Source organism: Yersinia sp. IP36721, from assembly GCF_003634395.1.
Lineage (GTDB): Bacteria > Pseudomonadota > Gammaproteobacteria > Enterobacterales > Enterobacteriaceae > Yersinia > Yersinia entomophaga.
In genome coordinates, this window is the sequence record NZ_QCZL01000017.1 from 1 (window position 1) to 57,671 (window position 57,671).

Here is a 57,671-nt window from a genome sequence, read left to right on the forward strand (position 1 = left end):
TCAGAAGTGAAACGCCGTAGCGCCGATGGTAGTGTGGGGTCTCCCCATGCGAGAGTAGGACACTGCCAGGCATCAAACACAAGTTATCAGAGTGACATCTGGTGGCTAAACAGCAAGGACATGCTGGCCCTAACGGGAATTTATACGGAAGTATAAGTAACAGAATCGGTGGAGCGGTAGTTCAGTTGGTTAGAATACCTGCCTGTCACGCAGGGGGTCGCGGGTTCGAGCCCCGTCCGTTCCGCCACTTATTGCATAACCCTGAATCTTTGATTCAGGGTTTTTTGCATTCTAATCTTTAGAATTTTTCGCTCAGATAAGCAGAGCGGGTAAATACTAATCATCAATACTATCTCTATCTCTATCTCTATCTCTATCTCTATCTCTATCTCTATATTCTTATCTTTTTGATTTCATTTAATGGATTCTCAACACCTTATAGCCAATCACTTAGTCATAAACCTCTTACAATTGCTTGCCGTAGCTCGGTTGTTTTCTCTGCTTTGAATCTTTTGGCTAACGACTATACATGCGTAAATAAGTCGCTTAAGTGCTCCGAAAGTCATGTTTATTTTTACTGCGATGGGTCATTTAAAAGGGATAACTGAGAATTATATCACTTTTGATAGGTGTGGCCTTTGGTGATAAAGAGTTTTGAGCCGCCTTAAGAACGTTTTATGTACGGCTTGCTACTATCAGATTCAATAATTACTTTCCTATATTTGATTTTTTATCAAAAGTATTATGCTGAATACTACATTTTTTGTTGATAAAACTCAGGCCATAATCAGTTCATCTTTCAACGGCAGCGGGATTATCGGTCGCCGCAGTGAAAGGCAAACAATGACTAATGATAGATATGACGATCAGACAAAATATGAGGAAGTAAAATGAGCATCCCTGCATTTGGATTGGGTACTTTTCGCCTGCAAGATCAGGTTGTTATCGATTCAGTTTCCACCGCGTTGAAACTGGGCTATCGCGCAATTGATACGGCACAAATCTATGAAAATGAAGCCGCTGTTGGGCAAGCCATTGCTGAGAGTGGCGTTAAGCGTGAAGAGTTGTTTATTACCACCAAAATTTGGATCGCCAATCTGTCTACGGAAAAACTGATTCCCACTCTGCGTGAAAGCTTACAAAAACTGAAAACGGATTATGTCGATCTCACGCTGATCCACTGGCCATCACCAAAGAATGAAGTTCCAGTCGCTGAGTTTATGGCTGAGTTATTGAAGGCTAAAGAATTAGGTCTGACTCGCCAGATCGGCGTTTCAAACTTTACTATCGATCTGATGCAGCAAGCGATTGATGCCGTTGGAGCCGAAGCTATCGCTACTAATCAAATCGAACTATCTCCATTATTACAGAACGCCAAAGTGGTGAAGTTTGCTCGCCAGCACGGTATAGCGATTACTTCATATATGACAATGGCTTACGGTAAAGCTCTGCAAGAGCCAGTGATTCAGCAAATGGCTAAACTGCGTAATGCTACGCCGGCGCAGGTTATTCTGGCCTGGGCGATGCAGTTAGGTTATTCGGTTATTCCGTCCTCAACCAAAGAAGCTAATTTAGCCAGTAATCTATTGGCTCAGGAATTAAAATTGACCGACGAAAACATGGCACAAATGGCTGCCTTGGATCGTAATGAGCGTCTGGTTAGCCCTGAAGGTTTGGCTCCGGATTGGGATTAATGCCAGCCTGTTATATCTGACGGCATATTTGCCGTCAGGTTGTTGCTTCATTGCTATTTTCCGCTAATCGCTCGGTGACGAAGTCAATAAAACAGCGCAACCGGCTACTGACAGCCTGATCGCTGTAATAAACCGCATTGATTGGCATGACGACTGGAATCGTCAGATCCTTTAATATCGGAACTAAGTCTCCCCGATCAATATCTTTTTGAATCATAAAGTCAGACAAACAGGCAACACCATTCCCCTCAAGACAAAGCCGCCGCTGGGTTTCCCCATTATTTGAACTTACATCCGAGTTAATCTCCAGTAACTGGCCATCATGAGCTAATAGCGGCCAGCGGTTGAGCGCTGGGAGATCGTTAAATCCCAGACAAACATGTTGCTGTAGTTCAGCCGCAGTGCGTGGAGTGCCGTAGCGCTGTAGATAAGCAGGAGAAGCCACAATATGGCGGTAACTATTCATCAGCTTTCTGGCGCGCAGAGTTGAATCCTGCAATGTGCCTACGCGAATGGCGATATCGACTTTACGTTCTATCAGATTGATAAATGTCTCCGAGGAAACTAATGAGAGTGCCATTAACGGATAGCGCACTCTGAAACTAGCCACTAGCGGTGCCAGCATATGCAAGATTACCGGAGTAGAGGCATCAATGCGCAATAGTCCTCTTGGATTCAGCGGATTATCGAGCAGTTCATTTTCCGCCAATGCCATTTCACGCAAAATCGCCTGCGTGCGTCTAAAGTAATGCTCGCCTTCCTGCGTTAGGCTGATTTGTCGTGTAGTACGATTCAGCAATGTTACGCCCAGTTTGGTTTCTAGCTTCTTAACGGTTCTGCTGACCACGGAGTTAGCTTGTTCAAGCTGCTCGGCAGCTCGGCTGAAACTGCCGCATTCAACCACGGTTACAAAGGTAATTAGCTCATCAGAGTTAGCTTTCATTATTGCTAATCCAGCAAAAATATTTTGATATTTTTATCATTTTTGTCATCCAGAGAGAAGCTCATAATGCGGCTTATCAAGTCGATACTTATTTTATCTGGAGTCAACGATGCCTTTAGCCTTACTAGCATTGACCATTAGCGCTTTTGCTATTGGTACCACCGAGTTTGTGATTGTTGGGCTAGTGCCCACGATTGCTGAACAGCTAAATGTTTCGGTACCATCAGCTGGTTTACTGGTTTCTATTTACGCGCTGGGCGTAGCAATTGGCGCACCAGTATTGACCGCATTAACAGGGCGTATTCCTCGGAAAACCTTGCTGATTGGTCTGATGATACTATTTACTCTGGGCAATGTGCTGGCATGGCAGGCTCCGGGTTATGAATCGTTGATAGTGGCTCGGCTGCTGACCGGGCTGGCTCACGGCGTGTTCTTCTCAATCGGTTCTACCATCGCAACCGGTCTGGTGCCGAAAGAGAAAGCCGCATCTGCAATTGCAATTATGTTTGGTGGGTTGACGGTAGCCTTAGTCACTGGCGTGCCTCTAGGTACCTTTATCGGGCAGCATTTTGGCTGGCGTGAAACCTTTTTAGCTGTCTCATTGATTGGTGCAGTGGCGATCGTTGCCAGCGTTATTTTGATTCCCAGTAATATTCCCAATAAAGCCAGTGCCGGTTTAAAGCAGCAGTTGCAGGTATTAACTCATCCGCGTTTATTACTGATTTATGCCATTACTGCGCTGGGGTACGGCGGCGTTTTCACTATGTTCACTTTCCTGGCACCGATGATGCAGGAATTGGCCGGTTTCTCTGCGCCAGCGGTGAGCTGGGTCTTGCTGGCATACGGAGTTTCAGTCGCGATTGGGAATATTTGGGGCGGTAAATTAGCGGATCGGTACGGTGCGGTACCGGCACTGAGCTTTATTTTCACTGCGTTGGCTGCGCTACTGTTTATTTTTCAGTTTACGGCGAGCCACAGCATTGCCGCTCTAATTACTTTAATGGCTATGGGAATCTTTGCATTTGGCAACGTGCCTGGCTTGCAGGTATATGTGGTACAGAAAGCCGAGGAATATACGCCACATGCGGTGGATATTGCTTCAGGGTTGAATATCGCCGCTTTTAACGTGGGGATCGCCTTGGGATCGCTTATCGGTGGACAGATCGTTTCCCAATGGGAATTAGCTCAAACCCCCTGGGTTGGCGGTGTGATAGTGATTGGAGCGTTGGCGCTGATTAGGGTTAGCGGCCGGTTGGATAAACGGCATTTTCGCCCAGCGATAGCCAGCTGATTTATCATCAACACGGATAGAACTCATGGGAAGCTGAAACGATTTGCCAAACCATGTTATTCAAATAATTTATACGTGCTCTAAGCCCGCGAAAAGCGTGTTCTTTTATGATGTAAATCATCCTCGTTGCCTATTCGGACTTGAGTCCGTTCGCGCTATCAGACAGTATTCCTCAATTGGACGTGTTGATAGCCAGCAAAAGAAATGTCTGGCTGAAGAATATCTGAGCGTATAATACTCAATTACAGGCTGGTCCATCTGGCCAGTTTGTTTTTAACGGGAATGGGCAAGAGCGTGCCGAAAAAAACCTATGCCATGCGCTATGTTGCAGGGCAACCAGTCGAGCAAATCTTTCCGGGCTCTGCCAGTCAGCTAGGGCAGGGACTACCTCCGGGCGTTCCGTTACCTACTTCTGAGCGTCTGCGGATTATGGTATGGAATATCTTTAAGCAGCAGCGGCCAGATTGGCTCTCTGTGCTGAGAGGTTTTGGCAGAGATGCTCAACTGATGCTGTTGCAAGAAGCACAAACCACCCCTGAACTGGTGAGATTTGCGACGTCTAATTTTCAGGCAGCCGATCAGGTGCCTGCCTTTGCGCTGCCTCAGCATCCCTCTGGCGTAATGACGCTTGCTGCCGCTCACCCAGTCTACTGCTGCCCGCTGCGAGAGCGTGAACCCCTGCTACGCTTGGCTAAATCAGCATTGGTAACAGTTTATCCCATTCATGATGGCCGATTGCTGATGGTGGCCAATATTCATGCTGTGAATTTTAGCTTGGGCGTAGACGTTTACAGCAAGCAGTTGGAACCCATTGGTGAACAAATCTCAATGCATCGTGGCCCGGTGATTCTGGCTGGCGATTTTAATGCCTGGAGTCGTCAGCGAATTAGAGCATTACTGAAATTCGCCAGAAGCCAGGGTTTACAGGAAGTCGAGTTTCAGGCCGATAATCGTAGCCGAGCTTTTGGCCGGCCGTTGGACTATGTTTTTTACCGCGAATTAAAAGTTGCTGATGCCGAAGTGATGGTGACCAGAGCCTCCGATCACAATCCCTTACTGGTTGAATTCAAACCTTAATTCGCTCGCGTCAACCTTCATTAATGACAAATTGCAGACATAAAAAAAGCACCCCGAAGGGTGCTTTTTAGCCGTTATAACCTTAATGCATTACGCATCTGGCGCTTTTTGACCGTTGACATATAGGGTCAATTTTAAACCAGGTTGCAAACTGTTGGCCTTGCTGACTACCGAATTCCATCGCATCACATCGTTGGTGTTTACACCGTGACGCTTGGCAATACTGGCAAATGAATCACCTTTACGAACCTGATAGGTGATGCTTTTGCTGGCCGTATTGCTTGCCAATTGCAGGGTTTGCCCAACTTTTAAGGTACTCGAGGTACGTAAGTTGTTCCAACTCTGCAAATCGCTGGTCTTGATATTCAGTCGCTTGGCTATCGTAGATAAAGTGTCGCCAGGGCGAACTTTATACTGCGAACCTGATGCTGATGTTTTTGTGTTATTAGCCACTTGAGTGGATTTGGACACAACAATATCAGTGTCAGCCAGTGAGTCTTTAAACTGCTCTGCATGGGTTTTCGGCAACATAATGTAATGAGGGCCGTTAGGTGCCGTTACATTGCGCTTATACCCTGAATTATAAGCTTTCAGCTTGGTCAGCGACATTCCTGCCATCTCAGCCGCCTGAGTTAGCTCTATCTGCTGACCGACGTCCACACGCGCTAATGCACGGTTTTCGTTGGTTTCAGGTAACTTGATACCGTATTTCTTGCTGTTCTTGATAATGTCACTCAAGGCCAGCATTTTAGGGACATAAATTGACGTTTCACGCGGAAGCGACAATGCCCAGAAATTGGTCGGTTTACCCTTGGCTTTATTGGCTTTCACTGCCTGCATGACTCGGCCTTCACCACTGTTATAAGCGGCGATGGTTAATAACCAGTCACCGTTAAACATTTTGTTCAGGCGTTCCATCATATCAAGCGCTGCCTTGGTCGAGGCAACCACATCGCGGCGGCCGTCATACCATTGGTTTTGCTTTAATCCATAATTTCGACCGGTACTCGGTACTATCTGCCATAGCCCTGCGGCGTTGGCGGAGGAAGTAGCGTGTGGGTCAAAAGCGCTCTCCACTATGGGTAGCAGTACCAGCTCCATCGGCATCTTACGTTGCTTAATTTGCTCGACTATCAGGTACATGTACGGCTCTGCCCGTAATGTTACATCGTGGAGATAGCTCTTATTTTTTAAATACTTTCGTTTTTGTTCACGGATCAGGGCATTATCCTGAACCTTCATCTTCAGCTCGTCGCTAATGAAGTTCCACAGATCGTTCTGCGCGACGCCGGTATCACTTTCCAGCCATCGCGCGGAGCCCTCTCGGGCACTATCCGTGTACTTTCCTGCTTCACTTTCTTGACCTGCCGAAGACAAACTCTGTGCATGCTGCACGGGAACCTGCACGTCCTGCCTGGACGCTTGGCACCCTACAAGCAAGACTGAGGCGAGAAATATCGCTTTGGTCTTCATGTGTGTGTCAATGTTAGTTGCTTAAAAGACGAGCAATCATACTTTGCTTCGACAAATAACACAACTAAAAGCTTCAGAAGCTATCTTTACGGGCACGTAATTCAGCAAAAATCAGGGAGAGGTCATTAGGTGGGAGGTCTATACCTAAATTCCTTTGTAAATCAATGTCATCACAGCGTAAAAAAACATTAATTTTACGCTCTAATTGCAATTTTGAGGGTAAGCTTGAGTGGTTTTTTGCTCTTAATTGCTTGATTTGTTGTTGATATGTTTCAATATCTCGATCTTGTGGTAAAACTGCACGGGCAAAGTTAAGATTCGAAAGAGTATATTCATGCGCGCTGCAAATTAAGGTTTCATCGGCCAACTGTGCGAGTCGTTGAATTGATGCGTACATTTGTTGGGGCGAACCTTCAAACAGCCTTCCGCAGCCGCCGGAAAATAACGTATCACCGCAAAAAAGATAAGGTGCGCTGTAGTATGCGATATGGCCGAGAGTGTGTCCGGGAACGGCAATTACGCTGAAAATTTGTCCACACAAAGACAGGCTATCGCCGTCTTTTACGATATTCGTAGCCCCTTTATGTGCCGTTTCCTGCGGGCCATAAACCGGAATATTGGGGAAGTTCTGGAGTATTTCGGTCACTCCGCCGACGTGATCGTGATGGTGGTGAGTCAACAGAATTCCTTCGGGAATCCAGCCTTTTTCTTTTAGTTCGCTCAGTACCGGCGCGGCTTCTCCCGGATCGACGATCAGGCAGCGCTGCAGCGGGTTAACCAATAGCCAAATGTAATTGTCTTGAAATGCAGGAATGCTGATAAGATTCATCGGATACCTCTCGTTGGCAACAGCTTGATAGAAGATAATAAAACATGAAACCAGCGCAAACACGCCAAAAGATTCCTGCCCCAGCTTCCTGGGCCGAGCTACCTTGGGGAGAGTATTATCGGGCCGCTATTGAGCAACAGCTACAGCCCTGGTGGCCAAAGATTTTCGGTTTTCATCTGCTTAAAATTGGGCAACTCAGTGCGGAGATTGCCAGTGAAAGCTGCGCTGTTTCCCATCAGGTTAACGTTGGGGATAAGGGCAGCAATATGCAGGTACTGGCCAGTCCTTACCAGCTTCCTTTTGCTGAAAAATCGGTGGACGCCTGTCTGTTATCTCATACGCTGGCTTATTCAACCGATCCTCATCGAATTTTACGCGAGGCGGATCGCGTGTTGATCAACGATGGTTGGCTGGTAATCAGCACTTTCAATCCGTTGAGTTTACTTGGGGTTGGAAAATTACTGCCGGTGATACGTCGACGCCAACCTTACGCGAGCAGAATGTTTACGCAAATGCGTTTACTGGATTGGCTCAGCCTGCTGAACTATGAAGTGATGCATGAATCCAGTTTCCACGTACTGCCGTGGCATAAACAAGGCGGGCGCTTTATCAGCACCCATCTACATGCATTAGGTTGCATCAGTCTGATTGTGGCCAGAAAACGCACGATTCCACTGACGTTCAACCCAATGAAAATGGGATCGCGAAAACCCTGGTTAAGCCGAACCGTGGGCGCAACGAAAAGTTACCGTAATCGCCCTTAAGACTCGGAATTAGTCCGGATTATAGCCGGTATCTTCCTGAGTGGGAGCGTTGGCTGCATCGCGCGCCAATACGTCGCAACGTTCGTTTTCCGGGTGCCCTGCGTGGCCTTTAACCCACTCCCACTGCACTTTATGATCCGAAATTGCCGCGTCCAACCGTTTCCACAAATCCACATTGCGGACCGGCTTGCGGTCGGCCGTTTTCCAGCCGCGTTTTTTCCAGTTATGAATCCACTGAGTAATGCCCTGACGCACATATTGACTGTCGGTACTGAGCGTGACTTCACAGGGTGATGTCAATGCTTCTAGAGCAACGATGGCTGCCATCAATTCCATACGGTTATTGGTAGTGAGACGATAGCCTTCACTGAAAGTTTTTTCGTGCTGTTTGTAACGCAAAATCGCGCCATAACCACCGGGACCCGGATTGCCTAGGCAAGATCCGTCGGTGAAAATTTCTACCTGTTTGGTCATCTCTGGTAGACTCTTCCTAATGAGTTTTAAACCTTAAGTCTGACATAAACGAGCGCTATGAGCACTGCAATATGATCCCAACACCTACCAGACAGATAGTTCTCGATACTGAAACCACCGGTATGAATAAGCTGGGCGTTCACTATGAAGGCCATCGTATTATTGAGATCGGTGCTGTTGAAGTGATCAACCGCCGGTTAACTGGACGGAATTTCCACGTCTATGTCAAACCGGATCGTCTGGTTGATCCAGAAGCTTACGGTGTCCACGGTATTAGCGATGAGTTTCTCGCAGATAAGCCAACTTTTGCCGATATCGCCCCGGAATTCCTCGAGTTTATTCGCGGAGCCGAGCTGGTTATTCATAACGCGGCGTTCGATATCGGCTTTATGGACTATGAATTTCGAATGCTACAGCAGGGAATTCCGAATACGGATACCTTCTGTACCATAACCGATAGTCTTTTATTGGCGCGCCGTCTGTTCCCCGGTAAGAGGAACAATCTCGATGCGTTATGTGACCGTTATCTGATAGACAATACTAAGCGAACGCTGCACGGCGCATTGCTCGATGCCGAGATTTTGGCTGAAGTCTATCTGGCGATGACCGGCGGGCAAACCTCGCTGTCTTTCTCAATGGAAGGGGATCAGAATCAATCAGATTCTACCGATGATATTCAACGTATCGTCCGTCCGGCCAGCGGGCTGAAAATTATTTACGCCAGTGATGAAGAATTGGAAGCTCATAACCAGCGTTTGGATTTGGTTCAGAAGAAAGGTGGAAGCTGCCTGTGGCGGGCTTCTGCTGAAGATGAAACGGCAGTCAATGCGGGATAATTCATCGTTTGGGTGAAAATCTGTGCAACCGGTTTATTTTTCAGGAAAAAGTGTTGACGAAATAGCGGGGTAACCGTAATATTCAACCCGTTCTTAACCGGAACAACAGCGCGGTGCGGTAGTTCAGTCGGTTAGAATACCGGCCTGTCACGCCGGGGGTCGCGGGTTCGAGTCCCGTCCGCACCGCCAATATTCAGAAGCCCTGAGTTAGCAATAACTCAGGGATTTGTCGTTTTCGTCATCCCAACCACTGTTTTCTGTCTATTCCAACGATGAAGCTAATAAAAAAACGCGCCGTGAGAGACGCGCTTTAACATCGCTATTTTTCGGTAGCTATTTCGACTCAATATCAGTGGTGCAGTAGAAAATCATCGGCATCGCGCCAGGCAGGAAAACGCTCGCGATAGTCGCTTAGCGCTGCCAGAGAGAGTGTGGCGTCCAGTCTGGCTCTTTCATGCAAAGGCGCGCTGCTCAGAATCTCGCCCTGCGGATCGATAATCACGCTATCTCCCTGATAACTATGACCGTTATCATCTTCACCTACCCGATTACATCCTGCGACAAATACCTGATTTTCAATGGCTCTGGCAGGCAATAGCTTTTGCCAATGTTTGGCTCGCGCTGCTGGCCAGTTGGCAACATAAATTGCTAAATCATAGTCTTGCTGGTTACGCGACCAGACGGGGAAGCGCAGGTCGTAGCAGATCTGCGGCAAAATACGCCAGCCACGCCACTCCACCACTTTACGTCGTTTTCCAGCCTGATAATGATGGTGCTCACCGGCAATGCGGAACAGATGGCGCTTATCATAAAAATGTATTTCGCCACTGGGTTTAACCAGCAGAAAGCGGTTCACCGCGCCTTCTGGCGTTTGCAGCGCTACGCTTCCACCGAGTAATGCATTGGTTTTCCCTGCCCAATGGCGGAGCCAATCGAGGATTTCCGCCTCCGGTGGCGCGAACTCGGCGGCGTTCATGGCGAAGCCGCTGACAAACATCTCCGGCAGAATAATGACATCTCGCTGGTGGATATCTTCGAGCAGCTTCGCAAAATGGCGTAAATTCGCTTCGGCATCCAGCCAGACTAACGGTTGTTGTAGTAGAGTCAGTTTTAAAGTTGACATAGGCGCTCCGCTGCGGCGTCCAGCGTGGCTTCCTGCTTAGCGAAGCACAGCCGAATCAATTGATGAGGAAAAGGAGCCTCACAGAATACTGACAACGGAATAGCCGCAACGCCGATTTTTTCCGTCAGCCACAGGCAAAAATCTACGTCGTTCAAATCGGAAACGGCGCTGTAATCGACCAGTAGGAAGTAGGTTCCTTCACTGGGTAATATTTTGAGGCGGCTGGCGGCCAGCGCCTGTACGAAGCGATCCCGACGAGCGCGGTAGAAATCGGGCAGTTGCTGCCAGTGCTCAGGCTCGGCGTTCAGCATATCGGCCAGGGCCAATTGAATTGGCGTACAAACGGAAAAGGTCAGGTATTGGTGGATCTTACGCACTTCCGCGCTGATGGCGGCGGGCGCTATGCAATAACCGACTTTCCAACCGGTCATGTGAAAGGTTTTACCGAATGAAGATACGGCAACGGCCCGCTGACGCAATTGAGGGTGAGCCAGCACGCTAGCGTGGCCTTCAGCGGCGAAACAAATATGTTCATATACTTCATCGCTAATGACGTAAATATTGCGATCGGCTATGGCTTGCCATAATTGCTCAAAATCAGCCGCGCGCCATAGGGTTGCTGACGGATTGTGCGGAGTGTTAACGATCACCAACCGCGTGCGTTCGGTCAGCAAATCGGAGAATTCAGCCCAGTGAGTATTGAACGCCGGAGGCTGCAGGGCGATGCGTTTGACTTCGCCACCCGCCAGTTTAATGGCTGGCGCATAGCTGTCGTAGCTGGGATCAAAGCAAATAACTTCATCGCCGGTGCGCACCAGAGCGGTAATAGCAGCAAACAGCGCTTCGCTGGCACCGGTGGTCACCGTCACTTCACTATCAGCATGAGGACGCCAGCCGTAAACGGCGGCGGTTTTATCTGCAATTGCTTCTCGCAGCGCTGCAACGCCAGTCATTGGAGCATATTGATTCGCTCCCTGATTAACATGATAAGCCAGACGCTGCTTTAGATATTCCGGGCCAGCAAAATCAGGGAATCCCTGAGACAGATTGATTGCCTGATGCTGGTGCGCCAGCGCACTCATTTGCGTAAAGATGGTGGTGCCTTGGGCAGGCAATTTACTGTCTGGAATCAATGATAAAGTGCTCATTCTGGGCTGAAACTCCTGGCGCTGATGTTGCTGTCAATATAACACGATGTTAAGATTTGGCAATCAAGACGCTTAGATGTTTAAACGGCTAAATGATTTTTTGTGTTAATGTCAGCTCATAGGGGGGCAGCGTGGAATATTCCCCTGTTGCACGGCGAAAATAACAATTGCAGAGGTAGGGAAATGGCAAAACAGACACAACTTGAGGCGTTACTTGCGGCCTGCCACTGGATTGGCGGCAAAGGCTGGTGTCCGGCGACTGGCGGTAATATGTCACTGCGTGCCGACAGTGAATACGCGTTGGTCAGTGAATCTGGCAAAGATAAAGGTCGCCTCACGGCGAAAGATTTCCTGAGCGTAGATATTGCCACCAATCACGTGCCCAGCGGGCGTACGCCTTCGGCGGAAACCGGCCTGCATACTTTGCTGTATCGGTTATATCCTGATGTTAGCGTGGTTTTACACACTCATTCGGTGAACGCCACGGTACTTTCTCGCGTGGAAAAAAGTGATGGATTGGTTTTACAGGGTTATGAAATGCAGAAGTCCCTGTCGGGTCAGAAATCCCATTTGGATACCGTGGTTATTCCTATTTTTGATAACGATCAGGATATTAGCGCATTGGCTGAGCGAGTGGCAGCCCGCGCAGCGTTGGCACCGTTACGCTACGGTTTTCTGGTACGAGGTCACGGGCTTTATTGCTGGGGAAACTCAGTGGCAGAAGCGCGCCGTCATCTGGAAGGATTAGAATTCCTTTTCCAGTGCGAGTTACAACGCCGCCTGCTGGAGGTCAAATGATTCAGGCTATTGTTACTGATATTGAAGGTACGACCAGCGATATTCGCTTTGTGCATCAGGTACTTTTTCCTTACGCTCGCGCCCGATTAGCGGATTTTTTGCGTCAGCACGCCAGCGAAGAAGACGTGACCGTTCTGCTGGCAGATTTACGCCGTGAAATTGGTCAGCCGGATGCGGATATAGAAACCCTTATTAGCGTACTATTCGGTTTTATGGATGAGGATCGTAAGTCTACCGCGCTAAAAGCTCTGCAAGGCATTATCTGGCGTACTGGTTATCAAAACGGAGATTTTCGCGGTCACCTTTACCCGGACGTGGCTCCGCAGCTGGCTAATTGGCAGCATCAAGGGGTAAAGCTATATGTTTATTCCTCTGGTTCAGTTGAGGCGCAACAACTGCTGTTTGGCTATAGTGATGCGGGAGATTTACAGCCGTTATTCAGCGGGTATTTTGATACTCGCGTTGGCGCGAAGCGCGAAGTCTCCGCTTATCAGAATATTACTGAGCACTTAGCCGTTGCACCGCACGATATCCTGTTTTTATCCGATATTCGTCAGGAGCTGGACGCCGCTCAGCAGGCTGGTTGGCAGACTTGCCAGCTGATTCGCGATTTGCCGGATGCAGAAAGCCATCATCGGCAGGTTAACTGTTTCTATCAGATCGTTTTAGAGGAGTTTGCATCATGAGTGCCTTGACTATTTTCAGCGATGAGCAGCCGGAACAGCCTATCTGGCAAAGCACTGATGCAACGGCTATTCAGAAGCAGTTGGCAAGTATTGGCGTGCGTTTTGAGCGTTGGCGTGCGGATCGGGCGTTGGGGGGAAATCCGTCGCCGGAAGCAGTAATTGCGGCGTATCAACATGAAATAGACCGGCTGGTGGCAGAAAAAGGCTATCAAAGTTGGGATGTGATCAGTATGCGTCCGGATAACGCTCAGCGAGAAACTCTGCGACAGAAGTTTTTATCCGAACATACTCACGGCGAAGACGAAGTGCGTTTCTTTGTCGAAGGCGCGGGGCTGTTTTGTCTGCATTTAGAGGGGAAAATCTTTCAGATTCTCTGCGAAAAAAACGATTTGATTTCCGTTCCGGCGGATACACGTCACTGGTTTGATATGGGATCGGCACCGAATTTCACCGCTATTCGGGTATTTGATAACCCGGAAGGTTGGGTGGCGCATTTTACCGGCGATAAGATAGCCGATGCTTATCCTCGTTTAGATTAATGTAAATGCAGGCGGCTCAGTAAGGTCGCTTGCATTTACATTATTCAGGCTGGAAAAATCCGGCCTGAACCTGCTGTGGCGTGATTACGCCGCTGTCCAGAACCCAACCGCTGATCAGGGTTGCCGGCGTGACGTCAAAGGCCGGGTTATACACCTGCGCGTCTTGAGGTGCCCAGTGACATTCGCCAAAGCTGCCGGATACGCCGGTGACTTCGCTAGTTGCGCGCTGTTCGATAGGAATGGCGGCTCCGTTTGGACATTGCGGATCCACGGTGGTGTGAGGTGCCGCAACATAAAACGGAATATGGTGATAATGTGCCAGTACCGCCAGGCTGTAGGTGCCGATTTTATTCGCTACGTCGCCGTTAGCGGCAATACGATCTGCGCCGACCCAAATGGAGTCTACCTGGCCCTGAGCCATTAAGGTCGCAGCCATGGAATCACAAATTAACCGATAGGGAATACCCAACTCGCCCAACTCCCACGCGGTTAAACGCCCACCTTGTAGTAATGGCCGGGTTTCATCGACCCAAACGTTATCTATTTTTCCCTGCTGATGAGCGCGTAATATTACGCCTATTGCCGTTCCCACGCCCACAGTGGCTAAGCCGCCGGTATTACAGTGGGTAAGAAGTCTGCTACCGGATTTAACCAACGCTGCGCCGTGATTGGCAATGCTATCGCACAGAATCCGATCCTCGTCCAGCAAACGTAGCGCCTCTTTCATCATGGAATTTACCCAATCTGGCCGCAGTAACGCTTGCTGCATCCGTGCCAGATTATTCATCAGGTTAACTGCCGTTGGCCGTGATTCTCTTAGCGTGATGAGCGCTTGCTCCAACTGCGCCTGAGATAAACCTCGCTCCGCCAGCAGCGCCAGTAACAGACTGGCAGAGAGACCAATCAGCGGCGCACCGCGTACGCGTAACGTCAGAATATGTTCGACCAAAGATTCTACGTCATCAGCCAAACGCCAGATTTGGCGTTGGGGCAGGGCTTGCTGATCGAGAATCCAAAGCTGGTTATCGCGTATTTTCAGGCTGGTGGTGTTAAGCGTCGGCATCGTCAGTTAAATCCATGTTGCGTTATTGCATCTGGGTTCTTATTCTGCCAACATGCTTTACAGATGTATAGACGTCTACATGTTTTTACGCCTAAATAATTAATGCGCCGTGGGCGACCAGAGAATTGAGAAGGGGTGGGAGATGTCAGGTTATCACACGTTTACTGCTGCTGATGCCGTTGCATATGCGCGTCAATATGGCCGGATTGCTGAACCGCACACGTTGGTTTCGGCGGATGAAATTGGCGACGGCAATCTGAATCTGGTGTTTAAGATCCGTGATGAAACGGGGCGAAGCCGGGTGGTGGTGAAACAGGCATTGCCTTACGTTCGTTGCGTAGGAGAATCTTGGCCTTTGACCTTGGATCGAGCGCGCATCGAAGCGGAAACCCTGCTAACTCACAGCCAGTTCTGCCCTGAACACACGGTTAAAATACTGCACCATGACGCGGAGTTGGCGGTGATGGTGCAGGAGGATCTTTCCGATCATCACATCTGGCGGCATGAATTGGTGAAAGGCCGCCATTATCCGCAGGCGGCCAGCCAGTTGGGTGAATATCTGGGGCAGACTTTATTCCACACCTCAGATTTTTATCAGTCGGCACAAAGTAAGAAGGCGGCGGTGATCCGTTATACCAATCCCGAACTGTGCCAGATCACTGAAGATCTGTTTTTTACCGATCCTTATCACGATCATGAACGCAATAATTTTGACGCCGCGTTACTGCCGGAGGTGCTGGCGCTGCGTCAGGATAACGGGCTGAAACTGGCGGTAGCTTCCCTTAAACATCGGTTTTTGAGTAAAGCGGAAGCTTTGCTACACGGTGATATCCATAGTGGCTCGATTTTTGTGGCCGAAGGTAAATTGAAAGCTATTGACGCAGAATTCGGTTTTTATGGCCCGATTGGTTTTGATATCGGTACGGCTTTAGGAAATGTATTGCTAAATTACTGCGGTTTGCCGGGGTTGACCGGGCCGAGAGACGCAGCGGCAGGCCGTGAACAGCGTTTAGATGACATTCGTGAAATTTGGCAGGCTTTTGCCACGCGTTTTCTGACGCTTTGCGCAGAGAAAACCCAGGATCAAGCGTTGAAAACTGCTGGTTATGCCGAGTATTTCCTCCGGCAGGTGTGGAATGATGCCGTGGGGTACTGTGGAACCGAATTGATTAGGCGCACCATCGGGTTGGCACACGTCGCGGATTTGGACAGCATTGAAGATGACGGGATGCGTTTAGCCTGTCAGCGTCAGGCTCTGAGTCTGGGGCGCACATTAATACTCGCAGCGGTGCATATTGATAATGTGGGTGAATTAATTGCCCGTATTCGTCAAAACGGATAATTGAGCGCTTGGCTGCTCGCTATTTTCAGGTTCAGCGCTAGTTCGCTATCAAAAATCAGCGATAAAAAAGTCCCGGCATTAGACCGGGACTTTGTTTTAGACACATGAATTATCAATGAGTACTATCAGTTACGCCGCTTCCGTTTGACGTGGCCGATCTGGCTGCTTTACCGGGGACTGGGTAGCCAGCGCCTCCGGTTCAAATTCATCTACGTTAATCGAGCGCAGGCGGCTGGCTTCTGCCTTAATCAGCACGTTAGCTTCTTCCGCGCTGATTTTCCCTTCCGCCAGTGCGCGTTTGGCTAACTGATCCAAACGGGTGAACGGCAGATTCTTACCGGCTTCTTTACTCAGGCGTTTGTGGATTGGCTCTGCGGCGATAACGTCTTGCAGTGCGGCTTCCAGCAAGCCGACCGGGTTGAATTCACTCGGCGTCAGGTACTGACCGCGCCCAATACGTGAACGGGTTGCCGAAGGCACTTGCAGCAATTGAGCCAATTGGTGATCCAAGCGATCTGACGGCGCGCGATGTACGCAGCCAAACGGGAAGATTCCAATACGCATCACGCCAGCAATAAAGCGATTCGGGAAGTTTCGCAGTAAGTCATCCAGTGCTTGTTCTGCCTGATACAGCGCATCCTGCACGCCCCAGTGAACCAGCGGTAAATCTTCTTTCTGACGGCCTTCATCCTCATAACGTTTCAGCGTTGCGGTAGCCAGATACATTTGGCTCAGAATATCTCCTAAACGAGCAGAGATACGCTCGCGACGTTTCAGGCTGCCGCCCAGAACGCCCATGGAAACATCGGACATCAGCGCCAGGTTGGCACTTAAGCGGTTAAGCTGCTGATAGTAGCGGCGAGTGCTGTCGCTTACCGGAGCATGACTGGTACGGCCGTTGGTCAGACCCAGCCAGAAGCTACGAACTTTATTGCTACCTACGTGGCCAAGGTGACCAAACAGGGCGCTATCAAAAGCGTTAACATCGTTACTTTGTGCCGCGGCCATTTCTGCCAGAACGTACGGATGGCAACGGATAGCCCCCTGACCGAAGATAATCATGCTACGCGTCAGAATGTTGGCACCTTCAACGGTGATACCAATCGGCGCGCCTTGATAAGAACGGGCGACGAAGTTGGATTCACCCAGACAGATACCTTTACCCCCGGCAATATCCATCGCATCCATGACTGCGCGCTGACCCCTGTGGGTACAGTGATATTTCACTATGGCAGACAGTACCGCCGGTTTTTCACCCAGCATAATACCGCTAGTGATTAAGGTGGCGGCGGCGTCCATCACGTAGGCGTTGCCAGCGATTCGCGCCAAAGGTTCTTCGATCCCTTCCATCTTACCGATAGAGATTTTGAACTGACGGCGAATGTAGGCGTAAGCGCCAATACCCATTGCCACACTTTTCAGGCTACCGGTTGCATTGGATGGCAGGGTAATACCACGTCCGACGGACAGACATTCAACCAGCATACGCCAGCCCTGACCGGCCATTTTTGGCCCGCCAATGATGTAATCGATCGGCACAAAGATGTCGTTACCGCGAGTTGGGCCATTCTGGAATGGCACGTTCAGCGGGAAGTGACGGTGACCGATTTCTACCCCAGGAGTGTTAGTTGGGATCAGGGCGCAGGTAATACCCAAATCTACGGTTTCACCGAGTAAATGCTGGGGATCGGACAGTTTAAACGCCAAACCCAGCACGGTCGCGATCGGTGCCAGCGTGATATAGCGTTTGTTCCAGGTCAGGCGCATACCCAACACTTGCTTACCTTGCCATTCACCCATACAAACGGTGCCGGTATCCGGAATTGCACCGGCGTCGGAACCCGCTTCGGGGCTGGTCAGTGCGAAGCAAGGAATTTCCTCGCCGCGCGCCAATCGTGGCAGATAATGATCTTTTTGTTCGGTAGTGCCGTAATGTTGCAGCAGTTCGCCGGGGCCGAGGGAGTTAGGAACGCCCACGGTAATGGCGAGAATGCCGGAAACACCGGATAACTTCTGCAATACGCGCGCTTGAGCATAAGCGGAGAATTCCAGCCCGCCGTATTCTTTCTTAATGATCATGGCGAAGAAGCGGTGTTCTTTCAGATAGGCCCATAGCTCCGGCGGCAAATCAGCCAGTTCATGCGTAATCTGAAAATCATTTGCTAAACGACAGGCTTCTTCCACTGGACCATCAATAAAGGCTTGTTCTTCAGCGGTTAGCTGTGGTTTTGGATAGTTATGTAGTTTTTTCCAGTCTGGCTTGCCTTGGAATAAATCACCTTCCCACCAGGTGGTTCCCGCATCGATCGCTTCTTTTTCGGTGCGTGACATGGCTGGCATGATTTTACTAAAGGTACGCAGCGCAGGAGCTGAGAACAGAGAGCGGCGCAGCGGCGTTAAGTTCAGTGGCAGCAACACAATCACCAAAGGAAGCAACGCCCAGAATGACCATACTTGCAGCGCACCCAAGGCGGCGGTGTATACCAGAAGAAGCAGACTACTAAGGTGTAGGTTCACCCGGTGATAGAACAACACACCAATAAGAACCAGCAAGGCAACAATGCTAAGAACCATCATAATGAAGCTCCTGAGTTGTAGGAGGTCTGACCTGTTGAGTGATGTATTGGTTTTAGTTCATCTCATTGTTTTTATCAATGCCATTACATATCAATTACAACTTGGTTCACAAATTCGTAGCATTTAAGGTCAAAAGCCGTTGCAACAGTTCATCACGGCGCTTCTCGCAGTTTGCGCTATCCGGTACACTGCCTGCGGAAGATTATTGATGCCACAGGACATATAAAGAGGCTCCCATGTACCACGATTTAATTCGAAGTGAACTTAATGAAGCGGCTGATACTTTGGCTAATTTCCTGAGTGATGATGCCAATATCGACGCCATTCAGCGGGCAGCTATCTTGCTGGCTGACTCATTTAAAGCCGGTGGGAAAGTGCTTTCCTGCGGTAACGGCGGCTCCCATTGCGATGCTATGCATTTTGCCGAAGAATTAACTGGCCGCTATCGTGAAAACCGCCCTGGCTATCCGGCGATCGCCATCTCTGATGTCAGCCATATGTCTTGCGTCAGTAATGATTTTGGTTACGACTATGTTTTCTCCCGCTATGTGGAAGCCGTAGGCCGTGAAGGTGATGTTTTACTGGGCATTTCCACTTCAGGAAATTCTGGCAACATCATTAAGGCGATCGAAGCTGCAAGAGCCAAAGGGATGAAAGTGATCACCCTGACTGGCAAAGACGGCGGTAAAATGGCGGGTACTGCAGATATCGAAATTCGGGTGCCTCATTTCGGTTACGCCGATCGTATTCAGGAAATACATATCAAAGCGATTCATATCTTGATTCAGCTGATTGAAAAAGAGATGGTTAAGGCCTAATAACTGGCTGGTATGGAATAACCTGAGGTCGCCGTGGAGTTTCCCGCGCCTCGGGGTGTTCACCGCTCTGCACCGGAGGCTATCATGGCCTCCTTATCGCACGCTTTACCTCCGGTTTCTTCGCCCTGATTGGTTTTGGCTTTTTATTGCTACTGCACAGGCAGTAGAGGAGGTTGGTGATGTGCGAATTGCTCGGGATGAGCGCGAATGTGCCCACTGATATCTGTTTCAGTTTTACCGGGCTGGTTCAGCGCGGAGGGGGCACAGGGCCGCATAAAGACGGTTGGGGTATAACGTTTTATGAAGGTCACGGTTGCCGTACCTTTAAAGACCCGCAACCCAGTTTTAACTCCCCGATAGCCCGCCTGGTCCAGGATTACCCGATCAAGTCTTGCGCGGTGATTTCCCATATTCGTCAGGCAAACCGTGGCGAAGTGGCGTTGGAAAATACCCATCCTTTTACTCGGGAAATGTGGGGGCGCAATTGGACTTATGCGCATAACGGACAATTGAAAGGGTATCGTCAGTTGGAGACCGGCACTTTCCGCCCCATAGGCCAGACTGACAGCGAATATGCGTTTTGCTGGCTGTTAAATCAATTGGCCAAGCGGTATCCGCGCACACCGGGTAACTGGCCTGCGGTATTTCGCTTTATTGCGACATTGTCTGAGCAACTGCGCGCCAAGGGCGTATTTAATATGCTGTTATCGGATGGGCGTTTTGTGATGGCCTATTGCTCAACCAATCTTTATTGGATTACGCGTCGGGCACCTTTCGGTAAAGCCACTTTGCTGGATCAGGATGTGGAGATAGATTTTCAGCAGCAAACCACACCCAATGATGTGGTCAGCGTCATTGCCACTCAGCCGCTGACCGGCAATGAAACCTGGCACAAAATAGCGCCAGGCGAGTTTGCTCTATTCTGTTTTGGTGAGCGCGTACTCTGAGGCTGGCGCACTGGACATTAACGGACGATTAATCACATATTGTCCGTTAATGACACCGACCAAAGGCGGCATGCGATTTTTTGCAAAGTAGGCATAACCTGGTTGTAATTGACGCCAGAAGTTAATATCTGACGAGTTACGATGGCGCTGCATATTTTGCTCGGTCATACGGAACGGATAAATACTAATATCCACTTTGCTCTGGCCATTCATAAATGCGGTTTGCACGTAGTTAAATATCTCATCCATGTAATTGTCGGTCATGGCGTAACAGCCAATGGATTTACAATCACCGTGGATCATCAGATATTTCCCCGAGTATCCCTGAGACTTATCAAAGTCATTTGGGAAGCCGATATTGATCGCCCGATAAAACTTACTATCGGGTTTTAAATGACGCGTATCTATGCTGTAAAATCCCTCCGGGCTTTTAAAATCTCCCTCGCGGCGTTTGGGGCCAAGACCGCCAGAGAAATTACAAATCTGATAACTTCGTACCAATCGATATTCGCCCTGTAAACGGGCATATAATTCCAACGTTCGCTCTTCTTTAAATATTTGGATATAGACCGGAGAACCGAGTAATTGCTGTTTAAGCGCATTGGTAACCGCAACGGGCTCACTGGCTGAGCTGGTTAAGGATACCGCAGGCAAACAAATGATCATCGCAAGTAACAGAGCGATTTTGCCCATTAATTATTCCTACTTCTCTTACTGGGAACCGATCGTATCTGCCGATCGGTGAGCCACTGCTTTTGTTAGTATAGGTTTGCAGATTATCAGTCAGAATATTTTTATCAATAATAGATTTGTATAAAAAAGAAACTGTGATCGGTAAAAGCGAATTAACCTTACGTTTTTACCGAGTGCAGAGGCGATTCTTGATCAATATAATGTCGTTTGCTTGAGCCAGGTCACTGCTTTTATCAGACAGCAACAGGCTAAAATGCTAAAATCCTCGGCTACTGAAGGCATATTGGTGTTAAAGATATTGAGTTGTTTTGTTGAGCAATGAAACGCAATTTTTGTATCTTCCAACGCTGTCACATTAGCAGAAATTAATGTTGTTATTTAAATCAGTAAATGCCTGCAAGTAAAATGCACGCTAATTGCGCTGCCGGTTAATACCTCATTATATTAACTGAACTGTTAAAAATAACTAATCATCGCGTTGCTGTGCTCCTCTGGATGACGTACAGCATTTGATACACCTGACAGAATCGTGCAAACCTTATGATTAAAATAAAAAAAGGACTCGACCTACCTATTGCCGGGGCTCCGGCTCAGGTCATACAGGAAGGTCCGGTTATTCATCATGTTGCACTGCTCGGTGAAGAGTATGTGGGCATGCGTCCTTCAATGTTGGTGCAAGAAGGGGAGAGGGTCAAAAAAGGCCAGGCGCTTTTTGAAGATAAAAAGAACCCCGGCGTGTTTTTCACCTCTCCAGCAGCAGGCAAGATTTCTGCGATTAATCGCGGTGAACGGCGTGTGCTGCAATCTGTCGTGATTGAAATAGAGGGAGACGACAGCGTTTCCTTCAATCGTTACGACGCCGCCGAGCTCAACCAGCTGAGCGCGGAGCAGGTTCAGCAAAATTTGCTGGCCTCAGGTCTGTGGACTGCGCTACGCACTCGTCCATTCAGTAAAACTCCGCAGCCGGGCACAAAGCCACGCGCTATTTTTGTCACGGCGATGGATACCCAACCGCTGGCTGCCGATCCTCAGGCCATTATTGCCACGCAAATTGATGCCTTTAACCACGGTTTGAGCGTATTGACGCGCTTAACCGAAGGTAAAGTGCACGTTTGTTACGGCGCCGGGGAAATCATTCGCGGCCAGAATAACGGGCAAATAACCTATAACGAATTTTCCGGTCCCCATCCTGCTGGGTTGGTGGGCACCCACATTCACTTCCTCGAACCGGTCAGTATGACGAAAACCGTCTGGCACATTGGTTATCAGGATGTGATCGCCATTGGCAAACTGTTTGTCGAAGGTGAGCTTTACACTGATAGAGTTATTGCGCTGGCGGGGCCGCAGGTAAAAGAACCTGGCCTGCTGCGCACGCGTTTAGGCGCCAGCCTGACCGAACTGACCGCCGGTAAACTGAAAGCAGGGGATAACCGTATTATCTCCGGTTCGGTACTGAGCGGAACCGCGGCCTCTGCGACACATGGCTATCTTGGTCGTTTCCATCAGCAGGTTTCCGTAGTGCTGGAAGGGCGAGACAAGGAGCTGTTCGGCTGGATTATGCCGGGTAAAGATAAATTCTCTATTACCCGCACCACCCTCGGCCATTTCTTCAAGCGCAAGCGCTTTGCTTTTTCTACTGGATTGAACGGTGGCGAACGTTCTATGGTGCCAATTGGCAACTACGAGCGAGTGATGCCGCTGGATATTCTGGCGACGCATTTGCTGCGCGATCTGTTAGCCGGCGATACCGACAGCGCTCAGGCGCTGGGGGCTTTGGAGCTGGATGAAGAAGATTTGGCGCTCTGTACTTTTGTCTGCCCCGGTAAATATGAATACGGTCCGGTACTGCGCGACATTTTGACCAAGATTGAGCAGGAAGGATAACTCATGGGCCTGAAAAGTTTTTTTGAGAAAATAGAGCATCATTTTGAGTCCGGCGGAAAGCTGGAAAAGTATTATCCGCTATACGAAGCCACGGCCAGTATTTTCTACACTCAGGGTAAAGTGACGCCGGGTGCCTCCCACGTGCGTGACGCTATCGACCTGAAACGGATGATGATTTTGGTATGGCTGGCGGTATTCCCAGCGATGTTCTGGGGGATGTACAACGTTGGTCAGCAGGCTATTCCTGCGCTGAACCACCTGTATAGCGGCGCGGAGCTGCAACAGGTGATTGCCGCCGACTGGCATTATCGACTGGCGGAGATGCTTGGCGCCTCGCTGGCACCGGATGCCAGTTGGATCAGCATGATGACGCTGGGCGCGGTCTATTTTGTGCCGATTTATGCGGTGGTGTTTTTGGTTGGGGGCTTCTGGGAAGTTCTGTTCGCCATTATTCGCCGTCATGAAATCAACGAAGGTTTCTTCGTTACTTCCATTCTGTTTTCCCTGATCGTTCCGCCAACTTTGCCACTCTGGCAGGCGGCACTGGGGATTTCATTTGGCGTAGTGATTGGTAAGGAAATCTTTGGCGGCACTGGACGTAACTTCCTGAACCCGGCGCTGGCTGGGCGAGCTTTCCTGTTCTTCGCTTATCCGGCACAGATCTCCGGCGATCTGGTCTGGAACGCGGCCGACGGATTCTCTGGCGCAACGCCGTTGTCCCAGTGGAGCGTTAACGGCAGCCACAGTCTGATGAACGTGGTCACCGGCCAACCAATCAGCTGGATGGATGCTTTTATGGGCAACATTCCAGGCTCTATTGGTGAAGTTTCTACCCTGATGATTCTGATCGGTGGTGCCATCATTATGTTTGGCCGCGTGGCATCCTGGCGCATTGTTGCTGGTGTGATGATCGGCATGATTGCGACGGCCTTCCTGTTCAACTGGATTGGTTCTACCACTAACCCGCTGTTTGCTATGCCTTGGTACTGGCATCTGGTATTGGGTGGCTTTGCTTTCGGTATGATCTTTATGGCTACCGATCCGGTATCGGCTTCCTTTACCAATAAAGGTAAGTGGTGGTACGGCGGTCTGATCGGCGTGATGTGCGTCTTAATCCGTGTCGTGAATCCGGCTTATCCGGAGGGAATGATGCTGGCGATTCTGTTCGCCAACCTGTTTGCGCCACTGTTCGACTATGTGGTTGTTCAGGCCAACATCAAGCGGAGGAAAGCCCGTGGCGAGTGATAAACCAAGAAATAACGATACTATCGGCAAAACGCTGATGGTAGTGGTCTTGCTGTGTCTGGTGTGCTCCGTAGTGGTCTCCGGCGCAGCGGTTGGCTTGAAATCCAAACAGCAGGAACAGCGCTTACTGGATAAGCAACGCAACATTCTGGACGTGGCCGGTTTACTCCAGCCAAAAATGGATGCAGAGCAGGTCAAACAAGAGTTTTCCGCTCGTATTGAACCGCGTCTGTTGGATTTGCAAAGCGGTGATTTCGTTAAAACCGATCCGACCAGCTTCGATCGTTCTCAGGCTTTACGTGATGATAGCCAAAGCATCGCTCTGACCGCTGCGCAAGATAAAGCCGGAATTAAACGTCGGGCTAATCTGGTGGAAATCTATCTGGTACGTAATGAGGAGGGGCAGACCAGTAAAATTGTGCTGCCGGTCTACGGCTCCGGTTTATGGTCGATGATGTACGCCTTCGTCGCGATAGATAACGACGGGAAAACCGTACGTGGCATCAGCTATTACGATCAGGGTGAAACCCCAGGGCTGGGTGGTGAAGTTGAAAACCCAATCTGGCGTAGCCAATGGGTCGGTAAGCGTTTGTTCAATGAACAAGGGGAACCGGCTATTCGCGTAGTGAAAGGACGCGCAGATGCGAACGATCCTTACGCCGTGGACGGTTTGTCCGGTGCAACGCTGACCTCTAACGGGGTACAGAATACCTTTGATTTTTGGTTGGGTGAAAACGGCTTTGGCCCGTTCCTGAAAAAAGTGCGCGAAGGAGCGTTAAAAAATGGCTGATAGCAAAGAGATTAAGCGGGTTTTATTCGGCCCGTTGTTTGACAACAACCCGATTGCATTACAAATCCTCGGGGTCTGCTCGGCGCTGGCGGTAACCACCAAACTGGAAACCGCACTGGTAATGACGCTGGCGGTAACCTTGGTAACGGCATTTTCCAGCTTCTTTATCTCGCTGATCCGTAACCATATCCCTAACAGCGTGCGTATCATCGTGCAGATGGTGATCATCGCTTCTCTGGTGATTGTGGTAGATCAGATTTTGCGTGCCTACGCCTATGAGATTTCGAAGCAGCTTTCGGTATTCGTTGGTTTGATTATTACCAACTGTATCGTCATGGGGCGCGCGGAAGCCTACGCCATGAAGTCACCGCCGATCGAAAGCTTTATGGATGGTATCGGTAACGGCTTGGGCTACGGCGTGATTCTGGTGCTGGTGGGCTTTGTTCGTGAGCTGATTGGTTCTGGCAAACTGTTTGGCGTCACCGTGCTGGAAACGGTACAAAACGGCGGCTGGTATCAGCCGAACGGATTGTTCCTGTTAGCGCCTAGTGCGTTCTTTATCATTGGCATGCTGATTTGGGGCTTACGTACCCTGAAACCTGCGCAGATTGAAAAGGAGTAATTGACGGTGGAACATTACATCAGTCTGTTTGTCCGCGCGGTGTTTGTAGAGAACATGGCGTTAGCCTTCTTCCTCGGGATGTGTACTTTCCTGGCGGTTTCTAAGAAAGTGTCCACCGCCTTCGGTCTAGGCATTGCCGTAACCGTAGTGCTGGGTATTGCGGTTCCCGCCAACAACCTGGTTTATAACCTGGTGCTGCGCGATGGAGCGCTGGTGGAAGGAGTTGATCTGAGCTTCCTTAACTTCATCACTTTTATCGGCGTGATTGCGGCGATTGTGCAGGTGTTGGAGATGATTCTCGATCGCTACTTCCCGGCGCTTTATAACGCATTGGGCATCTTCTTGCCGTTGATCACCGTGAACTGCGCCATCTTTGGTGGCGTGTCCTTTATGGCGCAGCGTGATTACAACTTCCCAGAATCCATTGTGTACGGTATTGGTTCGGGAATCGGCTGGATGCTGGCTATTGTGGCGCTGGCAGGTATTCGGGAAAAAATGAAATACGCCGATGTTCCGGGTGGTTTGAAGGGGCTGGGAATTACCTTTGTCACCACCGGGCTGATGGCACTGGGCTTTATGTCCTTCTCCGGTGTGCATCTATAAAGGCAGGAAGAACTCATGGAAATAATTCTAGGCGTAGTTATGTTCACCCTCATCGTGCTAGCGTTGACGGTGATGATTCTTGTCGCCAAATCGAAGTTGGTGAATACCGGTGATATTCAGGTTGAAATCAACGGTGATATGGAAAAAAGCTTTACTGCACCGGCCGGTGATAAATTGCTGAATGTGCTTTCTGGCCACGGCATTTTTGTCTCCTCCGCATGTGGTGGCGGTGGTTCGTGCGGGCAGTGTCGGGTGACGATCAAAGAAGGCGGCGGCGATATTTTACCGACCGAGCTTTCTCATATCTCTAAGCGTGAAGCTAAAGAAGGTTGCCGTCTGGCCTGTCAGGTTAGCGTGAAGCAAAACTTGAAAATCGATTTGCCGGAAGAAATATTCGGCGTGAAAAAATGGACTTGCGAAGTCATTTCAAATGACAACAAAGCGACGTTCATTAAAGAGTTGAAACTTAAAATTCCTGATGGGGACGTAGTTCCCTTCCGCGCGGGTGGCTTTATTCAGATTGAAGCTGAACCTCATACCGTCAAATATGCTGATTTTGACGTGCCGGAAGAATATCGCGGCGATTGGGATAAGTTTAATCTGTTCCGTTTTGAATCCGTAGTGACCGAGCCAACGGTGCGCGCCTATTCCATGGCGAACTATCCGGAAGAGCATGGCATTATTATGCTGAACGTGCGTATTGCAACGCCGCCGCCGAATATGCCGGACGCGCCTCCGGGCATCATGTCTTCGTATATCTGGTCGTTGAAGCCGGGTGATAAAGTGGTTATTTCCGGGCCATTCGGTGAATTCTTTGCGAAAGATACCGATGCGGAAATGGTGTTTATTGGCGGTGGTGCCGGTATGGCACCGATGCGCTCGCATATTTTCGATCAGCTTAAGCGTTTGCATTCTAAGCGTAAAATCAGCTTTTGGTACGGTGCTCGATCTAAACGCGAAATGTTCTATGAAGAGGATTTCAACCAGCTACAGGAAGAGAATGAAAACTTTACCTGGCACGTTGCTTTGTCCGATCCTCAGCCTGAAGACAATTGGACGGGATACACTGGGTTCATTCACAATGTGTTGCTGGAAAATTATTTGAAAAACCATCCTGCGCCGGAAGACTGTGAGTTCTATATGTGTGGTCCGCCAATGATGAACGCAGCAGTGATCAAAATGCTGAAGGATCTTGGCGTTGAGGACGACAATATTATGCTTGATGACTTCGGTGGCTGATGTCATGCCTGACGGGCGTTTTACAATAATAGGATTATTGTGCATAGGAAAATAATACTTTGGCTGGCACTCCTGATGGGAGTGCTGTTGCTAGCGGGCTGCGGCCCTGAGCAGGTGAATCTCACCGGTAAAACCATGGGCACCTATTACTCGATAAAATATGTGAGTGATACGTCCCGGTCTTCTCCGGAACAACTGCAAAAAGAAGTCGATAGGATTTTGGAAGTGGTTAATAACCAGATGTCGACTTACCGGCCAGATTCTGAATTAAGCCGTTTTAATCAGAGTCGGGAAATTAATAAACCTTTCCCGGTGTCCGCTGCTACGGCCAAAGTGGTGCAGGAAGCGATTCGTATCAACCGGTTAACCGACGGTGCGCTGGACGTCACCGTCGGGCCTTTGGTTAACTTATGGGGTTTTGGCCCTGAAGGACGTCCTGATAAAGTGCCTTCTGCCGAAGAATTAGAGAAACGTCGTGGCTGGGTGGGAATAGATAAACTCGCCGTTGAAGGCAACGCACTAATGAAGCGAGTGCCTGAGCTGTACGTCGATCTTTCTTCCATCGCCAAAGGCTACGGTGTTGATGTGGTTGCGGAATATCTGCAATCTCAGAACATCAAAAATTTCATGGTTGATATTGGCGGAGAAGTTCGCACCCGTGGGAATAATGGCGAAAATAAGCCCTGGCGTATAGCGATCGAAAAACCGGGTGCTGGTGTCGATCAAAGTGCGCAGGAGATTATTGAACCAGGGAGAATGTCGCTCGCAACCTCTGGTGATTATCGTAACTATTTTGAAGAAAATGGCGTACGCTATTCTCATACCATTGATCCCGCGACGGGGCGGCCAATCAACCATAGATTGGTTTCCATTACCGTGCTGAATCCTAGCTGTATGACCGCTGATGGTTTGTCTACCGGGCTGGATGTGTTGGGGCCGGAAAAAGGGCTGGCGCTGGCTAATCTACTTGGTATACCGGTATTTATGATCGTTAAAACAGATAAGGGATTTGAAGAACGCTATTCGGAAGCCTTCGAACCCTATCTGCAAAATCGATCTTAGGAGGAGTTATGCTGACAGTTTTTCTCGCGTCTTTCGTCTTCTTCCTGCTGGTTATTGGCGGAATGTCTATTGGCTATGTAGTGAAGCGCAAAACCTTACAGGGGAGCTGCGGCGGTATTGCTACACTGGGGATGGAGAAAGTCTGCGACTGTCCTGAGCCTTGTGATTCCCGTAAAAAGCGAATGGAAAAAGAAGCGGCCCGGCAGAAGAAACTGGATCAGTTTCGTATCCTATAGCATAAAGGCCCGGCTAATTAACTGCCGGGCTTTTTGTCTACAAGGATATATTTAATCGATTACTTTTTTTCATTCACTATTTTTTTAAATTCTTTCGGTGAGTTAACCATCACGGCATCTGCACCTAGCTCTTTTGCTTTTTCATAATCCTGCGCTGTATTGATACCAAAGAAAATAATATAGGCTTTCCCTTTGGAGCGGAAACAATCGATAGCGCTTTTATCCCATGTTAATACGGTGTTTGAGTGAGAACGACCTTCGCCAAGAGTGAATTTTTCCACAACGACTAACTCAACGTTTCGCTTCATCTCCAATCCGTACCAGCGCTCCTTTTTGTCTACCGGCAGCTTACATTGATGGCCTAAGGTTATATCGACCAAAGCATCACGAGTTTCATCTCGACTTTCAAAACGTTGAATTTGCTCTTTTCGCCCCGCGTCCTTATTCATCTGATCTATAGCGTTCAGATACAGTTTGTCGGTTGAATAAACCCGGGTACGTTCAAAACTGTTGGTTTCCTTCAGCACTTTTTGTAGAGCCTGAGCAAAAGGCTGAGCCAGATTTTCGGCATCTGGGGATTTAATATCTAGATAGAACATGACGTTAGGATAATCTTCCAGCACATATTTCAACTTTAGGACTTCTTCTAACGTTGGAATATTGGCTGAAAATGCGGTTTTATTTTTTTCATTATAGAATTTAGCAGCATTAACTGTTGATAGCTGTTTGTTCGTATAGTCTCTGACTTTTCCTGAAACATTGGTTAGTTCTTTTAAATCGGAAGGTCGATAAAGTACCGGTACATCATCTTTTGTTAACTGTAGGGTAATCCAAATAGCATCAGCTCCATTTTCCAACGATTTCTTAATTGCAGGGAGCGTATTTTCTGGTGCGTCTCCGGTACCAGCCCGGTGCGCCACTATTTTCGGCGGTTCATTAGCTGAAGGAGATGACATAACTTGTAATGAAAATAAGATTAATATACTTGCCATAATATAATTCCGCATAATATATACCCCGTATAACCCATTTAAATTGAATTTCTCTATACATGTGTTTTACTTTATAAAAAAACATTACTCTACGACTTTATCGAATGTAGTACTTTTTTATTAAAAATAAATGAAAAAATCGCTTAAATGTAAATAACAGTATTCGATCTGGAAATTAGAAATATTTAGCGGCATTTAAATTAGGACAATCTTGAACATGGCTTTTTTTACTGTATACTTATACAGTTGTCTATTGCCGATGGGAGTGAGAGTGCGCAAGATTATCCATGTTGATATGGACTGCTTTTTTGCAGCCGTAGAGATGCGGGATGACCCCAGTTTACGCGATATCCCTTTGGCCATTGGCGGTAGCGCAGATCGTCGTGGCGTTATCAGCACGGCCAATTATCCTGCCAGACGTTACGGTGTCCATAGTGCGATGTCCACTGCGATGGCATTGAAGCTTTGCCCGCATTTAAAAGTGATTCCGGGGCGTATGGCGGCATATAAAGAAGCTTCTTTACATATTCGCGAAATATTTGCCCGTTACACTTTGCTTATCGAGCCATTATCGCTGGATGAAGCGTATCTGGATGTCTCCGAAAGTCAGGTTTTTAGCGGTTCAGCAACCTTAATTGCTCAACAGATCCGCCAGTCAATTCATGAGGAATTAGGTTTAACTGCATCCGCCGGAATCGCCCCGATCAAATTCTTAGCCAAGATCGCTTCAGATATCAATAAGCCCAACGGACAATACGTTATTACACCGGATCAAATTCAACCTTTTCTACAAACTTTGCCGCTTAACAAAATTCCGGGCGTGGGAAAAGTAACGGCTAAGCGTTTACAGGAATTGGGTTTAACTCATTGTGTTGATGTCCAAAATTATCCTTTGGCTGATTTACTGAAAACCTTTGGTAAATTTGGGCGGGTATTATGGGAGCGCTGCCATGGTATTGATGAGCGAAGTATATCTCCCGATCGGTTGCGTAAATCCGTTGGCGTAGAAAGGACGCTGGCGCAGGATATTCATCACTGGGAAGAATGCGTTGAGATTATTGAAAAACTTTTCCCCGAACTGGAAGCCCGCTTGGCTAAGGTCAGGCCGGATCTGCAAATTGCTCGTCAGGGCGTAAAGCTTAAATTTCAGGATTTTCAGCAAACGACTCAGGAACACGTTTGGCCAGAATTGAACAAGGTCGATTTATTGCGTATTGCCAAGCAAGTTTGGGATGAGCGACGGGCGGACAGAGGTGTGCGATTGGTGGGATTGCATGTCAGCCTGCTGGATCCGCAGATTGAACGGCAATTATTGCTGAATTGGGAATAGCGCTGGGATAGATGCCAGGTTCTGGGTTTTCTAGCAGCAAATTTGCCATAAAAAACGGCGCTACCGCAGGCGGCGCCGTTCGTAATGATAGTGCGGTACTCGCTTAAGCGCGTTTTGGAATGGCTTTCAGCAATGCGGTCAGTAATTGCCAGTATTGACCAACGCTTTCGATATGTACTTGTTCATCCGGAGAATGTGGGCCTGTCATGGTTGGGCCGATGGAAACCATATCCATTTCTGGGTAAGGTTTTTTGAACAAACCACATTCCAGACCGGCGTGGATTACCATGATATTTGGCGTTTTGTTAAACAGTTTCTCATAGGTTTCGCGAACTAAATGCATGACCGGAGAGTTTGCGTCAGGCTGCCAGCCAGGATAGCCGCCTTTAGGCGTAGTCTGCGCGCCAGCCAGTTGGCCAACGGCGGTTAGCATGCTAACAACATAGTCTTTGCCGCTGTCGATCAGGGAACGAATCAGGCACATAATTTCGGCCTTATCTTCTTCCATGGTCACGACGCCCACGTTCAGTGAGGTTTCAACCACGCCTTTCACTTCATCACTCATACGGATTACGCCGTTTGGCGTCGCATTCAGCAATGCCAGCAGACGGTGCTGGGTATCAGCGGTCAAAGCTTTCGCTGCGCTACTGACGGGTTCCAGCACCACGGTGAGATTTTTTTCTACCGCAGATAGCTCGTTTTTCAGGATGTCTAAATAGTCCTGAGTCAGGGTTTTCAAATGATCTACTTTATCGGCTGCAACCGCCAAAATAGCGAAACCTTCGCGCGGAATCGCGTTGCGTAGCGTACCACCGTTCAGATCCAGAACCCGTAGGCCGAGCTCCGCTTCATGTTCAAATAGGAAACGAGCCAGCAGCTTGTTGGCATTTCCCAAACCTAAATGAATATCTGCGCCGGAATGACCGCCTTTTAGACCTTTGACGATCAGTTTCAGCGTTTGATAGCCTGCGGGAACCGCCTCACGCTGTAACGGTAAAGTGGTGATGAAATCAATGCCGCCGGCGCAACCCATGTAGATTTCGCCTTCCTGCTCGGAATCGGTATTAATCAGAATGTCAGCGTTCAGCCAGTTTGGTTGCAGGCCAAAAGCACCGTCCATACCGGCTTCTTCGGTCATGGTCAGCAGAACTTCCAGTGGGCCGTGTTCTACGCTGTCGTCAGACAGTACCGCCAGCGCGGAAGCCATACCAATGCCATTATCTGCGCCCAGCGTGGTGCCGCGAGCTTTCACCCATTCGCCGTCGATATAAGGCTGAATCGGGTCTTTAGTGAAATCGTGAACAGTGTCATTGTTCTTTTGCGGAACCATATCCAAGTGGGCTTGCAGCGCCACAGGTTTACGGTTTTCCATGCCTTTGGTCGCCGGTTTGCGCAGCAGGATATTACCCACTTGATCGCGTTCGGCGTGTAAACCTTTTTCTTTTGCCCAGGCAACAATGTATTGCGCCAATTCTTCTTCGTGATAAGAAGGGTGAGGGATAGAACAAATTTTAGCGAAAATATCCCACAACGGCTGAGGCGAAAGTTTAGACAGTTCAGACACTGTAAGTCTCCTTTAACAGCATGCTTATACAGACACCAGATTAATGCGGAGGCGTCTGAGATACTGTAGGTTTTAGGGTTAAGGACTAACCGCCATTGCTATGGCGCGATTTATCGAGAATATCACTTTCATTTGCGTTGCGCGCGTTTGGCCGCACAAATACCGCATTCGATTCGCGGAATTACCGGGATAATTGCTGGTTTTTATCTTGTTGCCTCACTATAATCTCGCGCAACCTTTTTTCCCCTTCGATACATGACAAGCCACTTTAATACGGCTGGGACTACATTTTATGAGCGAAAAATACGTCGTAACTTGGGATATGTTGCAAATACAAGCCCGCAAGCTGGCACAGCGTTTACTTCCTGCGGAACAGTGGAAAGGCATCATCGCGGTTAGCCGCGGTGGACTGGTTCCCGGTGCAATTCTGGCGCGCGAATTGGGTATTCGTCATGTTGATACTGTGTGCATCTCCAGCTACGACCACAATAACCAGCGTGAGCTGACCGTGCTCAAACGTGCCGAAGGCGATGGCGAAGGCTTCATTGTGATTGACGATCTGGTCGATACCGGCGGTACTGCGAAAGCCATTCGCGAAATGTATCCGAAAGCGCACTTTGTGACTATTTTCGCTAAACCGGCAGGTCGTCCTTTGGTTGATGACTATGTGGTTGATATTCCTCAGGATACATGGATTGAGCAGCCGTGGGATATGGCTGTGACCTTCGTGGAACCGCTAGGCGGCAAATAATTTACGCAGCTTTAAACGTCCGACGCTGTCGGACGTTTCATTTCTTCCTCGGTATGAGTACACTAACCCCATATTCCCCAGCCTAAACCAAGGCGGGATCGCGGCTTATGGAGGCTATTGTAACCATGGCACAAGCCAACCTTTCTGAAATCCTGTTTAAACCCAAGTTCAAGCATCCTGAGACCTCGACTTTGGTCAGGCATGCTCATTGCAACCAAACCATGAATATTCACTCCGCATTGGACGGCGATACTACCTGTCATTGGTATCGTATGATCAATCGCTTGATGTGGACCTGGCGCGGAGTGGATCCTCTGGAAATCGAAGAGGTGCTGGCGCGGATTGCGATGTCTAATGCAGAACACAGTGATAATGAATTACTGGATACCGTGGTGGGTTACCGCAACGGCAACTGGATTTACGAGTGGTCTCACCAGGGCATGATGTGGCAGCAAAAAGCCATGGAAGAAACCGATCCTCTGGCCGCCGGGCAGTATTGGCTGAATGCAGCCAACATGTACAGCATCGCCGGTTATCCTCATTTGCGTGGTGATGAATTGGCCGAGCAGGCGGAAATTTTGTCTAATCGAGCCTATGAAGAAGCGGCAAAATATCTGCCTTTCACTTTAAAAGAGCTGAGTTTCCCCATTCAGGATGGCGGAACGCTGACCGGCTTTCTGCATATGCCGACAATTGGCAGTGCGCCTTTCCCAACGGTGCTGATGTGTGGTGGCCTGGATATGTTGCAGAGCGATTACCACCGTCTCTTCCGCGATTATCTTGCACCGGCGGGTATCGCGATGTTGACTATCGACATGCCTTCCGTCGGCTCATCTTCGCGCTGGAAATTAACGCAGGACACCAGCTATCTGCATCAGCAGGTGCTACAGGCTTTGCCGACGATTCCCTGGGTCGATCATCAGCGTGTTTCGCTATTTGGTTTCCGTTTCGGTGCCAACGTCGCAGTGCGTTTGGGCTATTTGGAGCCGCAGCGTTTACGCGGCGTGGCCTGCGTAGGCCCTATCGTCCATCACCTGCTTTGCGACAGTAACAGCCAGAGTCGGGTGCCGGATATGTATATGGATGTGCTGGCCAGCCGGTTAGGTATGGCGGATGCATCGGATGATACGTTAAAAACTGAGCTGAACCGTTTTTCTCTCAAAACCCAAGGGTTGTTGGGACGGCGTTGCCATACGCCAATGCTGGCCGGATATTGGGAAAACGATCCTTTTAGTCCGAAAGAAGATGCGAAACTGATCGTGTCCTCTTCCGTTGACGGCAAGCTGTTAAGCATCCCTTCAACGCCGCTGTATGACAGTTTTCATAGAGCTCTGTTGCAAACTTGCGATTGGCTAAAAGATAAAATGCGTTAATTAGTTGCTAAAATTTAACAGTTTGCTAAAAAGGTGTGCGTCTACTTAAGGAGATTGAAGCATGACGATATCCAGCGCTCACCCGAAAAGCAAACTGATGAAACGTTTTGCAGCTTTAGGGCCATATCTACGTGAAGGGCAGTGCCAGAACGACCGCTTTTTCTTTGATTGTCTAGCCGTGTGCGTCAATGTGAAACTTGCTCCCGAAAAACGTGAGTTCTGGGGGTGGTGGATAGAGCTGGAGTCGAAAGACAGCTGTTTTACTTATGTATACCAACTCGGCTTGTTTAATACCGAGGGAAGTTGGAAAGAACAAAAAATCAAAGATCCTGAGGTTCAGGAAAAATTGGAAACTACGCTCCGTGGTTTCCATAAACGCCTCCATGAAATGCTGAAGACGATGGATCTGACGCTAGAACCGGCAAAGGATTTCGGCGAACAGCCCATCAAACTCTCTGCATAAACCCCTTTCTGCTCAATAAAGCGGTGATTTCGCGTTATGCCTGTTGGCATAACGCCTGTCTCCTGCTACAAAGTCTGCTGTATCATTCCTTTTTATTGATCCCAATGGCAGAAAAATTATGAGTGGCAGCCAGACTTTGGTTGTGAAATTGGGCACCAGCGTGCTGACCGGCGGCTCTCGCCGTCTTAACCGTGCCCATATTGTTGAATTGGTGCGCCAGTGCGCCCAGCAACACGCAAAAGGTCATCGCATTGTTATCGTTACCTCCGGCGCGATTGCCGCCGGGCGTGAGCACCTGGGTTATCCTGAATTGCCAGCGACCATTGCATCGAAGCAATTGCTGGCTGCGGTCGGCCAGAGCCGTCTGATTCAGCTATGGGAGCAGTTGTTCTCTATTTATGGCATCCACGTCGGGCAGATGTTGCTTACTCGCGCCGATCTGGAAGACCGCGAACGGTTCTTAAACGCCCGCGATACCATGAATGCTTTGCTGGATAACCGCATTGTTCCGGTTATTAATGAAAACGACGCCGTCGCTACGGCTGAAATCAAAGTGGGCGATAACGACAATCTCTCGGCGCTGGCGGCTATTCTGGCCGGTGCGGATAAATTATTGCTGCTGACCGATCAGGCTGGGTTATATACCGCCGATCCGCGCAATAACCCTGCCGCAGAGTTGATTCGGGACGTTCATGGCATTGATGACGCGCTGCGTGAAATCGCCGGTGATAGCGTTTCAGGTTTGGGAACCGGCGGGATGGCGACCAAGCTACAGGCCGCAGACGTCGCGTGCCGAGCGGGTATCGACGTGATTATTGCCGCGGGTGCTCAACCTGATGTTATCCGAGATGTGATTGACGGCACGCCGGTGGGCACGCGTTTCCATGCATTAGAAACGCCGCTGGAAAACCGTAAACGCTGGATCTTTGGTGCGCCGCCAGCCGGTGAAATTACCGTGGACGATGGCGCGGTAGCCGCCATTATGGCGCGGGGCAGCTCGCTATTGCCGAAAGGTATCCGTAGCGTGAAAGGGGATTTCTCCCGCGGGGAAGTGATCCGTATTCGTAACCTGAGCGGCCGCGATCTGGCTCACGGTGTCTCACGTTATAACAGCGATGCATTGCGTATGTTGGCGGGACATCATTCTCAGCAAATCAGTGAAATACTCGGGTATGAATACGGCCCGGTCGCTGTTCACCGTGACGATATGATCATCAGTTTATGATTATCAGCTAAGGAGCTAGCATGCTGGAAGAGATGGGAAAAGCGGCTAAACAGGCCTCTTGGCAATTGGGCGTATTGAGTACTGCGCAAAAAAATAAAGCCCTGATGGCAATGGCGGCGTTGCTGGAGACGGAAAGCGACGAAATCCTTCAGGCAAATGAGCAAGATATGGCTGCAGCGCGCGCCAGCGGAATGAGCGAAGCTTTGCTCGATCGTTTGCTACTTACGCCTGCGCGTTTAGCTGCGATCGCTAACGATGTGCGCGATGTTTGCCGTCTAAGCGATCCGGTAGGGCAGATTATGGATGGCCGGTTGCTGGATAGCGGCCTGAAGCTAGAGCGTCGCCGGGTGCCATTAGGCGTAATTGGCGTGATTTATGAAGCTCGTCCCAACGTCACTATCGACGTTGCCAGCCTGTGTCTGAAAACCGGTAATGCGGTGATCCTGCGCGGCGGTAAGGAAACGCATCATACCAATCAGGCGATGGTTAAAGTGATTCAGCGAGCGCTGGAACAAAGCGGTTTACCGGCGGCGGCGGTACAGGCGATTGAAAGCCCGGATCGCGCACTGGTGAATGCTTTACTGCGTTTGGATCGCTACGTCGATATGTTGATTCCGCGAGGCGGCGCTGGCCTGCATAAATTGTGTCGTGAGCAATCTACTATTCCGGTGATCACCGGAGGTATTGGGGTCTGCCATACCTTTGTGGATGCCGACGTTGATTTTGCCAAAGCATTGACGGTGATTGAAAATGCGAAGGCGCAACGTCCTAGCGCCTGTAACTCACTGGAAACTCTGTTGGTTCATCGGGATATCGCCGCCGCCTTTTTAGCCGCGTTAAGCAGCAAAATGGAAAGTGCGGGTGTCACTTTGCATGCCAGCGAGCAAGCGATGCCGTATTTGCTGGCCGGGCCTGCGAAGGTCGTTCCGGTAGAAGAGGCGAATTATGACGATGAGTGGCTCGCTCTGGATCTGAATGTACACGTGGTGGCGGATATTGACGCCGCGATTGAGCATATTCGCCAGCACGGAACCCGCCATTCAGACGCTATTCTTACCCGTTTGCTCAGCAGTGCAGAGCATTTTGTCCGGGAAGTGGATTCCTCAGCCGTTTACGTTAATGCCAGCACTCGTTTCACCGACGGCGGGCAGTTTGGTCTGGGGGCTGAGGTTGCCGTCAGTACGCAGAAACTGCATGCCCGAGGGCCTATGGGGTTAGAAGCTCTGACCACCTATAAGTGGATAGGTTACGGCGATGATTTAATTCGTAGCTAGCGGATTGAAATAGTATCAAGCGGGCACTTATTCAGGTGCCCGTTTTCATTTGCAGCCAATTGCAGAAATTTGTGCCATATCGGATAAGAGTCAATAAATGTTTCCTAACTTCTGCCGATAATTTGATTGACGGTTATACTCTTTGCGGTGTTCTCTAGGGTAATTCAATCAAAAATTCTTGGTGGGGATCGGCAGGTGAGTGAGATATCGAAAGAACAGTATGTTAAAAAGAATCGATTAGCTATTTGCGCAATTTTGCGGGATCTGAAAAAAAATAATACCGCTATAATGGTGACGCACTCCCGTGGGCAATTTATCAGCCGCATTTTGGAAGTTCATCCAGATGCTAATCAATTCATTTTTGATTTTGGCAGCGTTGAACGTGAAAATCTGTTAGCACAGGATTCCGAACAGCTAACTTTTATTGCCGAACCTGCTGGTGCCAAAATTGAATTCTCCTGCACCACACAAACAGAGATCACCTATTTCGGTCTACCCGCGTTTAGCAGCCCAATTCCCGATTCTTTGTACTTTATTCAACGGCGCGAATATTTTCGAATCAACATCCCACAATGGCCACCTTTTTATTGTACTGGCAAGTTTCCTAATGGCACCGCTTTTAAGCACACACTCACGGATATCTCTTTGGGCGGTGTAGGCATGTTTTCCAATAAAGACAGTGAGTTGCCGTTGGAAGGGTGTGAGATTCTTCGCGGCTCTTTATTGGATCTCGGTGAGTTTGGCTCTTTTGATCTGGACCTGCAATTCATACGTGCAGTAGATAAAAAAGTGATTAGTAACAAAGGCGAAACCGTCACAATGACGCGCCTGAGTTTTAAATTTCCCAAACTGTCTCCAATGCAGGAAAAGGGGTTGCAGCGAGCTATCTTTGAGCTGGAAAAGCAGCAAAGCTTCAAGTCCAGAAAATTTCAGGATGGAATCTAGCGGCGATAACTGAAGGCGCATTCTCGTAAACTCTTTTGATTGAAAAAGGTCAATCAGATTCTTCCTGAGCGATGAAAATTAAAACAGAAAATTATGTTGTATTATCATACGTCTGGCCCAATATTATAAGTTCACTCACAGAGGGAATAAATGATGGGAATTAGCGAGGAAGAGCATATCCGCCGTCTGACTAATGAAAAAAACTCTGTTGGTCATACGGCGAAGTGGATTGCAATTATTTCTGCCGTTTATTTTATTATCATGCTGTTTTATCAGCAAGAAATGGGCGTTTTGACGCTGGCTGGCGGTATTTTTGTGGTGTCATTTACCATCTGGTTTAAGAAGCGCCAAAAAGTAAAATCTTATCGAAATCAATTACAGCATTTGGATGGTGAATAACGACCATCATATTTCATGCAGTTAATCCTGCCTGCATGAAATCAGTCCTGGCTTAACCACTCCCAGCGTTCAGACTGTATCGAGTCAGTATGATAGGTATTGCTAAAAATAGCTTCAAAGCTACTGGCGTCTTTGCCTCGCAGTGAAGAGCAATTATTTTATGATGAGCCGTTGCCAGGGTGAACAACAAGCTATGGTTTGTTTAGTGTTTTAACCATATTGAATCCGGTAACGGTGAATTCTAATTGTTCATACAGTTTTTTGGCTCGTGGGTTATCTGCCGCTACCCGTAGCTTAATTTCAAAAATTCCCTGAGTGACGAGTTCTGCTTCTAAAGCTTGCAGGCTGGCTTTTCCAAATCCTTGCCGCTGAAATTCAGGCAATATGCAAAAATCCTTAATATAAACCGAAGCGCCGCCGTCATTTAATCCGTACCAAAGATAACCCACTAGCCTATAGTTATTTTCAATCCGGTAAATTTTATTTCCTATCGTATTAATACCGTCTGGTAGCGATTGAACGAAGGATAAGTGAGCTTGATGTCGTGCTTTATCCTGACTGTAGCCGCAATTAGCGCTCAGATCTTCAGCGTACTCCCCAATAAAGAAATGTCGGTAGGCATCCAGTTCTTCTGAAGCCAACTCTCTTAATATTACCATTTTTCCCTCTATTCATGACGTTCGGTAATGGCAGCAAAATCGCCAATTGCATTTCTGTGCATGTATACAATCATTCGCTGACGCTGTTTACCCTTTGATTTAAGCCAACCCCAAAGGTTGTTTTATTAGAGGGCAAAGTTGGCTATATAGCTACCGTTATTAGCCATTCCTTTGGCGAAATAACTTAACTCAATTCCTCCTTAGTTTCCCCACAATGATTGAGTTTATTTACTCAGCATTACGTCCGCTTTCGTTATTCTTCGCATAATTAATCTCACTGAACACTGAGAATAATCAGAAAGTTGGAGCTAAAATGAAACTATTAACCTTTATTACCGCAGCGTTTATCGCCAGCGCTTCTTTTTCAAGCCTGGCAGCCCAAGAAGTTAATCGCGAACAGGCGAGCCAATTGCAGGCAATGGGCGTAGTTTCCGTATCCGGCATCAGCGGCTCACCAAGCGATGTTGAGGCCGCATTGAATGCCAAGGCCGTTGCTGACGGCGCCAGCCACTATCGTGTCATTGGCATCAGTTCCCCAGGTGATTCAAGTTACTATACGGCCAGTGCTGAAATTTATCGCTAATCAATAAATTCCTAGCGCTTAAAATATCCCTCAAATTTCGCTGAGGGCGTAAGGGTTCTGATTGAAAGTTATAGCTCTAGCAGGCTGTAGCTTCCAATTGGGGCTCTTTTTATTTGCCAATTTTTATTATCTAAGATTAGCCGAATAATATTTTAACCAGGAGGGAAGCGCTTTGTATGACGGTAATAGGCTATTTTTTTTACGAAAAAAATACCTGACTCTTAGAACAATCTTAAAGAGATATTCAGGTTTTTAAGGTGTTATGGTGGTCTATCCGGACTTAATGGGACAGGCTATGTTAAACACCGTGCGACGTAATTTTAAAAGTCAGTTCTCATATATTCAGCGGTTTATTGCCTCTCCGCGTACTGTTGGCACTTTGGCGCCTTCATCTCCTTGGCTGTGCCAAACCATGCTAAATCAGGTTGAGTGGATACCGGCGATGACAATCGCGGAATTAGGGGCTGCGGATGGTGTTTTGACCCGTCGGATTTTATCGCGAATGGAAAAGGATGCCAGGCTACAGGCCTATGAAATTCAATCTCACTTTATTGATGAATTAAATAAAATTGACGATCCGCGTTTACAGGTTGCGGCGCGTTCGGCAGAGCTGTTGGATTTACATTACGACGCCATTTTCTGTTGCCTGCCTTTACTGTCTATTCCAACCAAAATCAGCATGAAAATATTGCAGCAAACTCAACAAAGATTACGGCAACGCAATGGCTCATTGATACTGTTTCAATATAGTCATTTGTCCGAGCCTTTGTTATCTCGCTATTTTACCTGGAAGAAAATGCGCGTAGTCCGAAATTTCCCTCCCGCCTTGGTTTATATCTGCCAGCCGCGCGAACCTTGTTAATCAAAGGTGGTGCAGTATGGAATACAGATAAATGGTCAAACAGAAATATAAAATAGTTTAGAGGAATGCTTCACCGTGCATTCCTCTTTTTGCGTTTTATTAATTTCAAATAATTTGAAAATGCAAGTGAGAACTATTATCATGCGCGATTGTTTGTTTTTAGTGAAACATCATGGGAATAATTTCAAGAATATTAATAACCTGCCTGTTATTAATGTCATTTAACGCTCAGGCAAAAAAACTCAAGGATATTATGGGGCGTCAGGTTGTAGTACCTGAGAATCCCCAGCGCATCATCTTAGGCGAGAGCCGAATGCTCTATACCTTAGCGTTACTTGAAGAGGGCAATCCGGCTCAGCGAATTATCGGCTGGCCGGGGGATTTAGCCTATTACGATGCTCAAAGTTGGCAGCAGTACGTTGAGAAATTCCCTGATATTGAAAAAGTCCCAATTATCGCGCAGGGGAATATCCGTCAGATAAATGTCGAGAAAATCATAGAGCTTCATCCCGACGTGGTGGTGTTGCCGCGCTATGCCAAAAATGATGCCGATGAAGAAGTCATGCTTAGCGGATTATCGAAAGCCGGTATTCCGGTGGTGTACGTCGATTTACGCGTCGATATGCTGAATAACACGGTTCCCAGCATCCGATTATTGGGGGAGTTACTGAACCGTCAGGCTAGAGCCGAGCAGTTCATCACTTTTTATCAGCAACATATGCAGGTTATCCAACAACGGCTGGCACAACATCAGGGTCCGAAGCCCACGGTGATGCTTCAGTTGCATCTGGGGCGTAGAGAAAGCTGCTGTACCACCGCTTCCCGCGGTAGCTTGGGCGATTTAATTGATTTCGCTGGTGGGGACAATATTGCTCGCTCGCGAATTAAAACTGTCTATGGCGAGCTGAATCCTGAAACCATTCTGATGGCCAACCCAGACGTTTATATTGCAACCGGTATGGCTGGCCCAACGGGTAAGCGTCTTTCCAGCCTGCAATTAGGGCCGATGGTGAGCGCCAGTCAGGCTCAACACAGTTTTCAGCAATTAATGGCCGGGCAGCCCATCATTTCTCACTTGAATGCCGTTCAGCAGCACCGTGCCTACAGCATGTGGCACAACTTTTATCTCAGCCCTTACCACGTTGTGGCGGTGGAGATGTTTGCCAAAGCGTTTTACCCCGATCTTTTTGCCGATATCGACCCACAAAAAACATTCCAACAATTATATGAACAATTTTTGCCGTTAACTTTTTCAGGGACTTATTGGAGTAACCTCAACAATGAAAATCAGTGATATTCGTCGCTTGCCTTGGCTCGGTCTGCCTTTGCTGGTGGCGATGCCAGCCGCTCAAGCTGAAACTGCGCCGCACAGTGAAAAAACCAAAATGGTGGTGATTGGCCAGCTTAGCGAAGAAGATTCCGACAGCTATCAGCCCACCACATCAACGACCGGAACGCGAACCTCAACCAACTTGTTGAATGTTCCGCAGGCTGTCAATGTGGTCGCTCCGCAGGTATTGCGCGATCAGGCGGTGAGAAATATTGATGAAGCGTTATATAACGTCAGTGGTATCACTCAGTCCAATACGTTGGGCGGTACGCAGGATGCGCTGATGAAACGCGGCTTTGGCGATAACCGCGACGGATCGATTTTACGGGATGGCGTACGGTCGGCGCAGGCTCGTAATTTCACTCCGACTACCGAGCGGGTAGAAGTGTTGAAAGGGCCCGCCTCAATGTTGTATGGCATGGGAGAGCCGGGTGGCGTCATCAACGTTATCACCAAGAAACCGCAGCTGGCGCAGCGTACTCATGTAGAAGGTTGGGGCAGCAGTTTTAACGGTGGTGGCGGTCAGTTAGATGTGACCGGCCCGCTGGGGCAATCCGGTTTTGCTTACCGTATGATTGTCGATCACGATGAAACCGATTATTGGCGTAACTTTGGCCGTAATCGTCAAACGGTTATCGCCCCGTCACTGATGTGGTATGGCGAAACGACAACCGTGCGTTTGGCCTACGAACATATGGAATACCTCACGCCTTTCGATCGCGGCACAATTATTGACTCACGCACAGGCAAACCGGTCGATACGCCACGTAAACGCCGTTTCGACGAGCCTTTTAACGCTACGCGCGGCGATCAGGACAATATTACGCTACAGATAGATCAGGTGTTGAATGATAGCTGGAAAGGCTCCCTGACCTATGCTTATAACCGCAATCGCTATAGCGATAATCAGGCTCGGGCACTGTCTCTGAATGAAAATACCGGCGTACTAACCCGTCAGGCTGACGCCACCGCCAGCGCAGTAAGCCGTGCACAAGCGGTGCAGGCAACTTTGAACGGAGATTTGATTTGGGGAAGCGTGAGTCATCAAGTATTGGTCGGGTTTGATTATGAAGATAACCGTACCTATCGCGGCGATATGATTCGCGGTAAGAAAAACTCCGATTTTAATATTTACGATCCGATTTACGGCTTGATGCAGCCTTCTACGCAGGTGAGTGCTAAAGACAGCGATCAGCGTGAAAATCTTAAAAGTTATGGCTGGTTTGCGCAGGATTCTATTGAATTGGGTGATAAATGGATTTTGTTAGCCGGGCTGCGTTATGACAGCTTTGACGTTTTTGCTGGCAAAGGGCGTCCGTTTATCATCAATACACAGAGTTCGGATAGCAAATTGATCCCACGCACTGGCGTGGTGTACAAGCTGACGCCAGAAGTGTCTTTGTACGGTAGTTACAGCGAATCCTTCAAACCCAACTCATCCATTGCGACCCAGATCGGTGAATTGCCGCCGGAGCAAGGACAATCCTGGGAAGTGGGTAGCAAGGTCGAAATGGCCAACGGAGTGACCGGAACTCTGGCACTGTTTGATATTGCCAAACGTAATGTCATGGTGAATGAGCTTATCGGCACTGAAACTGTGACCCGAACCGCAGGTCGCGTTCGCTCGCAGGGCGTAGAGCTGGACGTGGCGGGGCAATTGACCGATAGCGTCAGCGCCGTTGCTACCTACGCCTACACCGATGCGCGGGTGACGGAAGATCCGAAAAATAAAGGCAATCAGATGGCGAACGTGGCACGCAACAGCGCTTCCTTGTTCCTGACCAAAGAAATGGGTTCGACCGGACTGTATGGTGGGGACGACTTACGGGTTGGCGCAGGTGTGCGTTATGTCGGAAAGCGGGCGGGAGATGCAGCAAACAGCTTTACTCTGGACGACTATACCGTAGCCGATGCCTTTATCGCTTACACCTTGCCAATTCAGGATTACCGAGTGAAATGGCAACTTAATGTGAAAAATCTGTTCGATACAACCTACTATCCTTCCAGCGGTAACCGTTATCGCGTGGCGATAGGCGAGCCTCGGCAGTTTGTGTTGAGAGCCAGCGTAGATTTTTGATACAAAATGCCCCTCAGGTTATTGAGGGGTAATTGGAAATAGGGTGTATCGTATAATTTACGGTTTCGTAAAGTTTGCACTACTCCTAATTACAGGTATGATTCGCTTTGGCTGTCGATAAGCCAGCAAATGTTTACTTTCTGTGGAACCGGTCCATGGTGGTGACCGGTTTTTTAATGCATAAACCTTATCCAGAGAATTTGATGCAAAAGGACGATCAGGCAATGACTCGAACTATCTTTATGGTAGGTGCACGCGGTGCGGGTAAAACAACGATAGGGAAAGCGTTGGCGCAGGCGTTGGGATATCAATTTATCGACACAGATTTATTTATGCAGCAAAGCAGCCAGCTCACGGTGGCAGAAGTGGTAGCCAAAGAGGGTTGGAAAGGGTTCAGGCTGCGGGAAAGTTTGGTATTACAGGAAGTTACCGTACCTAAAACCGTGGTGGCTACCGGAGGCGGCGCGGTACTCGCGGCAGAGAATCGGGCATTTATGCGTCGTCAGGGGATAGTGATTTACCTGCGTGCGCCGGCGGATATTCTGGCCGAAAGATTAGCCGAGGAGCCTGAAGACGCGCAGCGGCCGAGTTTGACTGGTAAACCTATTGCTGAAGAAATACAGGATGTGCTGGCTGTTCGGGAGGCGATGTATCAAGAGGTTGCCCATTATGTTCTTAATGCCAGTCAGGCCCCACAGTCAGTGGTACAACAAATTCTGGAATTATTGGCTGATGCCACGGTGAAATAATTTACTACAGGTGAAAATCTGAGTTAAAACGGCGATTTATCGCCGTTTTTCATTTCTATCAACGGTGTTTCCTCACTAGAGTCGTCAGTCAGGGGAGTGGCATGTTTTTGTCGTGACTTTTCTCGTCATTATTGTCTGAATTGTATAGCAAGAGTACAATTATATCCCACGTAATAATTTCAGTGTAAATCCTCTGTTTACCTGCATCGGATGCCAATTAAGGCGAGGCTGATGAGACATATCAAGCTTTATCTCCGTCAACACCGTAACTTCATGCCGGCTTTCTGGTCGATCTCCATCATTGTATTTGAAGCTTCACTGGCCGTTTATATCTTACGTAATCTCTAACTTATCCGCCTGACTTTCGGTTGTACTGAAAATGTGAACAGGGTTTCAGTCAATATTTTCAGCAAAGCCCATATTTTCAGCAAAGACTCTGTAAGAGAGGCGTTATTTAGTTTCTACAGGTAATTAAATATCAGAGCATTATTTTCATAATTTTGAGTAATTACATCTTTGTAGTTATCAGAGCTTTATCCTGCCACTAATTAATTAATGAGAATTAAACTTGTGTTTTTTCGTTTTACTTCGATAAAAATTTCAATTTTTCATTATAAAGTATGTGTGTTAGCTAATTATTGTATTTTAAATTAAATAAAAAACTTGACGATATGACAGAAGGATTCTAGTTTTATTTCATTCAATCGGGAACTTAGTTTCATATATTGGAACTCATTTAAAATGAGCACATTAGAAAATGCTTCGGCAGTACTAAAGTTATTTTCCAAACAAAACGTCATGCATGCTCATCCGGGTATTTCCTTTAGCGATGTTATTAACCAATTAGGATTGGCAAAAAGTACGACGTCACGTTTATTAATGACGATGGAATCGGAAGGTTTATTAGAGCGAGATCCGGATACGCGGTTGTATCATATTGGTCGTTTATTATTATCAATATCCAGCCAATATCTCTCTACGCCTTTAGTCGATATGGCGGCTTCAATGATGATTAAATTGAGTCAAATAACGCGCTGCACCGGTTATATTTCTGCGTTGGATGGGCAGGAAATTATGGTTTTGCGAATGTTTCAGGGGCAACAATTTTTACCGGTGGTTACGCCGGTTGGTACCCGTTCTCCTGCCGCGGAAACCTCAGTGGGTCGGGCTATTTTGGCTCGCCAGAGTGACGATGAGGTTCGTGAACATTTTGGCTCTTATAAACCACGCTCTGCCAATGCTCCGCAGAATCTGGCAGCATTATTAGATAAGTTGGCAACGGCGCGCCAGGTCGGCTGGACTTTTGCTCGTAATGAGACTTTACAAGGCGTTAGCTCAATAGCGACCAATATCAGCAATAAGCATCGCAGTGAAACGATTGGGCTATGTTTGTCTTTTCCGAGTTCGGATGAACCCCCGTTTTACCCCAGTGAATATGTTGAAGCATTAATTTCTACAACCAGATTATTAGCTGAGAAATTAAATGATGATTACTGGTTGAAAAATAATAATTTATAGCTAGCTAAGATTTGCAAGTTTTAACTTTATTTAAAAAATATTTTTTATTTGCTTTATTTCTCCATAGGAAGACCTGTGAGCCAAATAAACTCCATTGATAGGAGTTTGGCCATTAATAATAACCTAATTAGCGCCTCACCAGGGAACTAATATTATCGTGTTATTTGATAGCTAGCGCTAACACCAGCGGAACTCAGGGAGATAAAAATGGAGCAAACATCAGGGAATCAACTAAGGGATATCGGCACGCTGGTAGTGATGATATTTCTTTCTAGTATTGGCGCAATTATTGGCGTCCAATTGATTACAACTTTAGGGGTGACACCCAATACTTCAATCATTGGTGCATTATTTGCCATGTTATTGGCTCGTATCCCTCTAAAGTTTTTTCAACGCTATCGATCCATTCATACACAAAACCTGGCACAAACTGTTATTTCGTCGGCAACCTTTGGTGCTGCAAATAGTCTGTTGATGCCTATTGCTGTTCCTTATGTTATGGGGCAGCCAGAGCTAATTTTACCGATGTTTTGTGGCGTCGCCGCCGCGATGTTACTGGATGCCTATTTACTCTATCGATTATTCGATACCAAAATTTTTCCAGCAGAGAATGCCTGGCCGCCGGGCGTTGCAGCCGCAGAAGCGATTAAAGCCGGTGACAAAGGGGGCCGTCATGCCTGGCTGTTGGTCGTCGGCGTGGGAATTGGCGTCGTCGGGGCCATATTCAAAATTCCGATGGCCGCTTTTGGCACCGCCTTTATCGGTAATATTTGGGCATTAAGCATGTTTGGCGTGGGATTATTGATTCGTGCCTATATTGAACCGCTTATCGGATTTGATATTAATGCCAATTATATTCCCCACGGAGTGATGGTCGGAGCAGGATTTGTGGCTCTGATTCAGGTCATCCAGGTGATTCGTAGCAAGAAAGTATCGGATAAAAAGAACTATACCCAACCGGCAACGGAGGTTCGTAAAGCGCTCGGTATAGGTGCCGTGGGTTATGTCGTGATTGCGACCTTGCTGGCGCTGGCTGGTGGGCTTTACAGCGATATGTCTACCGGCATGTTGATCGGTTTTATTTTTTATGCCGCTTTTGCCGCTTTTATTCACGAACTGATCGTTGGCATTGCAGCTATGCACTCCGGTTGGTTCCCAGCTTTTGCCGTTGCTTTGATCACACTGATCGTCGGTATTTTGATCGGCTTTCCGCCGTTGGCATTATGCATCTTAACCGGTTTTACAGCTGCAACTGGGCCTGCTTTTGCTGATATGGGCTTTGATCTGAAAGCCGGATTTATTCTGCGAGGATACGGTAAAGATCTGAAGCAGGAGCTGATAGGGCGGAAAATCCAGTTATTTGCGGCGCTGATTGCTTTTGTTATCGCCATTCCGGTGGTGTGGTTCACTCATATGGGGTATTTCGCACAGGATTTAGTGCCGCCGATGGCGCGCGTTTATGCCAAAACCATTGAGGCCGGTGCGCAGCCAGGCATTGCGTTTAGCCTGATGATTTGGGCTATTCCAGGCGCAATTATTCAGTTGATTGGCGGCCCAAAACGTCAACTTGGGATACTGCTGGCGACGGGATTACTGATCAATAACGCGCTAGCCGGTTGGGCTGTGGTGCTAGGAATTGCTTTGCGCATTTTGATTACTAAATGTTGGGGTGAAAAGGGGCGTACACCAATGCAAATTATGGCGGCAGGTTTTATTGCCGGCGACGCATTGTACAACTTCTTTAGCTCCATTTTATCCAGTAAGGGCAAATAGCTATGCCGCTGCCTGCTGAGACCTAATGATGAAGGATCGTCCTGATGAGCTTGCAACAAACATTACGCGTTTTTGAAATGATTGATAGTGCCCATGTTTCTGGTCAGGATATCGTGGAACTGTTTGTTGATTATTCAGGAGTTAAGGCCAGCACGGTCCGCGCCACTGGGCCAAAAGGCAGCACGGATTTTGTACGAATAGAGATTGCGGGAAGTGCGGGTAAAACACTGGGTGGCACGGCGCCAACGCTGGGCATTATCGGCCGTTTGGGCGGTATTGGTGCGCGGCCTGAACGCATTGGTGTGGTTTCTGATGCTGACGGTGCCATTGCAGCCATTGCCAGCGCGCTTAAACTGGCGGAAATGCGTAGTAAAGGCGATATTTTGGCCGGTGATGTGGTGATAACCACTCACATTTGCCCCAATGCGCCAACTCGGCCACACGATCCCGTCGATTTTATGGATTCCCCTATTGATGACATCACTATGAATGATAACGAGGTGATGCTGGAAGCCGATGCGATTTTATCGATTGATACCACTAAAGGTAATCGCATCATCAATTATAAAGGCTATGCGTTATCCCCTACAGTTAAGCAAGGTTATATCCTGCGCGTTGCCGAAGATTTGCTGCGTATTATGGAGATGACCAGCGGAAGCCATGCCGTTACATTCCCTATTACTATTCCAGATATCACTCCTTATGGTAACGGTGTGCATCACCTAAACAGTATTATGCAGCCCTCAACGGCCACTTCAGCGCCGGTGGTTGGCGTCGCCATTTGTACTCAGTCGGTAGTACCCGGCTGTGGAACCGGTGCCAGCCATGAGACAGATATCGCGCTCGCGGTAAAATTTGCCGTAGAAGTAGCGAAAGAGTTTGGCCGTGGAACCTGTCAGTTTTATGACGAATCCGAATATGCACGGCTTATTGCACTTTATGGCTCTTTGATACATCTACAACAACGCCATCCCGAACATGGCGAAGCCGCGCTATGAATGCGTCATTGGCAACATTAACCCTAGGTCAGGCACCGCGCAGCGATATTATGCCGCTGTTATCCCAATACCTACCGTCGGATGAGGTTATGCATATTGGCCTGCTGGATGGGCTGGATTGGAAACAGGTAGAGGAACAATATCAGCCAATTGAGCGCGGCGACCATGTGCTGGTTTCGCGTTTGAGCGATGGCACTCAGGTTTCTTTGGCTGCAAGCAAAGTGGAACGCGGTTTACAGCAGAAAATTGAGCAACTTGAAGCGCAGGGATGTCGCATTATTTTACTGCTATGCACCGGGCAGTTTCATCATTTGAAAACCCGAGAGGCACTGCTGCTGGAGCCGGATCGCATCATTCCGCCTTTGATCGCGGCGATTGTCAGCGATCATCAGGTCGGGATCGTAGTGCCACTCTCAGAGCAAATCGAACAGCAGGCCGCCAAGTGGGAAATGCTGGCGTCACCTCCCTGTTTTGCCATCGCCAGCCCTTATTTGGCCGATGAGCAGGCACTTGAGCAAGCTGCGCAAACGCTGCTGCAACAGGGGGCACAGGTTGTTGTGCTGGATTGCATTGGCTATCACCAAAAACATCGCGATTTTTTACAGCGTCGGCTCGAAATACCGGTTTTGTTATCGAACGTGCTGGTGGCGAAGCTGGCTGCTGAACTGATTATGTAACGCTGTGATTAGATAATTCTTCTGTTGTTATCATCACCGGGGTCGATTGCCCCGGTTTTTTTGCCTCTATTGTACGCTTTATCAGCAACCACCCCAGTGAATCGGCTTGCGATCGCATTTTGTCGTAATAATCAGTGACAGAATCAATGCTGTGACCCTAATATGAAATCTCATCAATGATTAGGATGCGGGTGCCAAACTATGCTGAAATTTAATGAATATTTTACCGGGAAAGTGAAGTCCATCGGTTATGACAGTAGCAGCATTGGGCGCGCGAGCGTTGGGGTAATGGAAGAAGGGGAATACACTTTTAGTACCGCCCAACCCGAGGAAATGACGGTAATTACTGGGGCATTGAAAGTCTTGATCCCAGGCTCTCCTGACTGGCAGGTGTTTATGCCGGGAGAAACTTTTTACATTCCTGGACAGAGTGAATTTAACCTGCAAGTTGCAGAAGCCTCTGCTTATCTGTGTAAATACCTAAGCTAATCAAAATATTGCCCTCTCCATGCCAGAGGGGGCAACGTCTTCAAATGCGCGGCAAACTTAGCGTTGCGCTTCGCCACCCAGAGCTTCAATCAGGTTTTTGATCAATGCTGCCAGTTCGCTGGTCATCAGAATAAAATCGGCGTCGAAACGCTGGGCGAAATCATCCCGATCGATATCATCATTTTGTTCGCGCAGTGTATCTGAGAATTTCAGGCGCTTGAGCGAACCGTCGTCAGACAGCACCAATTGCACGCGTTCTTGCCAGTCAAGTGCCAATTTGGTGACTAATTTACCCGCTTCGATATGTACCGCAATTTCATCGCTGACTAAAGCCTGCTTCTTGCAGCGGATAATGCCGCCTTCTTCCAGAATAGCCTTCAGCTCTGCTTCGTCCATCAACGCGAAACCGGCAGGTAATTCACCGGAGCGAACCCATTCGGTCAATGTTAGTTCGATAGGGTTTTCTAAAGTTAAAGGTACGACAGGCAGCGAACCCAGGCTTTTACGCAGCAACGCCAGCGTGTCTTCGGCGCGTTTGGCACTGGCCGCATCGACCATAATCAAATCGTTAACCGTATCAATCCATAGGAATGTTTGGTTAAAACGGCTGAAAGCGCGCGGTAACAGGCTATGCAGAACTTCGTCTTTTAACGAGTCTTTTTCCGTTTTCTTTAGTTTGCGGTGCTGTTCACCTTCCAAACGCTCGATTTTGGCCTGTAGCTCTTGCTTAATCACCGGTGAAGGCAGGATTTTTTCTTCTTTACGCGCACAAATAATGATTTGCCCATTAACTGTATGGGTTAAAGCATCGCTGTGAGAGCCCATCGGAGGCACCCAACCGGTCTTGGCCATATCCTGGCTACCGCAAGGGGTGAAAGAAAGGGCGCTTAACTGTTTTTCCATTTCGTCCGCAGACAGTGAAACTTCCCGGCTCAAACGGTAAACCATTAAATTTTTAAACCACAGCATAGTGTTATCCCAAGCTCGGGCGCGCTTAAAGCACGCGTGTTAATCAAACGCAGGGCGGCATGATAACGAATTGAAGCCGCAGTCCCTAGCAAAATAGCGTGATGAATTGGGGGCTGAATCGAAATATTGCGTGAAAAAGTACTACAACGCATGGCTCGCTGAGGGTGATGAATTATTTAAATTGTCGGTAGCGTCAAATAGATAAATGCAAAGATTGTGAGATACCTAATGATTGTCCAAACTAGTATGCAATAGCTAATAATCGGCACGTCTGAATTTGCGGAATGATGCGTGACTCCGTTAAAAAATTTCGCTGAAAATAAAGTCATCAGCTCAATGAGGTGAGGCGCAATGCGCATTGGTATAGATTTGGGTGGTACTAAGATAGAAGTCATTGCACTGGCTAATGATGGGCGAGAGCTTTTTCGTAAGCGGATTGAAACGCCTCGTCATGACTATCATCAAACGTTATCGGCTATTGCCGGTTTGGTTACGGATGCGGAGGTAGCTACTGGCGAAAAAGGAAGCGTTGGCGTAGGTATTCCGGGCACTTTGTCCCCCTTTAGTGGGAAAGTAAAAAATGCCAATTCGGTATGGTTGAATGGGCAGACGTTGGATCGCGATTTATCTGACTTGCTTGCCCGTCCGGTCAGACTGGCTAATGATGCTAACTGTCTGGCTGTTTCCGAAGCGACAGACGGTGCCGGAGCAGGGAAACATTTGGTCTTTGCGGCAATTATTGGTACTGGCTGTGGGTCGGGTATCGCTATTGGCGGGCGTGTTCATTCTGGTGGAAACGGTATCGCCGGTGAATGGGGGCATAATCCGTTGCCGTGGCAGGATGAGGATGAACAACGTTATCAATTAGAGGTTCCCTGCTATTGCGGTAAGAAGGGCTGTATCGAAACCTTTGTGTCAGGTACGGGCTTTGCTATGGATTATTTTCGTTTAAGCGGCAATCTCTTGAAAGGACATGAAATCATTACTCTGGTGGAACAAGGCGATGTTATTGCCGAGCAGGCGATGCAACGCTATGAGCAACGATTCGCGAAATCACTGGCTCACGTGATTAACCTGTTCGATCCGGATGTGATTGTATTGGGCGGCGGTATGAGTAATGTCGATCGTTTGTATCGTACATTGCCTGATTTGATACGTCCGTGGGTATTCGGCGGGGAGTGTGAAACGCCGATTCACAAGGCGATACACGGTGACTCCAGCGGCGTGCGTGGTGCTGCATGGCTGTGGCCACAGCAATAGTGTGATTGCCTGACTGTCGCTCCTTCAGGCGGCTACAGGCATATCAGGAATCTTATCAGGGCAGTTTGGTGGCTAATAGCCTCGTCCGTTGCCTTTGTCCATCAATGGCTATATTTATGCGCAATACCCAATACCCAATACCCAATACCCAATACATGCTAGATCTCTATGTGACGCTTAATTTCATTATGTATTAGAGAATATGAATAGCCGCTTTTCTCAACCTGTAATAAGCGGCTATTGGTTGGCGAAAGCGGCATTAGATTAATAGCAAAGGGTGCTAATTTACCTAATGCCACAAACTCTAGATTCAACGTTCACTAGGCATTCACGAGTTGATATGAAGTAATCTTACGGTCTGAGCTTGGATTTTGGCTGCTTCTTGCTTCATCTTTCCATAACTCTGCGCTTAATTAACTGCAAAAGCATTATCAAGCCTGCTAATGCCTAATCCATTAATTTTCTTAACTTTGATTTGCACCGGTATGCGTTCTTTCATTGCCTCGACGTGGCTGATCACACCGATGGTTTTGCCCGTCGCATTCAGGCTGTCGAGAGCATCCAGCGCGGTATCCAGCGTTTCGGCATCCAAAGTACCGAAGCCTTCATCAAGGAACAACGAGTCGATACTGGTTTTATGGCTGACCAGATCGGAAAGTGCTAATGCCAGAGACAGGCTGACCAGGAAGCTTTCACCTCCTGAAAGCGTGCGGGTATCCCGAATGGCATCGGCCTGCCAGGTGTCTACGACCAGTAACTCCAGTGCATCATTGGTTTTCCGTTGGAGTAAATAGCGGCCATGCAGTCGGTTAAGCTGGTTATTAGCCAGATAAACCAGATGATCGAGAGTCAAGCCCTGAGCAAACTTACGGAATTTATCCCCTTCCTTTGAACCAATAAGTTGATTGAGGTAGCTCCAGTCATCGTATTGCTGCTGGTTATGTTCTATCTGCTCGAACAGGGCTGATTGGCTGGCACGTCGATGTGTATCGCTCTCTAACTGATTACGCAGTTCCCCCTGACGCAGGGTGTTAGCTTTTAGCTGCAGAGCCATCTGCTCTGCAATTCCTTGCCGTTCGGATAAATCGCTGTGTGGGGAGATACCTGACGGACAATGTTTCAGGTGTTGGTTGAGGCTGTCATTCGCTTGCTGCAAGCGGATTACTGCTTCTTGCAAGCGTTCATTCAACTGCTGTTGCAGTTGAAGTAAAGAGTGGCGTTGGCCTTCATCTAATAAAGCTGCTGCAAAAGCGACTTCAGTATCAAACTCGCTGGCGGCAAGAGCCTGTTGGAATTCGGCCTGAGTTTGGGTGGCCTTCTGCTGATATTGCTGCAACTGCTGTTCCAGTTGAGCTAATTCACCGCCCAATCGGCTCAACTGAGACTGCAACTGTTGCAGTGCTTCGTTGGCGGCCTTTTGCGCTAGCTCGATTTGCTGTTGCTCTGTTCGCAGTTTTTGTCGTTCGTCGGCAACAACCTTATCGCCAAACAGCTCTTGACGTTGATGAATATATTGCTGCAACGCACGGTTTGCCTGGCTGAGCTTTTGCTCAATATTCAATAATTGGTCGCGGTATTCTTTTTGGCGCTGGCGTTCGCTTTCTATCCGCGTTTCCAGCGTTTTTTGTTGTAATACCAGCTGTTGCTGATTCTGCTGATTCTGCTTCCAGCGCAGCCATTCATATTCCCGCAGATCTAGCCACTCAGTTTGCTGCTCTGGCTCCGGCTGCTGTAGATCGAGATTGATTAATGTATTGAGGAAATCCTGTTGCTGCAGTCGATATTCGTCCTGCTGACGCTGGTCGGTCTGCTGTAACTGCTGCTGAGATTGCTGAATGTTTTGCAGGCGTTGTTGTTGCAGGCCGACTTCACTCAGGTTCTTCTGCTGATTCTGCTCGGCTTGAACCAATGCGTCTTTAGCTCGCTGATATTGTTGGTTGAGTCGCTCAAATTCGGACAGTTTCTGCTGATATTCTTGCTCTTCCTGCTCCTGTTGCTCTAGCCACGCAGTTAACTGAGCCGGTTCATCCAGAGTGAAATTCAGAGCTAGCCGCGCGGTCAGCGCCAGCCAGTTTTGCTGATGTTCAGCTAACTGCAGACCACTTTGTCGTAATTCTTGTTCCAGACGTGATTTCTGCTGCTGCAGATTTTCTTTTTCGGCTTTTAATCCGCTGCCCGTCTTAGACAGCTCATCAACCTGCGCACGTAGTGCCTCCACGCGCAGCGCAGTTTCAGACGGTTTTACCGCTTGATATTCGGCTATAGCCGGGTGTTCTAGGGATCCGCACAGTGGGCAGGCTTTTCCTGACTGCAATTTGGCTCTTTCTGCCGCCAACGTCACAATCTGTTTTTCGCGATCCCATAGCGTTTCCAAATCAGCAAGGTGCTGTTTTTGTTGGGCGTATTGCTGTCTTTTTTCTATCAGCTGCTGCTCGAGTTGTACCAGTTTCTGGTTTTGATCGAGCAGATATTGTTGGTTTTTCTGATGTTGGGCCTGTAGCTGTAGAGCCAGCGGCGATAAGGCTGCGAGCCGTTGACGGGTATTTCTTTGCTCGCCAAGTTCAGCAAGCCGTTGACGCAATTGTGCCTGAGGTTGCTGTTTTTCTAGCGCCTCCAGCTGTTGTTTGCTGGCGTCAGCCTGCATTGTGGCTTGCGCCAATGCAGCCTGCTGCTGTACGCCTTGAGCGCTTAGTACGGCGAATTTCTGTTGCAGCTCAACAATCTGCGCCGCTTGTTGTTGCAAAATTTGCTGATTATCAGCGAGTTGTTGGCGTTGGCTGTGCTGTTGACGGAACTGTTCTTTCCAGAGCGGCAGATGCTTTTCCCAATGTTGATGATGAGTATTTTGCTGAATGTAGTCAGCTAACTGTTGCAGCCCCTGATGAGTTTCCATTAGCAGGCGTTCATCTTGTTCAAGCTGTTGCTGGCTTTTCTGCGTTTTATTCTGCTGTTGAAGTTTATCCTCATCGAGTTGCGACAAGGTTTTCCGTTGAGCGGCAATATGGTTGTCTAACGGAATTATATGCTGTTCAATCAGTGTTTCCTTCTCGCGCTGTCGTTCAGCGTGCTGTAACTGGGCGCTGGTGGCCTGCTCCAAGGCTAGCGTCAGCGGCGAGAGCTGTAGCTGTTGTTGCTGTTGCAGCTGTTTTAAGGTTGCGATATGTTGCTGCGCTTGCTGCCAATCTTGCAGGCAGCGATCCCGTTCTTGTTGCAATGGACGCAGTTTTTCTGCGGGTTCACTGCGCGCCAAACGCTGGAGATCGGGCTGAACCCGTTGATACTCTTCTTCCACCTGCAGATGTTGTTGAGCGTATTGCTGCACATTATGTTGCAACTGGCGCAAAACCGTAATCCAGGCGACCTGATTTTGCAGATTGAGCAATTCGACGCTGAACTGTTGTTCCTGCTGATGCAGCGCGTCTAACTGTTGTTGTAAATCCTGCCGCTGTTCTTCATTCATCAGCTCAATGCCATTGGCTCGTAAATATAAGGCATCTAGCTCGGCTTTAGCCTGTTTATGCTTTTCAAAGACCTGCTCGGATAAGCGACCGTAAATTTCTGTGCCGGTTAATTCCTCCAGCAGCTCGGCGCGATCGTTAGCATCGGCGTTCAAAAAGGCGGCAAACTGCCCTTGAGATAGCATCATGGATTTAGTGAAACGGCCAAAATCCAACCCGGTAATCGAGGCGATAAGTGACAATTTATCACCGACTTTATCCGCCAGTATTTTACCGTCCGCGCATAGGGCTAACTCGACTTTAGGAGCTTGCAGATTGCCTTCAGGAGAGTTTTTTGCTCGTCGTTGGCTCCAGAATGCGCGATAGCTGACGCCTTTTACCTCAAATTCCACTTCCGCCAGTGACTCAGCGGTGTGGCGTGTCATGAGCTCATTTTGGCTGGGTGAGACTTTTATCCGTGGCGTTTGGTGATACAGCGCCAAGCAGATCGCGTCTAATAACGTTGTTTTTCCGGCACCGGTTGAGCCAGTAATGGCGAAAAGACCGTTACTGGCAAAAGGCTCGGCGGTAAAATCAATCTTCCACTCGCCTTGTAATGAGTTAATGTTTTTTAGGCGCAGGCTTAAAATTTTCATACTTATTCTTCTCTTGCATCGGCATTCAGCGTGACTTCATCGACAACTTGTTGAAACATTTCCCGCATTTTCTGCTGCCGTTGTTCGGTCAGCTCCGTTTCTAACGCGAGGCGACGTTCGAATACGTCGCTGACGCTTAGCTCATTCAACGTTTCTTTCTCTTGCTGATGAATACTGTTTTGGCGCTGCTCTTTACTGCGGCGCAGGAGTACCACTTCAACCGGGAGATTCTCCGTCAATGCCTGAATGCGTCGCTGAATATCGCTGAGATAGTCTTGGGTGGCGACTTCAATATCCAGCCATACCGGTGGGCCGGAAAGTTGGCTAAAGGCAGCGAGCTGCTGCTCTATCTGCCGTAAATCCCCTTTGATTAATTGCATCGGTTGCCACTGCGGGACAGTCAGAGTCTCCACCCCGGCAAGGCTTTGCCCTGAGAACTCCACCAAAAATACGCTCTTCTCTTTATTCAGTTCATCAAAACTGAGAGGAATCGGGGAGCCGCTATAGCGAATATGCTCCGAC

53 protein-coding genes and 2 tRNA genes (1 of these 55 running past the window's edge) are annotated in these 57,671 nt (G+C 48.4%); 40 read left to right on the forward strand and 15 right to left on the reverse strand.

Annotation, left to right across the window (positions count from 1 at the left end; genetic code table 11):
* The first annotated feature begins 170 nt into the window (after window positions 1-170).
* Together DBA33_RS13930 and dkgB are read left to right on the forward strand one after the other, a co-directional pair.
* Window positions 171-247: transfer RNA gene (locus tag DBA33_RS13930), tRNA-Asp, on the forward strand.
* Between the two features lie 643 nt (window positions 248-890).
* Window positions 891-1,694, forward strand: a complete 804-nt coding sequence (gene dkgB, locus DBA33_RS13935; RefSeq protein WP_120806664.1) for a 2,5-didehydrogluconate reductase DkgB — start codon at window positions 891-893, stop codon at window positions 1,692-1,694.
* 34 nt (window positions 1,695-1,728) lie between these two features.
* Here dkgB and yafC read toward each other — a convergent pair whose 3' ends face one another.
* Window positions 1,729-2,637, reverse strand: a complete 909-nt coding sequence (gene yafC / locus DBA33_RS13940; RefSeq protein WP_064514216.1) for a DNA-binding transcriptional regulator YafC — start codon at window positions 2,635-2,637, stop codon at window positions 1,729-1,731.
* Window positions 2,638-2,746: 109 nt separating this feature from the next.
* On the opposite strand from yafC, the gene DBA33_RS13945 reads away from it, so the two are divergent.
* Together DBA33_RS13945 and DBA33_RS13950 are read left to right on the forward strand one after the other, a co-directional pair.
* Complete coding sequence (locus DBA33_RS13945) at window positions 2,747-3,928, forward strand: MFS transporter (protein ID WP_120806665.1); 1,182 nt, start codon at window positions 2,747-2,749, stop codon at window positions 3,926-3,928.
* Between the two features lie 282 nt (window positions 3,929-4,210).
* A complete protein-coding gene (locus DBA33_RS13950; RefSeq protein ID WP_071889771.1) occupies window positions 4,211-5,005 on the forward strand; it encodes an endonuclease/exonuclease/phosphatase family protein in 795 nt (264 codons plus the stop codon).
* Window positions 5,006-5,095: 90 nt separating this feature from the next.
* On the opposite strand, the gene mltD is transcribed toward DBA33_RS13950, so the two are convergent.
* Window positions 5,096-6,478 carry a murein transglycosylase D gene (gene mltD, locus DBA33_RS13955; RefSeq protein WP_064514212.1) on the reverse strand — a complete coding sequence of 461 codons (1,383 nt, stop codon included), beginning with the start codon at window positions 6,476-6,478 and terminating at the stop codon, window positions 5,096-5,098.
* A gap of 73 nt (window positions 6,479-6,551) precedes the next feature.
* Entirely contained in the window at window positions 6,552-7,307 is a 756-nt protein-coding gene (gene gloB / locus DBA33_RS13960) for a hydroxyacylglutathione hydrolase (RefSeq protein ID WP_064518306.1), read from the reverse strand.
* A gap of 44 nt (window positions 7,308-7,351) precedes the next feature.
* On the opposite strand from gloB, the gene DBA33_RS13965 reads away from it, so the two are divergent.
* A complete protein-coding gene (locus DBA33_RS13965) occupies window positions 7,352-8,071 on the forward strand; it encodes a class I SAM-dependent methyltransferase (RefSeq protein WP_064514209.1) in 720 nt (239 codons plus the stop codon).
* A gap of 9 nt (window positions 8,072-8,080) precedes the next feature.
* Here DBA33_RS13965 and rnhA read toward each other — a convergent pair whose 3' ends face one another.
* Window positions 8,081-8,545, reverse strand: coding sequence for a ribonuclease HI (gene rnhA / locus DBA33_RS13970; protein ID WP_049598416.1), 465 nt, complete (start codon window positions 8,543-8,545; stop codon window positions 8,081-8,083).
* 71 nt (window positions 8,546-8,616) lie between these two features.
* Between rnhA and dnaQ the strand changes: the two genes are divergently transcribed.
* Both dnaQ and DBA33_RS13980 read left to right on the forward strand, forming a co-directional pair.
* A complete protein-coding gene (dnaQ, locus tag DBA33_RS13975; RefSeq protein ID WP_064514207.1) occupies window positions 8,617-9,381 on the forward strand; it encodes a DNA polymerase III subunit epsilon in 765 nt (254 codons plus the stop codon).
* A gap of 112 nt (window positions 9,382-9,493) precedes the next feature.
* A tRNA-Asp gene (locus DBA33_RS13980) sits at window positions 9,494-9,570 on the forward strand.
* 160 nt (window positions 9,571-9,730) lie between these two features.
* Here DBA33_RS13980 and DBA33_RS13985 read toward each other — a convergent pair.
* Both DBA33_RS13985 and DBA33_RS13990 read right to left on the reverse strand, forming a co-directional pair.
* Window positions 9,731-10,504, reverse strand: a complete 774-nt coding sequence (locus tag DBA33_RS13985) for an amidohydrolase (RefSeq protein WP_120806666.1) — start codon at window positions 10,502-10,504, stop codon at window positions 9,731-9,733.
* Window positions 10,492-11,652: a pyridoxal phosphate-dependent aminotransferase gene (locus tag DBA33_RS13990; RefSeq protein WP_064514202.1), complete on the reverse strand. Its 1,161-nt coding sequence runs from the start codon at window positions 11,650-11,652 to the stop codon at window positions 10,492-10,494. Before DBA33_RS13990 ends, DBA33_RS13985 begins: the two co-directional genes overlap by 13 nt.
* A 183-nt stretch (window positions 11,653-11,835) precedes the next feature.
* On the opposite strand from DBA33_RS13990, the gene DBA33_RS13995 reads away from it, so the two are divergent.
* The 3 genes from DBA33_RS13995 to DBA33_RS14005 are packed head-to-tail and all read left to right on the forward strand — an operon-like array spanning window position 11,836 to window position 13,675.
* Window positions 11,836-12,450 carry a methylthioribulose 1-phosphate dehydratase gene (locus DBA33_RS13995; protein WP_120806667.1) on the forward strand — a complete coding sequence of 205 codons (615 nt, stop codon included), beginning with the start codon at window positions 11,836-11,838 and terminating at the stop codon, window positions 12,448-12,450.
* Complete coding sequence (gene mtnC, locus DBA33_RS14000; protein ID WP_120806668.1) at window positions 12,447-13,136, forward strand: acireductone synthase; 690 nt, start codon at window positions 12,447-12,449, stop codon at window positions 13,134-13,136. Before DBA33_RS13995 ends, mtnC begins: the two co-directional genes overlap by 4 nt.
* Window positions 13,133-13,675, forward strand: a complete 543-nt coding sequence (locus DBA33_RS14005; RefSeq protein WP_064514196.1) for an acireductone dioxygenase — start codon at window positions 13,133-13,135, stop codon at window positions 13,673-13,675. The genes mtnC and DBA33_RS14005 overlap by 4 nt, the downstream gene beginning before the upstream one ends.
* A gap of 40 nt (window positions 13,676-13,715) precedes the next feature.
* Here the strand turns inward: DBA33_RS14005 and mtnA are convergent, their stop codons facing one another.
* A complete protein-coding gene (mtnA, locus tag DBA33_RS14010; RefSeq protein ID WP_064514194.1) occupies window positions 13,716-14,738 on the reverse strand; it encodes an S-methyl-5-thioribose-1-phosphate isomerase in 1,023 nt (340 codons plus the stop codon).
* Window positions 14,739-14,880: 142 nt separating this feature from the next.
* On the opposite strand from mtnA, the gene mtnK reads away from it, so the two are divergent.
* Window positions 14,881-16,080 carry an S-methyl-5-thioribose kinase gene (gene mtnK / locus DBA33_RS14015; RefSeq protein ID WP_064514193.1) on the forward strand — a complete coding sequence of 400 codons (1,200 nt, stop codon included), beginning with the start codon at window positions 14,881-14,883 and terminating at the stop codon, window positions 16,078-16,080.
* Between the two features lie 129 nt (window positions 16,081-16,209).
* On the opposite strand, the gene fadE is transcribed toward mtnK, so the two are convergent.
* Window positions 16,210-18,657 (reverse strand): acyl-CoA dehydrogenase FadE, encoded by a 2,448-nt coding sequence (gene fadE, locus DBA33_RS14020; RefSeq protein WP_064514190.1) that lies wholly within the window; start codon window positions 18,655-18,657, stop codon window positions 16,210-16,212.
* 236 nt (window positions 18,658-18,893) lie between these two features.
* On the opposite strand from fadE, the gene lpcA reads away from it, so the two are divergent.
* Together lpcA and DBA33_RS14030 are read left to right on the forward strand one after the other, a co-directional pair.
* The gene (gene lpcA / locus DBA33_RS14025; protein WP_064514188.1) at window positions 18,894-19,475 is read left to right on the forward strand and encodes a D-sedoheptulose 7-phosphate isomerase; all 582 of its coding nucleotides are present in this window, start codon (window positions 18,894-18,896) and stop codon (window positions 19,473-19,475) included.
* Window positions 19,476-19,654: 179 nt separating this feature from the next.
* Window positions 19,655-20,422, forward strand: a complete 768-nt coding sequence (locus tag DBA33_RS14030) for a class II glutamine amidotransferase (protein WP_064514187.1) — start codon at window positions 19,655-19,657, stop codon at window positions 20,420-20,422.
* Here DBA33_RS14030 and dpaA read toward each other — a convergent pair.
* On the reverse strand, window positions 20,393-21,115 hold the full coding sequence (gene dpaA, locus DBA33_RS14035; protein WP_064514185.1) for a peptidoglycan meso-diaminopimelic acid protein amidase: 723 nt from the start codon (window positions 21,113-21,115) through the stop codon (window positions 20,393-20,395). The genes DBA33_RS14030 and dpaA overlap by 30 nt on opposite strands.
* A 540-nt stretch (window positions 21,116-21,655) precedes the next feature.
* Here dpaA and DBA33_RS14040 point away from each other — a divergent pair.
* From DBA33_RS14040 to nqrM, 8 genes are all read left to right on the forward strand, one after another.
* Window positions 21,656-22,999 (forward strand): Na(+)-translocating NADH-quinone reductase subunit A, encoded by a 1,344-nt coding sequence (locus DBA33_RS14040; protein WP_120806669.1) that lies wholly within the window; start codon window positions 21,656-21,658, stop codon window positions 22,997-22,999.
* A gap of 3 nt (window positions 23,000-23,002) precedes the next feature.
* Window positions 23,003-24,244, forward strand: coding sequence for an NADH:ubiquinone reductase (Na(+)-transporting) subunit B (locus DBA33_RS14045; protein WP_120806670.1), 1,242 nt, complete (start codon window positions 23,003-23,005; stop codon window positions 24,242-24,244).
* Window positions 24,234-25,034: a Na(+)-translocating NADH-quinone reductase subunit C gene (locus DBA33_RS14050; protein ID WP_120806671.1), complete on the forward strand. Its 801-nt coding sequence runs from the start codon at window positions 24,234-24,236 to the stop codon at window positions 25,032-25,034. Before DBA33_RS14045 ends, DBA33_RS14050 begins: the two co-directional genes overlap by 11 nt.
* The gene (locus tag DBA33_RS14055; protein WP_049598434.1) at window positions 25,027-25,656 is read left to right on the forward strand and encodes an NADH:ubiquinone reductase (Na(+)-transporting) subunit D; all 630 of its coding nucleotides are present in this window, start codon (window positions 25,027-25,029) and stop codon (window positions 25,654-25,656) included. The genes DBA33_RS14050 and DBA33_RS14055 overlap by 8 nt, the downstream gene beginning before the upstream one ends.
* Before the next feature lie 6 nt (window positions 25,657-25,662).
* Window positions 25,663-26,259, forward strand: coding sequence for an NADH:ubiquinone reductase (Na(+)-transporting) subunit E (gene nqrE / locus DBA33_RS14060; RefSeq protein ID WP_064518304.1), 597 nt, complete (start codon window positions 25,663-25,665; stop codon window positions 26,257-26,259).
* 15 nt (window positions 26,260-26,274) lie between these two features.
* Window positions 26,275-27,498: an NADH:ubiquinone reductase (Na(+)-transporting) subunit F gene (gene nqrF, locus DBA33_RS14065; protein ID WP_064514175.1), complete on the forward strand. Its 1,224-nt coding sequence runs from the start codon at window positions 26,275-26,277 to the stop codon at window positions 27,496-27,498.
* Window positions 27,499-27,573: 75 nt separating this feature from the next.
* Window positions 27,574-28,560, forward strand: coding sequence for an FAD:protein FMN transferase (locus tag DBA33_RS14070; RefSeq protein WP_205582779.1), 987 nt, complete (start codon window positions 27,574-27,576; stop codon window positions 28,558-28,560).
* Between the two features lie 8 nt (window positions 28,561-28,568).
* Window positions 28,569-28,796 carry a (Na+)-NQR maturation NqrM gene (nqrM, locus tag DBA33_RS14075; RefSeq protein ID WP_049598442.1) on the forward strand — a complete coding sequence of 76 codons (228 nt, stop codon included), beginning with the start codon at window positions 28,569-28,571 and terminating at the stop codon, window positions 28,794-28,796.
* Between the two features lie 59 nt (window positions 28,797-28,855).
* On the opposite strand, the gene DBA33_RS14080 is transcribed toward nqrM, so the two are convergent.
* Window positions 28,856-29,803 carry a glycerophosphodiester phosphodiesterase family protein gene (locus DBA33_RS14080; protein ID WP_064514172.1) on the reverse strand — a complete coding sequence of 316 codons (948 nt, stop codon included), beginning with the start codon at window positions 29,801-29,803 and terminating at the stop codon, window positions 28,856-28,858.
* Between the two features lie 256 nt (window positions 29,804-30,059).
* Here DBA33_RS14080 and dinB point away from each other — a divergent pair, with 256 nt between their 5' ends.
* Window positions 30,060-31,118 carry a DNA polymerase IV gene (dinB, locus tag DBA33_RS14085; protein WP_064514170.1) on the forward strand — a complete coding sequence of 353 codons (1,059 nt, stop codon included), beginning with the start codon at window positions 30,060-30,062 and terminating at the stop codon, window positions 31,116-31,118.
* A 103-nt stretch (window positions 31,119-31,221) separates the two neighbouring features.
* Here the strand turns inward: dinB and pepD are convergent, their stop codons facing one another.
* Window positions 31,222-32,682: a beta-Ala-His dipeptidase gene (pepD, locus tag DBA33_RS14090; protein ID WP_064514168.1), complete on the reverse strand. Its 1,461-nt coding sequence runs from the start codon at window positions 32,680-32,682 to the stop codon at window positions 31,222-31,224.
* 292 nt (window positions 32,683-32,974) lie between these two features.
* Here pepD and gpt point away from each other — a divergent pair, with 292 nt between their 5' ends.
* The 7 genes from gpt to DBA33_RS14125 all read left to right on the forward strand — a co-directional run bounded on the left by gpt (window position 32,975) and on the right by DBA33_RS14125 (window position 39,112).
* The gene (gpt, locus tag DBA33_RS14095; protein WP_064514166.1) at window positions 32,975-33,433 is read left to right on the forward strand and encodes a xanthine phosphoribosyltransferase; all 459 of its coding nucleotides are present in this window, start codon (window positions 32,975-32,977) and stop codon (window positions 33,431-33,433) included.
* Between the two features lie 125 nt (window positions 33,434-33,558).
* Entirely contained in the window at window positions 33,559-34,806 is a 1,248-nt protein-coding gene (gene frsA / locus DBA33_RS14100; protein ID WP_064518302.1) for an esterase FrsA, read from the forward strand.
* 61 nt (window positions 34,807-34,867) lie between these two features.
* Window positions 34,868-35,269: a sigma factor-binding protein Crl gene (gene crl, locus DBA33_RS14105; RefSeq protein WP_064514165.1), complete on the forward strand. Its 402-nt coding sequence runs from the start codon at window positions 34,868-34,870 to the stop codon at window positions 35,267-35,269.
* Between the two features lie 118 nt (window positions 35,270-35,387).
* Window positions 35,388-36,494: a glutamate 5-kinase gene (gene proB / locus DBA33_RS14110; RefSeq protein ID WP_064514163.1), complete on the forward strand. Its 1,107-nt coding sequence runs from the start codon at window positions 35,388-35,390 to the stop codon at window positions 36,492-36,494.
* A 20-nt stretch (window positions 36,495-36,514) separates the two neighbouring features.
* Window positions 36,515-37,768: a glutamate-5-semialdehyde dehydrogenase gene (proA, locus tag DBA33_RS14115; RefSeq protein ID WP_064514161.1), complete on the forward strand. Its 1,254-nt coding sequence runs from the start codon at window positions 36,515-36,517 to the stop codon at window positions 37,766-37,768.
* Between the two features lie 195 nt (window positions 37,769-37,963).
* A complete protein-coding gene (locus DBA33_RS14120) occupies window positions 37,964-38,713 on the forward strand; it encodes a flagellar brake protein (RefSeq protein ID WP_064514159.1) in 750 nt (249 codons plus the stop codon).
* Window positions 38,714-38,866: 153 nt separating this feature from the next.
* Complete coding sequence (locus DBA33_RS14125) at window positions 38,867-39,112, forward strand: hypothetical protein (RefSeq protein WP_064514157.1); 246 nt, start codon at window positions 38,867-38,869, stop codon at window positions 39,110-39,112.
* 191 nt (window positions 39,113-39,303) lie between these two features.
* On the opposite strand, the gene DBA33_RS14130 is transcribed toward DBA33_RS14125, so the two are convergent.
* Entirely contained in the window at window positions 39,304-39,771 is a 468-nt protein-coding gene (locus tag DBA33_RS14130; RefSeq protein WP_064514155.1) for a GNAT family N-acetyltransferase, read from the reverse strand.
* A gap of 313 nt (window positions 39,772-40,084) precedes the next feature.
* Here DBA33_RS14130 and DBA33_RS14135 point away from each other — a divergent pair, with 313 nt between their 5' ends.
* The 10 genes from DBA33_RS14135 to ppnP all read left to right on the forward strand — a co-directional run bounded on the left by DBA33_RS14135 (window position 40,085) and on the right by ppnP (window position 50,827).
* Window positions 40,085-40,354, forward strand: a complete 270-nt coding sequence (locus DBA33_RS14135) for a DUF1471 domain-containing protein (RefSeq protein ID WP_064514153.1) — start codon at window positions 40,085-40,087, stop codon at window positions 40,352-40,354.
* A 295-nt stretch (window positions 40,355-40,649) separates the two neighbouring features.
* Window positions 40,650-41,216, forward strand: a complete 567-nt coding sequence (locus tag DBA33_RS14140) for a methyltransferase (RefSeq protein WP_120806681.1) — start codon at window positions 40,650-40,652, stop codon at window positions 41,214-41,216.
* A gap of 172 nt (window positions 41,217-41,388) precedes the next feature.
* On the forward strand, window positions 41,389-42,510 hold the full coding sequence (locus tag DBA33_RS14145; protein WP_064514151.1) for an ABC transporter substrate-binding protein: 1,122 nt from the start codon (window positions 41,389-41,391) through the stop codon (window positions 42,508-42,510).
* Window positions 42,497-44,623, forward strand: a complete 2,127-nt coding sequence (locus DBA33_RS14150) for a TonB-dependent siderophore receptor (RefSeq protein WP_120806673.1) — start codon at window positions 42,497-42,499, stop codon at window positions 44,621-44,623. The genes DBA33_RS14145 and DBA33_RS14150 overlap by 14 nt, the downstream gene beginning before the upstream one ends.
* A 224-nt stretch (window positions 44,624-44,847) precedes the next feature.
* On the forward strand, window positions 44,848-45,372 hold the full coding sequence (gene aroL / locus DBA33_RS14155) for a shikimate kinase AroL (RefSeq protein WP_064518297.1): 525 nt from the start codon (window positions 44,848-44,850) through the stop codon (window positions 45,370-45,372).
* A gap of 741 nt (window positions 45,373-46,113) precedes the next feature.
* On the forward strand, window positions 46,114-46,890 hold the full coding sequence (locus DBA33_RS14160; RefSeq protein WP_064514149.1) for an IclR family transcriptional regulator: 777 nt from the start codon (window positions 46,114-46,116) through the stop codon (window positions 46,888-46,890).
* Between the two features lie 207 nt (window positions 46,891-47,097).
* A complete protein-coding gene (locus DBA33_RS14165) occupies window positions 47,098-48,663 on the forward strand; it encodes an OPT/YSL family transporter (protein ID WP_120806674.1) in 1,566 nt (521 codons plus the stop codon).
* A 44-nt stretch (window positions 48,664-48,707) separates the two neighbouring features.
* On the forward strand, window positions 48,708-49,661 hold the full coding sequence (locus DBA33_RS14170) for a DUF1177 domain-containing protein (RefSeq protein ID WP_064514144.1): 954 nt from the start codon (window positions 48,708-48,710) through the stop codon (window positions 49,659-49,661).
* Window positions 49,658-50,338 (forward strand): AroM family protein, encoded by a 681-nt coding sequence (locus tag DBA33_RS14175; protein WP_120806675.1) that lies wholly within the window; start codon window positions 49,658-49,660, stop codon window positions 50,336-50,338. The genes DBA33_RS14170 and DBA33_RS14175 overlap by 4 nt, the downstream gene beginning before the upstream one ends.
* Before the next feature lie 201 nt (window positions 50,339-50,539).
* Window positions 50,540-50,827: a pyrimidine/purine nucleoside phosphorylase gene (ppnP, locus tag DBA33_RS14180; RefSeq protein ID WP_049598469.1), complete on the forward strand. Its 288-nt coding sequence runs from the start codon at window positions 50,540-50,542 to the stop codon at window positions 50,825-50,827.
* A 57-nt stretch (window positions 50,828-50,884) separates the two neighbouring features.
* Here ppnP and rdgC read toward each other — a convergent pair whose 3' ends face one another.
* Window positions 50,885-51,796, reverse strand: coding sequence for a recombination-associated protein RdgC (gene rdgC / locus DBA33_RS14185; RefSeq protein WP_064514140.1), 912 nt, complete (start codon window positions 51,794-51,796; stop codon window positions 50,885-50,887).
* Between the two features lie 351 nt (window positions 51,797-52,147).
* Between rdgC and mak the strand changes: the two genes are divergently transcribed.
* Window positions 52,148-53,056 (forward strand): fructokinase, encoded by a 909-nt coding sequence (gene mak / locus DBA33_RS14190; protein ID WP_064514138.1) that lies wholly within the window; start codon window positions 52,148-52,150, stop codon window positions 53,054-53,056.
* A 409-nt stretch (window positions 53,057-53,465) separates the two neighbouring features.
* Here the strand turns inward: mak and DBA33_RS14195 are convergent, their stop codons facing one another.
* Window positions 53,466-57,149: an AAA family ATPase gene (locus DBA33_RS14195; RefSeq protein ID WP_120806676.1), complete on the reverse strand. Its 3,684-nt coding sequence runs from the start codon at window positions 57,147-57,149 to the stop codon at window positions 53,466-53,468.
* 2 nt (window positions 57,150-57,151) lie between these two features.
* Window positions 57,152-57,671: the 3' portion of an exonuclease subunit SbcD gene (sbcD, locus tag DBA33_RS14200; protein WP_064514135.1), read on the reverse strand. The gene runs 710 nt beyond the window's last position; the window shows 520 of its 1,230 coding nt (coding positions 711-1,230); the start codon falls outside the window, past its right edge; the stop codon is at window positions 57,152-57,154.

Coding starts and splice junctions, on each gene's coding strand:
- DBA33_RS13965 (WP_064514209.1), top strand. CDS start 7,352: ATGAAACCAGCGCAAACACGCCAAAAGATTCCTGCCCCAGCTTCCTGG.
- DBA33_RS13950 (WP_071889771.1), top strand. CDS start 4,211: ATGGGCAAGAGCGTGCCGAAAAAAACCTATGCCATGCGCTATGTTGCA.
- DBA33_RS14070 (WP_205582779.1), top strand. CDS start 27,574: ATGGGAGTGCTGTTGCTAGCGGGCTGCGGCCCTGAGCAGGTGAATCTC.
- DBA33_RS14165 (WP_120806674.1), top strand. CDS start 47,098: ATGGAGCAAACATCAGGGAATCAACTAAGGGATATCGGCACGCTGGTA.
- DBA33_RS14140 (WP_120806681.1), top strand. CDS start 40,650: ATGTTAAACACCGTGCGACGTAATTTTAAAAGTCAGTTCTCATATATT.
- DBA33_RS13995 (WP_120806667.1), top strand. CDS start 11,836: ATGGCAAAACAGACACAACTTGAGGCGTTACTTGCGGCCTGCCACTGG.
- DBA33_RS14045 (WP_120806670.1), top strand. CDS start 23,003: ATGGGCCTGAAAAGTTTTTTTGAGAAAATAGAGCATCATTTTGAGTCC.
- mtnC (WP_120806668.1), top strand. CDS start 12,447: ATGATTCAGGCTATTGTTACTGATATTGAAGGTACGACCAGCGATATT.
- DBA33_RS14080 (WP_064514172.1), bottom strand. CDS start 29,803: ATGCGGAATTATATTATGGCAAGTATATTAATCTTATTTTCATTACAA.
- nqrF (WP_064514175.1), top strand. CDS start 26,275: ATGGAAATAATTCTAGGCGTAGTTATGTTCACCCTCATCGTGCTAGCG.
- gpt (WP_064514166.1), top strand. CDS start 32,975: ATGAGCGAAAAATACGTCGTAACTTGGGATATGTTGCAAATACAAGCC.
- DBA33_RS14195 (WP_120806676.1), bottom strand. CDS start 57,149: ATGAAAATTTTAAGCCTGCGCCTAAAAAACATTAACTCATTACAAGGC.
- DBA33_RS14040 (WP_120806669.1), top strand. CDS start 21,656: ATGATTAAAATAAAAAAAGGACTCGACCTACCTATTGCCGGGGCTCCG.
- DBA33_RS14055 (WP_049598434.1), top strand. CDS start 25,027: ATGGCTGATAGCAAAGAGATTAAGCGGGTTTTATTCGGCCCGTTGTTT.
- DBA33_RS14170 (WP_064514144.1), top strand. CDS start 48,708: ATGAGCTTGCAACAAACATTACGCGTTTTTGAAATGATTGATAGTGCC.
- aroL (WP_064518297.1), top strand. CDS start 44,848: ATGACTCGAACTATCTTTATGGTAGGTGCACGCGGTGCGGGTAAAACA.
- dkgB (WP_120806664.1), top strand. CDS start 891: ATGAGCATCCCTGCATTTGGATTGGGTACTTTTCGCCTGCAAGATCAG.
- nqrM (WP_049598442.1), top strand. CDS start 28,569: ATGCTGACAGTTTTTCTCGCGTCTTTCGTCTTCTTCCTGCTGGTTATT.
- mtnK (WP_064514193.1), top strand. CDS start 14,881: ATGTCAGGTTATCACACGTTTACTGCTGCTGATGCCGTTGCATATGCG.
- DBA33_RS14030 (WP_064514187.1), top strand. CDS start 19,655: ATGTGCGAATTGCTCGGGATGAGCGCGAATGTGCCCACTGATATCTGT.
- proA (WP_064514161.1), top strand. CDS start 36,515: ATGCTGGAAGAGATGGGAAAAGCGGCTAAACAGGCCTCTTGGCAATTG.
- gloB (WP_064518306.1), bottom strand. CDS start 7,307: ATGAATCTTATCAGCATTCCTGCATTTCAAGACAATTACATTTGGCTA.
- yafC (WP_064514216.1), bottom strand. CDS start 2,637: ATGAAAGCTAACTCTGATGAGCTAATTACCTTTGTAACCGTGGTTGAA.
- rdgC (WP_064514140.1), bottom strand. CDS start 51,796: ATGCTGTGGTTTAAAAATTTAATGGTTTACCGTTTGAGCCGGGAAGTT.
- DBA33_RS14145 (WP_064514151.1), top strand. CDS start 41,389: ATGGGAATAATTTCAAGAATATTAATAACCTGCCTGTTATTAATGTCA.
- DBA33_RS14175 (WP_120806675.1), top strand. CDS start 49,658: ATGAATGCGTCATTGGCAACATTAACCCTAGGTCAGGCACCGCGCAGC.
- crl (WP_064514165.1), top strand. CDS start 34,868: ATGACGATATCCAGCGCTCACCCGAAAAGCAAACTGATGAAACGTTTT.
- DBA33_RS13990 (WP_064514202.1), bottom strand. CDS start 11,652: ATGAGCACTTTATCATTGATTCCAGACAGTAAATTGCCTGCCCAAGGC.
- mak (WP_064514138.1), top strand. CDS start 52,148: ATGCGCATTGGTATAGATTTGGGTGGTACTAAGATAGAAGTCATTGCA.
- lpcA (WP_064514188.1), top strand. CDS start 18,894: ATGTACCACGATTTAATTCGAAGTGAACTTAATGAAGCGGCTGATACT.
- dpaA (WP_064514185.1), bottom strand. CDS start 21,115: ATGGGCAAAATCGCTCTGTTACTTGCGATGATCATTTGTTTGCCTGCG.
- mltD (WP_064514212.1), bottom strand. CDS start 6,478: ATGAAGACCAAAGCGATATTTCTCGCCTCAGTCTTGCTTGTAGGGTGC.
- dnaQ (WP_064514207.1), top strand. CDS start 8,617: ATGATCCCAACACCTACCAGACAGATAGTTCTCGATACTGAAACCACC.
- proB (WP_064514163.1), top strand. CDS start 35,388: ATGAGTGGCAGCCAGACTTTGGTTGTGAAATTGGGCACCAGCGTGCTG.
- DBA33_RS14130 (WP_064514155.1), bottom strand. CDS start 39,771: ATGGTAATATTAAGAGAGTTGGCTTCAGAAGAACTGGATGCCTACCGA.
- DBA33_RS14150 (WP_120806673.1), top strand. CDS start 42,497: ATGAAAATCAGTGATATTCGTCGCTTGCCTTGGCTCGGTCTGCCTTTG.
- DBA33_RS14160 (WP_064514149.1), top strand. CDS start 46,114: ATGAGCACATTAGAAAATGCTTCGGCAGTACTAAAGTTATTTTCCAAA.
- rnhA (WP_049598416.1), bottom strand. CDS start 8,545: ATGACCAAACAGGTAGAAATTTTCACCGACGGATCTTGCCTAGGCAAT.
- DBA33_RS14125 (WP_064514157.1), top strand. CDS start 38,867: ATGGGAATTAGCGAGGAAGAGCATATCCGCCGTCTGACTAATGAAAAA.
- frsA (WP_064518302.1), top strand. CDS start 33,559: ATGGCACAAGCCAACCTTTCTGAAATCCTGTTTAAACCCAAGTTCAAG.
- ppnP (WP_049598469.1), top strand. CDS start 50,540: ATGCTGAAATTTAATGAATATTTTACCGGGAAAGTGAAGTCCATCGGT.
- fadE (WP_064514190.1), bottom strand. CDS start 18,657: ATGATGGTTCTTAGCATTGTTGCCTTGCTGGTTCTTATTGGTGTGTTG.
- DBA33_RS14135 (WP_064514153.1), top strand. CDS start 40,085: ATGAAACTATTAACCTTTATTACCGCAGCGTTTATCGCCAGCGCTTCT.
- DBA33_RS13985 (WP_120806666.1), bottom strand. CDS start 10,504: ATGTCAACTTTAAAACTGACTCTACTACAACAACCGTTAGTCTGGCTG.
- mtnA (WP_064514194.1), bottom strand. CDS start 14,738: ATGCCGACGCTTAACACCACCAGCCTGAAAATACGCGATAACCAGCTT.
- DBA33_RS13945 (WP_120806665.1), top strand. CDS start 2,747: ATGCCTTTAGCCTTACTAGCATTGACCATTAGCGCTTTTGCTATTGGT.
- DBA33_RS14005 (WP_064514196.1), top strand. CDS start 13,133: ATGAGTGCCTTGACTATTTTCAGCGATGAGCAGCCGGAACAGCCTATC.